The sequence below is a fragment of the Streptomyces sp. RLA012 genome (assembly GCF_056270325.1).
The window spans coordinates 2,919,980-2,977,650 of record NZ_JBWDPA010000002.1 but is presented as its reverse complement, the minus strand read 5'-3'; the positions used below and the strand labels follow the sequence as shown (position 1 = coordinate 2,977,650).

Below are 57,671 nucleotides of genomic sequence, written 5' to 3'. Positions count from 1 at the left end.
GAGTTGGCCACCGCTGAGTACGTCGATTGGTACAACCACCGTCGACTCCACGGTGAGATCGGCCACGTCCCACCCGCCGAATACGAAACCACCCACTACCAGAACACGCAAAAACAGCAGGTCACAGCCACAATCTAGAGTCTCTACCGAACCCGGAACGGTTCAACCTCCGCGCGACCATGGGCGACGCGTCCAACCCAGTGACCCGGATCCTCTCCGCCCAGGTCACTGAAGCTCCCCCTGTGACCTGGACAGCCTGATACTGGGACGGAAGGTCCCGGAGGAAGCAGTCACAGGTAGTGAGTAAGAAGAGCAATACGAGCAAGCGGTACACGGCGGAGTTCAAGCGGGATGCCGTCGCGCTGGCGTTGTCGTCGGACAAGACGGTCACCGAGGTCGCCCGGGACCTGGGGGTGAGTCCGGAGGGTCTGCGTGGCTGGGTGAAGCAGGCCAAGGTCGATCGGGGCGAGGGGCCTGCCGGGGCTCTGACCAGCGCCGAGCGGGAAGAACTCGCCCAGCTGCGGCGCAAGGTCCGCGAGCTGGAAAAGACGGTCGACATCCTGGGAAAAGCGACCGCCTTCTTCGCGCAGGACAAGATGAGGTAGACACCGCCGCGCGGTGCCGCTTCATCGACGCGGAGAAGGCATCTGACAGCCATCTTGCAGGTCACAGCGTGGCGCGGCTGTGCCGTGCACTGGGAGTGCCGCGCTCTACCTACTACGCGCACCACGCGGCCGCGTCGGCGCGGCGGGCCGCACGGCGCGAGGAGGAGCGCCTCGTGGACGAGATCCGAGTGCTCCACGCCGGGTCGCGCGGCGCCTACGGAGCCCCGCGGATTCACGCCGCCCTGCGGCGGGCCGGGCGGGCGGTGAACCCGAAGAAGGTCGAGCGGCTGATGCGCAAGCACCGGATCGTCGGGATCACCCGTCGTCGGCGTCGGGGCCTGACCCGGCAGGCGAAGCGGGCGGTGTTCGCCGCCGACCTGATCGGCCGGGACTTCACCGCACCCCGCCCCGGGATGCGGCTGGTTGGTGACATGACCGAACTCGTCACCCTGGAAGGGAAGTTGTATCTGGCGACCTGCATCGATCTCGCGACGCGGGAGGTGATCGGCTGGGCGATGGCCGGCCACCACCGCGCCGAGCTGCCGGTCGCCGCCCTGCGGATGGCGGCCGGACGCGGTGGCCTGGAGGACGACTGCATCATGCACACCGACCGCGGCAGCGAATACACAAGTGACGAATTCCGAGCCGAGATACGTCAGTTGCACATGAGGCAGTCGATGGGACGTGTCGGCTCTTGTTACGATAATGCTGCTGCGGAAAGCTGGTTCGCCGTCCTCAAAGCGGAGATCGGTACCACCGTCTGGGAAACCCGCGAGGCTGCCCGGGCCGACGTCTTCCGCTACATCGAGATCGAGTACAACCGCAGCCGACTCCGCAGGCATCCCGAGTACGGGTACGTCACCCCGCTCGAAACGAGAACCTTGCTCCGGCAGGACCTCACCCCCGCAGCGTAAACACCCGCTGTCCAGGCCCCGGGGGGAACTTCATCACCGTCCTCAAACCCGATCTGGAAATCGGCAACCTCGCCGTCAACGGCGACGTCACCATCGCGCCGGGCAAACAGCTGGCCGTCCCCCGAATCGTCGGCAACAACGGTCACGCGGACGGGGACACCGCCGAAAAGGTCACGGTCGGCGGCGATCTGGAAGTCAGCGGTAAGCTCAGAACCGATCTGCTGGGCCGTCGCGACAACAGCCTCGCAGGCATCCCCCTACAGCCAGGAACTTGGTGGTCCAAGACTTTCGACACTGAGGTGCTGTTCATCGGTTTTGCCTGCAACCGGCCTCTGAGGATCTCCGTTGGCCGAGGCGACGACAGCTTCTACGTCGACACCCAGGCCAACTCCACCTTCACCATTCCCGTTCGTCGAGGGGCTGTGGTCGAGATCATGATCGCATCCGGTACAGACACAGTTCTGCCGTGTGTCGTCATGCCACTCGGGTCCTAGCGGCGAGAGCAACCCTCAACGACGTACAAAGCCTCCCTCCCAGCGTTGTGGCGCAGGAACGCCGCGGTCTGCTGTGTGGTCCAGCAGAGGCACAGCCGCTCGGGCGCAGCGGGACGCTTCAATGAGGCGCTACGGGCGGGGTGGCGGACCAGCAGGTCGACGCCGCGCTGCGTGAGGGTGAGGAGACCACCGAGCTGCGGATGTGGCGGTCACCAGGGAGAGTGCAGCCGTGCGGTTCTCACGCCCGGGTCCAGTCCCGTGGGCGGCTGCGCCGGGTGCGGCTGCAGGTGTGGGCGGCGAGGTCCGTGCCGTCTGCGCGGCCGGGCGACGGTGTTCCGTTGCCCGGCCGCGAAGGGTGCTGATCAGGGGTTGTGGGACCTGGTCATGGGGAACGGCAGGAGCTGGGCGACGACTTGTCCGGGGTTGTCGAGCGGGGCGAAGTCAACGGGCTGCTGGACTTGGTAGATGCTGCCCTGCGGGGGGAAGACAGTGAGCCGGTCGCACAGGGTGGTCATCGTCCGGGTGTTGGACAGGAGCGCGGGGCCACCGCCGCCCGGGGGCTTTTCGATGGTGAGCGTGAAGTCGTGGAAGAGGGTGTGGCGCAGGACCGGCGGCATGGTGCTGGTGACTTCGAGCACGCTGAGCGGGGTGGTGTCGACGTCGGCCTGTGAGAGGGTGACCTTGCCCAGGACGGGGGAGTCGGCGCTGTACTCCTCGCCGATGATCCTCATCTTCACTCCGCCCTGGCCGCCGGGGATGGTCTCCTCGACGCGAAACCTGATGCCGCCCTTGATGTCCAAGGTGACGAGGCCGAGCACATTGATCTGCAGCGGGACGTTGACCGCGTAGCTGGAGCAGGGGATCTCCAGCCCGATCGGGGGGAGTACGCCACTGAGGGTGGTCACGGGGAATGCCTCCGAGTATGGGCGGTCCACGCCGGGCGGCGCTGACACGCTGCCCGAGCATTGATGCGCCGCACGCTACCGATCGGGCCGTGCACCACCCTGCCGCCGTGCCGGGGTGGCCCCGTAAGGATGAACCTGCCGAGGGCGTGGTGCGCCGTGCCCCCGGGTAACCATGGTGATCACCCCGGCGCGTCGCCCCACTGCCCGCCCGGCCGCCGCTCGGGTTGCTCCCGGCAGGGCTCCGCCCGGCGTCCGCGCACGATCGGTGGGCGTGCTGCCGTGAACCGAGAATCGGCCCCACTGCCCGTTCTCCCAGTGCACGTCTCCGAACTGCACATGGCAGAGATCCACCGCCCGGACCTCGGAGATGTACGTCAGCTTCGACATCACGTAGTTGCGGACCGCCACCGGGTACTTCCGCGCTCGCGGCAGCGCCTCCCGCCACGTGGCGAACCCCCACGGAGGGGGGAGCTCTGCGATTGCGGGCCCAATCGAGGTCGACTTCCTTGAACCGTCTGGCTGACGACCGCATGGTTCCCAGGCCGGCCGATCGAGCCGATGCACCGGACGGCGGACAACCGCATGGGCTATGCCCGATGCGCGTTTCTCGGCCAAGTGCTCGACGCGCAGCTGGACGCCTTCACCAAGTGCGTCCCTATCGGGTGAGTGCTGGCGAGTGCTGCGTCAGCTCACCGACGGAGGGAGCGACCATACCGGCAATGGGTTCTTCCGAAGGAAAGGGTCTCCGTGCGCCGTGCATTGATCGTTGTTGACGTGCAGAAGGACTTCTGCGAGGGCGGCAGCATTCCGGTGAAGGGCGGCGCGGGCAGGGCCGTGGCCATCGCCGACCTGGTGCGGCGCGCCGATGGAAGGTACGCGCACATCGTCGCCACCCGTGACCACCACATCGACCCGGGGGCCCACTTCTCCGAGCACCCGGACTTCCAGAGCTCCTTCCCCGAGCACTGCGTCGTCGGCAGCGAGGGGGGCGAGTTCCATCCGGACTTCGCGCCCGCCGTCACCTCTGGCGGCGTGCACGAGGTCTTCTACAAGGGGGCGTACTCCGCCTCGAAGAGCGGTTTCGAGGGCTCGGCCCAGGACGGCACATCACTGGCCGACTGGCTGCGTGCCCGCCACATCAGCAAGCTCGACGTCGTCGGCATCGCTACCGACCACTGTGTGAAGGCCACCGCGCTCGACGGCGTACGAGCGGGCTTCGCCGTCCGGGTCCTGCTCGACTACACCGCCGGCGTTGCCGCCGACACCACCAGCACCGCGATCAGTGAGCTACGCCAAGCCGGTGTGGCGCTGAGCGGCAAGCCAGTCGTCCTCGCCTGACAGCCACTGACCTTTTCGCCGCGGGACCTGCCCGCACCAGGCACTGTCCGTGTCACGGGTCGCTGAGCCTCCAGCGACTATCGTCCGACCGGGGCAGAGACCCGGCCCGCATACTGGACGACCGACCGAGCCAGCCCGCTCTGACCGGTGACGGGTCTCGGGCTGCCCTCATCGGGTCCTGGCGCGGCTGCTGGTGGCCCTACCAGTTGATCAGCATCACCCCTGCGCTGGCGCCGCTGGCCATGCCGAACAAAGCCACCTGCATGCCTGGGCGCAGCCGGGCCTCTTCGGTGGCAAGGGCGAGCTGGAGGGGAAGGGTGGCGGCGCCCGTGTTCCCGGTGCGGTGGAAGGTCGGTACGACGGCATCGGGTTGGACACCGAGGCGTGCGCAGAAGGTGTGCACGAAGGGGACGGACGGCTGGTGGACGCAGACGAGGCCGAGTTCGTCCGGCTCGGTGTGCTGTTCCTTCAGCCACTGTGCGGCCCGGGTGTCCAGGCCGAGGAAGGAGTCGAGCAGCTGGTCGGAGTCGATGTGCAGTCCGGTCGGCGTGCCGGGGGCCTGGTAGGGGTTGAACAGGGTGGCCGCCGGCCAGCCCGCGGAGTTTGCCATGAAGGTGCTGGCGGTGATCCCGGGTTCGCTGCAGGCTTCGAGGAGCAGGGCGGCACCCATGTCCCCGCCGGTCAGTGAGGCGAGCCCGGTGCGTAGGGCGGTGGGGCTGGGCAGTGTCCATCGGCTGAGCCGGCTGAGGGTCTCTCCGCACGTGATGAGGACCCGCCGGTAGCGGCCTCCGCGGACGAAGGCGTCGGCGACTTCCAGGGCGTTCAGGACGCTGTTGCAGGCGTTGGAGATGTCGAACACCGGGCAGTTCAGACCAGTCTTGGCGGCCACGATGTGGCCGTTGGCGGGTTCCTGGACGTCGGCGCTGACGGCTGCGAACAGCAGTAGATCGATCTCGCCCGGTGCGATCGCCGCCTCCTCCAGTACGCGGTGGACGGCGCGGGAGGCCAGGTCGGAGGGCAGGTCGCCGTCGTCGGCGACGATGCGCTCTTGAAGCCCGTACAGCCGGCGCAGCAAACCGGGCGGAATCCGCAGACCGGGATTGACCTCGCGCAGCCGGTCCTCGATGGCGTGCGAGCTCTCGCGGCCGGGCGGCAGGTGGACGGCGACCTGCGTGATGTGGCTGTAGATGCTCATGCTGCCCTCTTCTTGGCGCTGGAGTTTGCCGGGGCCTTGCGAGGCAGGCCGCTGATCGTGTGTTTGACCAGGTCCGACAGCCACAGCGGTGACACCGCATGGAGGGGTACGAGGAGGCGGGCGTCGAGACCGACGGTGTAACGGGCCTTGGGGCTGCGGGAGGTCAGCGCCTTTTCGATGGTCCGGGCGACCGGCTGAGGTCCGGGGACGCGCTCGTTGACCGCCGTGAACAGGGCCCGTGAACGGGCGTAGCCCGCGAATCCCTTGCGATCGGCACCGGCGAGATCGTCGACCGCCTGATCCAGCATCGCGGTGGCGAACGCCCCGGGCTCCACCAAAGACACGCGGACACCGGCATGCGCCATCTCCACCCGCAGGCAGTGGGTGAGCGCACTCAACGCGTGCTTGCTCGCGCTGTACCAGCCACCCAGCGGCCACGGCACCCGCCCCAGACCGGACGACACGTTCACGACCCGCCCCCCACCGCGCAGACGCATCCCCGGCAGGGCAAGACGGCAGATCCGCATGGCCCCCAGCAGGTTCACCTCCAGCAGATGACGCGCCTGCTCATCGCTCACGTCCTCCAGCGAGCCCGCCTGTGGCACCCCGGCGTTGTTCACGACCGCCCACGCGCCCCCGCCCGTCATCTCCCCGATCCGCCCCATCGCCTCTGCGCATGAAGACGGCTCGGCGACGTCCAGCACCACCGTTCTCAGCGACCGCCCGCGCGCCGCTGCAGCGGCAACCAGCGCATCCGCCTTCTCCTGGCTGCGTGCTGTGCCGATCACATCGAAACCGCAGCCGGCCAAGCGCAGCGCCGTCGCCGCACCGATGCCCCCGGTCGCCCCGGTGACCAGTACAGTGCGCCCAACGTGCCACCGGGCCGAGATATCCATCGCCACCACCTACGTCACTCCCCGGGATTCAAAGAAGGCTCGCGCCCCCTGTGCGCCACCGCAAGGGGAACAACGAGCAGAAACAAGCACAGTTGTGGCCCCGGATCTGGAATCCCCTACGACTCCTCGCCGCTTCCCGCAGGTTGGCACAGGCCCTGAATTCCTCGTTGATGGTGAACGCGTAGGGGCGGGGTGCCCGCGGCAGCGGACCATGATGACGCCGATGGGGCGCGAGACCGTGTGCCCTGGGGGTCTGGGGAGGCCGCCAGGCCCACGCCACATCGGTCCGGAGTCTGAGCCACACTTGAGTCACGCATGAAGTCGTCATTTACGACGACATGCGCACGGTCAAGGCCGGCTCTTCACAAACGGTGTCGGGTGACGCACAGGGTGGGAGCTCTCTCCAGGCCGCAGCTGACCTCGTTCCTCGACTGCCACCTGTGACGCCGCGTTCAGGACGGGCTGCGGGCAACCCGGTGACGGGCCGGAGACGCACCGATGACGCGTTGACCCTTCTCAGCGTTGGTCACTGCCGGTATGCGGCATGGTGCGGGGGCCAGGCGGCGGGTGAGGTGACCGAGGGCGAGCAGGGCGAAGACATCGGCGAGCACGGGAACGGTGAAACCGAACGGGCGGGGGCCGATCGAGTCCGGGATACTTGCGATCGATCCGTCGGAGCGTTGCTGGGTGAGTAGGTAGGCGGCGCCCCGGGTAGCGGGGCCGGGGGTGTTCTGCGTCGCGAGGGCCGTCAGCGCGTAGGCGGTGCTCAGCGCGTCGCTCGCGTCGCCGTCCTGCTGGCCCCACCCGCCGTCGGCGTTCTGACAGTCTGCCACCAACGTCACGGCCTTTCTGATGACGTGCTGCGCGGGGCTGTCGGGGCCTCTGCGGGGGTGGTGGGAGGCCGCCAGGACGGCGCGCGAGACGGTGTGCAGGCGGCTGCTGCTCCAGTCCGGCGGGAAGGAGCCGTCGGGGCGCTGTTGGGAGACGAGGTAGCCAATGGCTGATTCGAACTCATGGTGGTAGGCCGGGCCCTGGGTGCTGAGGGCATTGGCTGCGGCGGCGGTCATGCAGGCTTCCGATGGCGCGCCGGTCAGGTAGGTCGGGAAGCCACCGTCCTTGCCGCGCAGGGCGTGCAGCGCGCGTAGTGCGTGGCGCAGCGGTGCTTGGTAGGTGTCGGGGTCGGCTAGGTGGAGGACTTCGACAGCCACCGAGGTGCAGTCCACGTCGGGGAGTTGGACGCCGTCGGTGTAGGACCAGCCGCCTGCAGGGTGTTGAAGGGCCACCAGACGCCGGGCGATGAGGTCCATGACCGGTGCGGCGGCTCCGGCGGCGTGCAGGGCGACTCCGGCGGTGGCGGTGACCCAGGTGTCCTCGTCGCAGATGAACGGCATCCCGCCATCGGGACGCTGGTGCCGCAGTGCGGTCTTCACTCCGTCGACGACCAGTGGGTACTGGCCGGGGACGGGTAGCAGGGCGTGCAGTACCGAGAGGTGGATGAGCAGGTTGGCCTCCCAGACGGTTCCGGGCCGCTGCGTGGAGCGCAGCAGTTCCAGGTCGCCTTTGTCGATCAGGCGATGTCCGCGGGCGTGGGCGAGGACGGCTTTGACCGCGGTGACCTGGACGCGCGCCCAGGTGTGCAGACCGTGCAGACTGAACGCCTCGGGGGCGGTGGCGATCCCGTCGTCGGTGGGGGCGGCGTCCAGGAGCGTCAGGACGGCATGCAACAGGGCGTGTTTGCGGGGGCCGGTGAAGTCCGGGGCCCGGGCGAGGAACCGTTCCACATCCAACAGGCCGGCCGGGTCAGGACTGTGGTGCAGGGCGGCCCGGGCCATGAGCCGGTCCAGCGGTTCGGGAGAGTCGCAGTGCAAGGACAGGTAGGCGGCCAGGCGGCTGCGGGCGGCGGGTTCCAGGCGGGCGCGGTCCAAGAGGGCCAGCAGCAGTGCGGATTCCAGGACGCGGCTGCGGCACGGACTGTGCAGGGTTCCGTCGGGCCGGATCAGGTCCAGGAGATGAGAGCGCAGCCGTGCGGTGGCGGGGGCTAGCTCGGCAGGCAGCGCGGAATGTGGCCAGCGGGGCATCCATGCGGCCGGGGCAGCGATTCTCATCGGGGTCAGTTCCTCCACATCGTCGTGTCCGGCCTGTACCTGGTGCGTCCGGTCGAATGGTTCCTTCGGGTCAGAGCTGCGGCCCTGACGTCTGAGGGGGTGCGGGCGGCCCGGGTTCGGGGGTGAAGCGCCCGGTGCGGGCCAGCCAGCGCAGCGTGACGGCCATGAACGTCTGCGTCAGGTCCACGTACCGGCATACGTCTACCTGCCGCTCAGGGGGCACGCCGTGGCCCATGCGCAGAGCGGTGGCGGCGGTGCGGAAGTCGCTGCGGCGATCGGCGATCATGTCAGCCGCCCGTGCGCGGGCCGCAGGCAGGGAGCAGCCGTCCTGTCGGGCGAGGACGGTCACCAGGTTGTCCTGACCGGTAGCCGCGTCGTCGGCCGCCGAGGCCAGATCATTCGCCCATCCCGCCACATCGGCCAACGCCTGCCGTAGCTCGCCCAGTCGGGCACTGACCTGTGGACACTCCACCAGCGGGGCATTGCCGGTGCGTTCCAGCACGTCGAGAAGCGGAAGCAGGGTGATCGTTCGGCGCCGCAACCGCACATACGGCTCAAGGGACAGCCGAACACCGTCACGGCGCAGGGCCACTTCCTCCTCGGTCGCATCCAGGAAGTCGGTGTAATCCGCGGTGAAACGCTCCCTCCAACGGGCGGACATCCCCTCGGCCGTGCGCTCCCACAGCCCCCTCAGGACTGCGGCATGCGGGGCCGTTGCCGCGGGCATCAGACCACTGCCGGCGTCCAGGACCTCGCGCAAAGGAGCAGTGAACTCCTCCACCTCGCCGGCGACCAGCCCCATGCCTCGCCGGTCGATCAGGTCGTCCACCCAGCAGATGAACACTGCCCACTGGGCCGTCAGAGCCACGTCCTGGGCGCCAGCCCGCGGCAGAGCCCCTTCAGCGAGCGCCTCCAACCTCATCGCGGCAAGCCGCCGCTGCTCAACCTCATCCCTCACCAGTCCCACTGTCCGAGCCCACCGCAGCACCGTCCCGGGCCCGGAACCGACCGAACCTGTCCGCGGGGCGTCCATGCCCCCACGGTGACCGAACCGCTTCCTGGGTGGCAGGCCGGGCGCCTGAATTAACCCTTATGGATGATCAGCGCCCACCCCGATCCCTCATATCGGGAGGCGACGTCAGAAGAACGGCACCCCAGGGCTCGGTAGAAGGACCGGTGGGTGTGACGTGAATGCTGGCGGAGCCGGTGCTGAGCACTCCCGTACCCAGGCCGGCCCAGGCGGGAGAGCCGACGTGGACGAGTTGAGGCAGCCTCGCCTGTCTCCCCCGAAGAAGGTGGTGGGCTGTTGGTCATGACGCTCGTTCGACGCTCCGGGCGCCTGTTGGCGGTACAACGAGCCGCGAAAGGGGCTATGACCTGCACCTTTCCGAATTTCGCCCAGGCCGACATCTCTCCGATGACGCATCATGTGGAGTGTGTGGCGATTCTTGAACCAGTCAAAGAGGGACTCTGACGCGTAAATAGCAGCAGGTCACGGTGGGTGTGGGCGTGTTTGGGTGCCCGGTGCCCGGTGCCCGGTGCCCGGTGCCCGGTGCCCGGTGCCCGGTGGGCGGGAGGTCGCCGGGTGTCGGGTGCCGGGCTGTGGTGGGTCAGGCCGCTCCCTCGATCGGGTTGAGAGTGACGGTGTAGCCGAGCTGGTTGAGTGCGGTGATCGCGCGGCGGGTGGCTCGTTCGGGGTCGCGCTGGGTGAAGTAGGTGCCGCCGAGTTCCTGGTGGGCGACGTTGTCGGTGAGCATGTGCCAGAGCGCGGTGATGATGGAGTGCTTGACGGCGACCAGGGCTTTCATCGGTCCGTGGCGGGCGGTCAGCCGTTTGTGACGGGCTTGCAGGTAGGTTTCCTTGGTCCTCACCGCGCCAAGAGCGGCCAGTCCGAGGGCGCTTTTGAGATAGGGATTGCCGGGGCGGACCTTGGTGTTCTTGGTGCGGCCGGCGGACTCGTGGTGGCCGGGGCGGACCCCGGCCCAGGAGGCCAGGTGCTTGGCGGAGGTGAACCGGGTCATGTCGCCGCCGGTCTCCGCGATGATCACCTCGGCGACGGCCCGGTTGATCCCGGGGATGGTGTCGAGGAGGTCGAGCGCGGGACGAAAGGGGGCCATTGCCTCCTCGGTCCGTGTGGTGAGCTGGTCGATCATCACTGTGAGCTGGTCGTACTGGTCCAGATACAGGCGAGCGAGGAACGCGTGGTGCTCGCGGAAGCGTCCGGTCAGTGCCTCGGTGAGTTCGGGGATCTTCTTGCGGAGCTTGCGTCTGGCCAGGTCCGCGAGAATCTGGGAGTCGTGCTCCCCGCTGATGAGGGCTTCGAGCATGGCCCGGCCGGAGACGCCCATGATGTCGGAGGCGACCGCGGAGAGTTTGATGCCGGTGTCCTCCAGCAGCTTCTCCAGGCGCTGGACCACACGGCCGCGTTCACGGGTGGCGGTCGTGCGGGCCCGGGTGAGGTCCCGTAGTTCGCGGACCGGTGCGGGCGGCACGAAGGAGGGCCGGACCAGGCCGTGGGCGCCGAGCTGGGCCGGCCAGGCCGCGTCCGAGACGTCCGTCTTGCGGCCGGGCAGGTTCTTGACCTGCCGGGCGTTGACCAGGATCACGTTCAAATCCTCGGCCAGCAGGTAGTGGAACGGCTTCCAGTAGTCCGAGGTCGCCTCGATCACGACGAGTGTGACCTCGGCGGCGAGCAGGTGCTCCCGCAGGGCGAGCACGGCGTTCGTCGTCGACCCCCAGGTCGTGGTCCGACTGGTGAAAGATCCCCGTCGTTTCGTGCTCGGGGTGCGGACGCACGCCTTGGCGTCCTTCTTGCTGATGTCCAGGCCGGCGCAGCGTTCGTGCAGTACGTCCACGGCCTTGCTCCTTCCCTGGCGAACGGCCGGTCAGTTCGCCGTTCCGGGAGGGCCAGGGTGAAACAGGAATTCTGACGCCCGTGCTCACAGCAACACTCCACGGTCCCCGTGGACGGCCCCCGGCACCACGCTGACCTGCGAGCTCACCGGCATCATCAGAGCAATCGGTTTCGGCCGGAACGAACCGATCCAGCGTCCCGAACCGGCATCCGCCCACGGCAGGGCGGACAGGAGCACCTCCAGCGCACGCCACGGCATTTACCACGCCCCCGGCGCGCACCGAAGGTGCGCTGGACCGCTGACCTGCGTTTTCTTCGTCGCTCATCTGACGCGCGCGAGATGACGAACTCACGCCGGGAGGGGCTGACGTGCTCTTCGCGATGCTCCGCGACGGCACCTTCTACCAGCCACCAACCCCGATCACCCCTTGACCAAAGTCATAGGGGCACCCCCCGCACCGGGCGGTGCGGGTCATCGGCGGCCGGCTGGAGCTCGGCACCCGGCGGGCGATCTGCCTCGTCGACACCGACGAGGACGCCCCCGAGCGACATGTGTGCCTCGGCTTCGTCGGCTGACCGTCACCCGTTTCCGTAGTCCTCGACCAGGTTCGCGATGAGGGAGAGCAGGGCGTCGGCCCGGTGGCGGTCCTCGGGCTGGTTGCGCAGGGCCTCGTCGGCCGCGCGGAGGCGGGCCAGGGCAGTCGGTTCGCCGTCGGCCACGTCGAGGATCACCGGTTGGGTGACGAGGTCCAGGCATTCGCTGAGCAGCCGACGGGTGGCAGGGGACGGAGGATCGGGGTCGGGGTCGGCGTACGCGGTGGTCAGGTACTGCGCGGGGTCGGTGAGGCTCCAACCGACGACGCTGCCGTGCTGGACGAGGAGCGCCACATCGGGGGCGATGCCGATGCGGGCCTCCAACGGCACGTCGAGGACGTCGAGATCGCGCAGACCGGTCAGCACGGCGTCCCCGGGAACACGACACAGCACCGTGCACATCTCATGCCGGAAGTCCCGGACCTCGTCCGCGCGCAGCCCGCCCGGGCGCACCGTGGGCGTGCGGGAAAGGCGGGCGGCGTCCTCGGCGGAGGCGGACTCCTCCGGCAACTGGAACTCGGCCCCGACCAGTTGCCGGCCGGCCGGGTCGAACCGGAGGATGTCGGGCGCGTCCCACAGCCACTGCCGGCTGCCGAAGGTGTCCACGAAGAACCCCTCACGTTCCTGCACATCCGCGTAGCGCGTGACGCGCACGGAGCCGCCGTCGAAGCGGGGGGTGATGTGCAGCGGATCGTCCGTCACCGTTGCGCGCCAGTCGCCGTCGAGCGACAGTTTCATGGTCGTTCCTGCCTCATCTGATCCGTACTGCCGGAGCCAAATAGCCACCCTTGGCAGGAATCCTGCCCTCCACGATGTCCTCGTGGGTCACTGGTACACCGGGGTCCGTGGGTTTGCCGCCGAGCGCCTCCACCCCGGAATCGCCCTTGATGCCCGACGGTCCGTACGCCGTGATGGCCTGGCCCTGGGTGGTGCCGGGCCCGTCGGTCACGACGATGTCCTCGCCCTGCCGGAACGTGAGTCTTCCGCCCGTGCCCGTCGACTGGTACACCGCGTCCGGGTTCTTCAGGATCTCCAGAACCCGTTCGTCGCTCATACCGTGCATCGTGTCCCCGTGGTAATCGACGTGCTTCCTGAACGTGCCGTTCTCGGCCCTCTCGATGACCCCGTCCACGACCTTGTCGAGCCGCTTCTTGGCCCTCTCCTCCTTCGTGTAGTTGGGCATAAGACCCAGCGGGTCGCACCCGGTGTGGGGGTTGTCCACATATCCGAGGGGATTCGGCGCGGGAGCGAGGCCGAGGGGGTCCGGGGAGGTGTAGCGGCCGGTCTCCGGGTCGTAGTGGCGGAAGTAGTTGTAGTGGAGGCCGGTCTCGGGGTCGTAGTACTGGCCGGGAAACCGGAGGGGGGTGTAGGCACTGCTGTCACGGGCCCAGGCCGTGGTGCCCCAGAGCGTGGTGCGGCTGCGCCACGCGATGTCGCCCGACGCGTCGATCAGTTCGGTGGGGGTTCCGACGAGGTCGGTGGCGATGGCGAAGAACCGCCGGTCGATCTCTTCCTGGCGGTCGTCGGCCGTGAGGATGCGCTCGGTCTGGGCGAGGGGGACGACGTCACGGTGGTCCCAGGTGAGGGCGACCGTGCCGGGGACGTCCGGCCGATTGCTCGTCTGTTCGCACAGGGTGAGGCCGTCCCAGGTGAAGCGGACCTCTTCCACCACGCTCTCGCCGTCGGCCGCCAGGCGCTGCTTCGCGCTGCGGCGGCCCAGGGGGTCGTAGCGGTACCTCCACCGTGTGCCGTCGGGGGTGGTGACGGACGTGAGGCGGTTTTCCGTGTCCCACGTGTAGCGCCAGGTGTCGGGCTTGCGGGAAAGGCGGGTCTTCTGCCGCAGGGTGACCCGGCCGAGACCGTCGTGTTCGAAGCGCACGTCTCCGGCCCGGGTGATGCGGGTGCCGGTGTAGGTGCGTGATCCGGCGGCCTCGCTGCCGGGGTGGCGGGTCGGCCAGGCCGCCGAGGTCTGGTTGCCGGTGTCGTCGTAGGCGTACCGCTCCGTCCAGTCGGGGGCGTGGACGGCGGTGACCCGGCCGATCGGGTCGAGGTCGAAGGTGCGGGTGCCCGACAGCTGGTCCGCCACGGAGATCAGGTGGCCGTCGGCGCGATAGGCGTAGGCGCGGCTGTTGACGGCGTGCGCTCCGGCGGTGATGTGCTGCGCGGCGAGCCGGCCGGCCTCGTCCCAGGCGGACGTCACGGTGAGCGCGTCGCCGAAGGCGCGGGCCAGCTCGCGGCCGGCGGCGTCGTGGGTGAAGTCGATGTGCCGGCCGCCGGTGGTGAGCCGGTGGGGCTGTCCGTCGGCGCCGTAGGAGTAGGAGGTGACATGACCGGTCGGTGTGGTGCGGCGGGTGCGGCGGCCCAGGGCGTCGTAGGTGTGGACGAGGGGGCGGCCGTCGACCAGTTCGGTCTTGACCTGGCCCCGGCGGTCGTACCGGTAGCGGAGTTCGCCGTCCGGTCCGACCGCCTCCAGCAGCCGTCCGGCCTGGTCGTAGGCGTAGTCCGTCGCCCGGCCGTCGACGTCCTTGCGGACCACCTGGCCGAGTTGGTCGCGGACGAAGGAGATGGTGCCGCCGAGCGCGTCGGCCCGCTCGGCGAGCCGGCCCGCGGCATCCACCCGGTAGGTCAGGGTGCGTCCGTCGAAGTCGGTCTCGGAGACGATGTTGCCGACCGCGTCGTAGGCGTAGCTCCAGGTCAGCCCCTGCGGGCCGGCGACGCGGGTCAGGCGCAGGTCGGCGTCGTGCTCGAACTCGTAGCGTGCGCCGTCGGGGCGGGTGGTGGCGAGCGGGAGGTCGAAGTGGGTGTACTCGTAGCGGGACAGGCCGCCGGACGCGTCGGTGTGGGTGAGGCAGTTGCCCTCACCGTCGTAGGTCCACGACTGTGTGGCGCCGCCGGGGTCCGTGCGGCGGGCGAGCTGCCCGTCCATGTTCCACTCCAGACGGGTGACCGCTCCCGACGGGTCGGTGACGCGGACCGGCCGACCGAGGGCGTCCCGTTCGGTGCGGGTGGTGGCACCGGATGGATCCACGACCTCCACGGGCAGCCCCGCCGCGTCGCACCTCACGTGCGTCGTGGCCCCGAGGACGTCGGTGACCGAGGTGAGACGGCCGGTGTGGTCGTAGGCGCGGCGGGTGGTGAGGCCGGCCGGGTCGGTGACCGCCGTACGGTTGCCGAGTTCGTCGTACTCGTACGTGCTGCGGGCGCCGTCCGGCCCCACGATCTCCACCGGCGGGCCGAACGGGCCGCGTACGACGCGTAGTTCGCCGCCGTCCGGCCGGGTGGCCGTGAGCAGGCGGCCGTCCTCGTCGTACGTGAAGGCGGTGGTGGCGCCCAGCGGGTCCGTGCGGGACAGCAGGTCGCCGCTCGGGCCGTAGCGGAACCGGGTGGTGCGGTCGAGCGCGTCGGTGGTGGCCAGGATCCGGCAACCGGGTCCGATCAGGTGCCGGGTGGCCCGGCCGTCGGCGGTGGTCAGAACCGTCGTACGGTGGCCGGTCTCGGCGTCCGGTCCGGTGTAGGCCAGGGTGATCTGGACGTGGCCGGCCTCTCCGCCCTCGGCGACGACACGGTCGCGGTCGTCGTAGACGTAGTCGTAGCGGTGTCCGTTGGAGTCGATCCAGGCGATGACGCGACGGCGGTCGTCGTAGTGGAACGTGGTGACGGCGCCGGAAGGCCTGGTGACGGTGGTGAGGTTGCCGTCCTCGTAGCCGTAGCCCAGCACCGGCAGGTCCCCGCCGTTCTCGCCCGCGCCGGCCAGGGACAGGGCGGTGACCAGGCCGTCGGCGACGGACAGCTTCACCTGGTGGCCCGCCGAGTGGACGAGGGCCAGCGGCAGACCGTCCTCGGCGCGGTCGACGGTGACGGTGTGTCCACCCCGTTCGGCGATGTCGGACAGCCAGGCCGTACCGTCGCCGCCCGGCTCGCCGCCGGGTGGCGCGGTGAAGTGGCGGGTCAGGCCGGTCATGGGGTCGGTGATCGTGTAGTCGCCGTCGGCGTCCCGGGCGAGGGTTGGCCGGGAGCGGCCGGTACGCGGCCGGGTGGGCAGGCCGGGGACCGGATGCGGGTACGGGATGAGCAGCCCGTCGGCGGTGACGTGGACGACGCCGACCGCGTCGACCTCCAGACGCTCGTCGACGGTGGACGACCAGGCGAGCCCCAGGAAGCGGCCGGTCGCGCAGCCGGACTCGGTGCGGCGGGTGAAGACCAGCGGCAGGACGCCGGGGATGTCGAGGTCGGTCTGGGGCAGGAACATCCGGCCCGTGGCGAGGTCCACCGGGTCGCTGCCATCGGTGATGCGCTCGCCGTCCGGTCGGCGGTGGGTCCCGTCAGGGGCGTCGTCGAGCAGCCTGCGCAGCCGCGCGGCCTCGGCGGCCTCCTCCGCGGTGCGTATGCCCTTCACCGCGGCGCCGCCGCCACCGGTCGCCGCGGTCAGCACGAGGTCGGGAACCAGCCTGCCGAAGCCCTCGGCCGGGTCCTTCATGAAGTCCTTGACCATCTGGGTGCCGGTGCCGACCGGGTCGTTGGCGGCGACCACCAGGCCGGCGGCCAGGCTGTTGAGGGACATCGCGTACTCGGCCGGGTGCGTGATGTTGTACGGGTCCATGGGGTTGACGCCGCGGACGAAGTTGACGATCCCCGCCGTGCCTTTGATGATGCCGCCGTCGAGATGGTCGCCCATGATCTGCAGTTCCTGGAACCCGTCGCGCGCCTGCTCGGCGTAGGACGGCTTCGGCGGAGCCATGTCGCGGGCGGCACGGACCGCCGTGCGCGCCGTCTGCGCCGCCGAGTTCCGCTGTGTGCGGGCCTCGGCGAGGATGCCCTGGGCCTCCTTCATCAGCTTCTTGCCGGGGTCGTCGAACGTTCCCGCGGGTCTGGGCGGAAGCGAGGCCGGGTCGCGCTTGTCCGCGGGCTGGACGTTGTACCGATCGACGGCGCTGTTGTAGTCGTCGACCTTCTTACGGTGGGCGTCGGCGGCGTTCTCGGAGGCCTTGACGCCCTCCTTCCACTTGTCGATCGCCGTCTGTGCCTGCCCCTGCGCCCAGGTGACGGTGTCGGCGAACGCCTCAAGCGCAGCGATCGCCTTCACGGCGGCGTCGGCGGCGTTGTACCACTTGTGCGGCTGGGTGCCCATCGCGGTGCGGAGCGCGTCGGCCGCTTCACCCTTGAGCCGGGACGAGTCTAGGCCTCTGAGACCGTCGCCGGTGTCGTCGAAGGCCGACTCGAAGGCGCGGAGCTTCGCGGCAGTGGAGTTGATCTTGCTTGGGCTGCCGTAGATCAGCTCGGTCTTGTCCTCGGTCTGCCCGAGGTCCATCTCGTCGACCTCGGCGCCCAGCCGGTTGGCGACCGAACGGGACTGCTCACGCACCCAGTCCGCGCCGGACTCCCAGCCGACGTCCTCCAGCCGGTCGGCGGTCCAGTTGCCCGCGTCCTCGACCCGGTTGCCCACCCACTCGACGCCGTCCTCGACCGCGTTCTCGACCGAGTCGGGTGTGATGTCGCTGATGAAGTCGCCGATGCCCATGGTCAGTTCCCCCCGGACTCGCCCTGCCGCTGTTCCTGCTGGGCGCGTTCCTCCGGCGACGGGCCGAAGGTGTCGTCCAGCGCCTGGTTCCACTGGTCGTCGGAGACGTCGAACACGCCGTTGAGCGCCTGCGACTGCCGGCCGCCCTGGCCCTCGGTGAGGACGGTGCGGCCGGTGTCCTTCCAGGTCTGCGCCATGTCCTGACCGGCCTGGTCGAACGACTCGGGGCTCCAGTCCGGGTTCAGATAGTCCGGCGTGAAGATGTCGCCCCAGTCCTGCTTGGCGATCTCCTCCTCACTGGCGTGCGGGTTCCCGCCGAACAGGGAGTTGGCGCCCACCTTGAGCGCGCCCCCGATGTACTGGTCGTTCTCCCACTGGGTGCCCGCTGCCAGGCCGAGACGGTTCGCGATCTCGCCGGCGTCCCGCACCAGGGCGCGCACGCCCCACTCCCAGCGCTCGCAGAAGTCCTCGAAGTCGACCGAGAGGCCGTGGTGCCCGGCCTCCTTCCCGGTCATCGCCAGTGCCGAGAAGCCCTTTCCCATCACCGCGCCGGTGGCGCCGCCGAGTTCGCCGAGTTGGTCGATCGTGGCACCCACGCCCTGGGTGAACTTGGCGACCGACGCCTTGTCGAACTGCAGGTCCTTTCCGTCCTCGCTCATGATCGTGCCCCCGCCCCCGCCCCCGCCTCACCGGCGTCGACGGCGACCGCGTCCGGAACGATGCCGACGACCGGCGGGAAGAACATCGACCCGTCCTCGGTGGCGATGTCGACGGCGAGACCGGTGGGCTCGCCCAGAGCGGGCACGATCTCGTCGACGATGCGCGCGCCCAGCAGCGCCGCGTAGTCCATGGGCTGATCACCGGGCGCGTGGTGCAGGGCGAACCGGGCCAGTGCGGCCTCGTCGGTGAATCCGCAGATCCACCGCACCCCGCCCGAACGCACCGACCAGAGGCCGCCGTCGGCCACCGGCACCAGAAGGACCGAGCGCCGCATCTCGCCCACCAGAGCACGGGGATCGTCGCCTCCCCTCCTCCGCTCGGCGATGCGCTCGGCGAGTGCCGCCGTTGGCTGCTGCACGGTTCCTCCCTGGTCGTCGGTGATTGATCGCACCTTAGAGCGGGACGCGGGCGACGGAGGGGACGGTTCTCGTGAAGGTTCGCCCGGGCCGGAAGGGAAAGAGGGATCGGCCGCCGGGCGGACAGCCGAGGCAGGGTCGACGAGCACCCTCGGGAGTCGCCGAACCGGACGCATTGGTCAAGCGGGTCCGTGGCCGGCTGGACAGTGGCATTCCGTCGGCGGAGATCGGTGTGAGCACTCGTTTCAACAAGACGTGCGACCAGGCTGCCGCGGCTCGGACGCGGTTCTGTAGCTCACTGCGGACGCGCGAGAGCCCTGCCGCCCGACGAGGAACGGCAGGGCTCTCGCGTACGTACGACCGTCAGGCCTCCCCGACGAACCCCGCCCATGCCTCACGCGACACACGGATGACCGGTCCGGCCACGGCCTTGGAGTCCCGGATGTGCACAACTCCCGTACCGGCCGCGACTTCCACGCATTCGCCGCCCTCGGCTCCGCTGTAGCTGCTCGTGAACCAGGCGAGGCCGGAAGCGACGGTCGAGGACTCAGCGATGTTCATAGCTCTCCCAGCAACCTCTCGATGAACTCCAGCGACTCTCGCGGTGTGAGAGCCTGCGATCGGATGATCCCATAGCGTGCGGCTGCGAGAACCGCCTGCTCCGGGTCGGTCTGAAGGCTGCTGGTTCCTTGCGCCTCGGCATAGACGAACTTCTTGCCGTCCTTGCGGGTGACGATCGTGAACGGCCCATCCACGCCGGCGTTGTCCTCACAGTCGAGCGGTACGACCTGGATCTCGACGTTCCGCTTCTGGCCAATGAGGATCAGGTGCTCCAACTGCCCTCGCAACACGTCCTTTCCACCGTACCGGCGACGCAACACCGATTCGTCCAGCACGAAACTCATCAGTGGCGACGGTCGTCGGTCGAAGATGTCCTGCCGGGCCAGTCGTGCCGTCACACGCTGCTCAGTGGTCTCCTGGTCCAGGACGGGGCGGCGCATGGCGAGCACGGCTCGCATGTACTCCTCGGTCTGAACCAGGCCGTTGAACACCAGCGTGCTGTACGAGAGCAGCTCAATGGCCTCCTTCTCCAGCTTCGCCATCCCCTGAAAGAAGACCGGATACTGAGCCCGTTCCACCTGCTCCTTCCACACCGTCAGCAGACCCCCCGCCCCCAGCACCTCATCCGCCTGCTCGATGGTCCTCGGTGAGGGAATCCTCCGCCCCTGCTCGAACGACGCGACAGTGGACGCCGAACACCCCAGCCGCCGCCCGAACTCCTCGCGTTCCAGCCCCGCCCGCACCCGAAGCGTCTTCATGCTCTGCCCGAACGCGGTGACTACGCCCTGCCCGGACTTGTCCGCCGCCTGTCCTCCGGTGCCGTCGTCGTTCTCCCAGCCGTCCCCGAAACTCACCGTCACCTCGTCGCCCGTACCCTCGGTCACCACTACCGCCTCCCTGGCCCAACGCCCACCCCGGAGCGTCGTCACGCCGCGTGTCTCGTACTCGTACCGACACAGCGCGTACAACCGGTCCGCGTCGGTGCGTCACCACTGGTGACGCTACGCCACCGAGGGGACCGTGGTCGGCATGATGAACAAGCCCGGCAGCCCCGGCGGGACCACCCAACCCGCGCGCCCCAGCGGCTACTTGATCACCCCTCACTCCCTGCTCGACCACACCTTCGAGATGCGCTTCACCTCCACCCCCCGAGGCGCCCGCCTCGCCCGGAGACTCGCCGCGCACCGGCTCGACGCGTGGGGGATCCCGTACGACACGTGTCCGCACGACGCGATCGTGTTGGTCCTCGCAGAGCTGACCGCCAACGCCGTACGACACGGCCATGTACCTGGCCGGGACTTCCATCTGCGTCTACAAGTGACCGCGCACTCGCAGACTGTCCGGATCGAGGTCACCGACACCCGCGCCGAACGGGTGCCGCCCCGCCCGGACGCCCTCCGCCTCTTGGACGTCGAGGACTCCGGTGGCCGGGGACTCCTTCTCGTCGCCGGGCTCGCCGACCGCTGGGACTGGCACCTCCGGTCCGACGGTCCGGGCAAGACGGTGTGGGCCGAGTGCGCGCTCACGCTTCCCATGTGATGGTCGCCACGGCGCTGCGGAGAAGCGTCCCGTGGTGGCCGTGGCACTACACGGCCGCCCAGCGCCCTATTCGGCCTCATACAGGCAGGTCAGCACACATTTGCCGGGACTGGACGGCAAGGTCGGCCAAGAGAACTGCCGGATCCTGGTTCAGGTCGAGGGCGTGCTGGTGCAGGGTGATACCCGCGTGCCGCACCTGATGAGCGGCGTGCGGCGTATTGCCCTTCGCATAGACGAGGTGCCCCTCGGGCAGGCCGAGTGCGGTGCAGTAGGCGAGTATCTGGTAGAGGTCGGAGTCCGGGTAGCCGGCTCGCTTCTCCGCTCTGTACTCGGCGTCGGCGACCGCCAGCGGAGCGCCCCCCGGCCGGTACACGACGAAGTCCGGCCTCATACGGATCGCGTCGGCCTCGTCGAGGTGGTGCGGGTCCTGGAGTGCGCCGGTGAGGTCCGTGCCGCGCAGTGGTGCGCGCAGGGCGACGGTAACGAAGTCCTCGAAGAGCCGGTTCATGTCGAACAGGAACCCGTTGATGCGCAGCCCGCCGGGCATGTGCTCGGGCGACGTTCGGTCCAGCACGGCACGGGCGAGGTGCAGCGCCGGCCGGTAGCGGGCATTGAGCCGGGACGGCTGCCAGGCGGGCAGTGGCTGCCCCGCGACCGGCGGAGTGACGTCCGCGAGCCGGGCGCGCTGGTGCAGCAGCCGATGCCGCACCTCCCGGGGTGCCCCGGGCAGCCGCAGCAACCGCTCCACGGCCCCCCTCAGGAGCCGGTTTTCGGCGATGTCGGTCGTGAAGTCGTGAACTCGTCGTATGCGACCTCCACGCGCAGCGCCGCCCCGAGCCGGCGCCGGATCTGGTCCGGCTCCCGGATCCGCCCGCGGACCACCAGCGCGCTGCCGTTCTACGGCGTGCGCGAGCGCCGGCAGCAGATTGCGCTGCTCGCCCACATCGACCTGTCCGTCTCGCCAGTTGCCCTGCGGGTCCAGGCTGTAGCCGTAACGGGCGCGGCGCTCCCCGGTATGCCGATGGCCACCGACCCGACCTTGCTGCCGGCCCGCAGCAGCCGGCGGCCCGGCGCGTACGGATCGGGGGAAGCGTCCACGACCTTGGACGCGGCCAGGGCCCGGCCGACGGCATCCGGCAGCATGTGTCCGGTGGCCCGGGCGTGCTCGGCCGGCGCCGCAGCAGCCCACGCGTGGACTCCGTGCGAGGGGACAGCGACTTGTCCCTGTACTCCAGCAAGAAGTACAGCTCGCCGAAGACCTTGGCCAGGTTGGCCAGGTTGGCCCGGTTGACCTCGTTGATGATCAGAAAGTGCGGGATGTGTCGGTTGCCCTCTCGCGTGGCGAGGTCCGCCAGCTCACGCAGCGGTCCGGCGGTGAGCCTGAAGGCGACTTCCCGGCTCACCGGGTCCTCCTGGGGGCGGAATCCCTCGAAGAAGTCTTCGTAGGCGTAGGAGGGATGGAACTGGACCAGCTTCACCTGCTCGGGTCCGCCGCCGAGGAACTCGGCCAGTTTCAGCGCCAGGTACGTCTTGCCCGTGCCGGGCGGCCCGAACAAGATGAGCTGATGCTCGTCCGCGAGCAAGTCGCGCACTTCGCGCAGCCAGTCGGTGCGGTGGACGTGCAGCTCGCCGGCAAACTCGTCCGTCGGTTCGGGAAGCTCCAGTTCACGCCGAACGGAGATCGCCGGGACCTCCATGCTCGGATCGCGCTCCATCACCTGCGCTTCATCGGCCAGTTCCTCGTCGGTGAGCCCCAGGCCGTCGATGACGGCCTGAACGGAGGTCAGCTCCACCACGTCGTGCTGGATGGAAAGTTTCTGATGGAGCTCTTCCGGCAGCTTGTTGTACGGGTGCCCGTCCTCCGACTCGAGTTGCTCCACCTCACCCGTGATTTCTCCGACGTACAGCAGGCCTTCGGAGATCGTGCACACGGTGTCGCCCGGTTTCATCCGGGACAGGAACGCGTGCAGCCCGCCGGACGAGGTCCATCCCCGTGACATTGGCCCCGCGCACCAGCCAAGCCCGGTTCGGGCGCCAGGACGCGTCCGTCATGAAGTCACCGAGCGGTCGGCCGTCCTTGGTCTTCCAGCCCGTCCATCCATGGGCGCTGCTGCCGGTGAGAACGGCAGCGGCCTCGGAGGAGGAGTTGAAGGTGATGGATGTGAGCTCGCTTTCGACAGGTCGGGCCGACCCTGAAACGCCGAATTCGGTAAAGCTGGGGGGAGGGACTTGAGGGAAGGCTGGGGGGTCCTTGGGGAAGAATTCTGGGCCCGAAAGGGCAGAGGCAGGGAATCCTTGGGTATAAGTGTGGGTGCCGGGCCTGGTGCGCGTGGCGCGCAGGCGTTCCGGCTGGCCGGTGCCCCGGAATCCGGTGCCCGGAACGGGGCGGCGACTGTCGGGAATTCTCCCGTTGCGATGCGGATATCTGCCGATTTTGTAATGTCTGCGTCGGCGCCGATCAGTTGGAAAGAAAGGCGAAGGCCGAACCCGTCCGGCATACTTGCGAGCGCGGACCACCCTGCTCACCAGCACGCAAGCCAAGGCCCAGCGCGTGGTTCGAGCGCTGATGCACACTTCCGGGGAACAGTCGTCGTCATGAATAACCTTCAGCCTTCGGACCCGACGTCCATAGGCGGCTATCCGTTGCTCGGTCGGCTCGGTGCGGGCGGCATGGGGCAGGTGTTCTTGTCCCGTACGGGTTCGGGTCGGCTGCTCGCACTGAAGACGATTCGCGACGATCTCAGCTCCGAACCGGGGTTCGAGGAGCGGTTCGCCCGCGAGATACGCAACAGCGACCGCGTCCGTTCGCCGTGGACCGTGACCGTCGTGGACTACAGTGCCCCGGGCCAGCGGCCGCAGTGGCTGGCCACCGAGTATGTGCCCGCGCCGTCGCTCGCCGATTGGGTCATGGCCCATGGTCCGCTGTCGCAGACCGCGCTGCTCTCACTCGCCGCCGAACTGTGCGGCGCCGTGCAGGCCGTGCACCAGGCCGGCCTCGCGCACCGGGACGTCAAGCCCGGGAACGTCCTGCTGGCACGCGACCGTCCACGGCTGATCGATTTCGGTGTTGCACGGGCCGCCGACGACAGCAGGCACACCCACGTCGGTGTCTCTGTGGGCTCCCCCGGTTTTCTCGCACCGGACCAGGCCGTCGGCAGTGTCGCCGCCGAACCCGCCGACGTGTTCTCGCTGGCCGCCGTGCTGGTGTACGCCGCAACCGGACGCGGTCCCTTCTCGCGTGCGGCGGAACAGATCCCCGCGGCCACCCTGCTGTACCGAGTGGTCCACGAGGAACCCGACCTGGCAGGTGTCCCCCCGGAGCTGGTGCCGCTGCTCACCGCGTGTCTGGCCAAGGAACCGGCCGTGCGTCCGACGGCGGCTCAGCTGAGCGGATGGCTGGAGGAGAGGGGTGGCCGGATCGGGCGTTGGCCTGAGGAATGCCCCACGGTTCTCGCCGGAAAACTGACCGAGGCCGAGCATTCGGCGCGCACCCTGGTCGACCTCGCACACCAACCCGGCGGGGCCCCCGCCGGTCAGGAATCGGCCCCGAGAACGATGAGGTCCGACACTGTCCTCGCCGCCCCGGCCGAGCCCGGCCGACGCCGTCGGCACGCCTGGCTGCTGACCACGGCCGTCGCGGCGGTCGTGGCGGTCGCGGTCGTGGTGGCCGTGGTGGCCACCGTCCACTTCGGTACGCAGCGTTCCTCGGCCGAGTCCTCCCCGTCCGCGCAGGGACGGCCGTCCGGCTCGGCAGCCTCGCCGACCGCGGGCAAGACGCCGTCCGCCTCGGCCCAGGAGCCTCAGGAGACCCAGCAGTCCCAAGAGTCCCAGCAAGGCCAGGAGTCCCAGGAGAACGACGCGGGCGCGGCACCCAAGGTCGTACAGGCCACGTTCGATCTGGCCGCCGGAGAGTCCGTGGTGGCCGGGGACAGGAGCCTGATCATGCAGCAGGACGGCAACCTGGTGGTCTACGACCAGGACCACAAGGCGCGCTGGGCTTCGGTCACTGGCGGCGAGGGCAACTCCGCCCGCTTCCAGGCGGACGGCAACCTGGTCGTCTACAACAGCGGCGGACAGCCCCTGTGGGCCTCACAGACCGGTGGCCACCAAGGAGCGGTCCTCGTGTTCCAGGCCGACGGAAATGTTGTGATCACGTCCGGCGACACCGTGCTCTGGGCCGCGGGAACGGAGAGCTGACCGTTCCGGTGCCGGGACGGCCTGGCCGGTCGGCCACCCGGCTTCACCGTCGGCACCAGAGGTCGCAGGATCTCCCACTCGGCGTCGGACAGATCCGTCGAGTAACGGGCGCGCGGCTCGCCCACCCCAGCCCTCCAAAGGTGCCCCACCGCCCCGCCACCTGCCCGTATGTCTCGCTGACGGGCTTTTCAGATGCCCTCTAAGCCTCTAAAAGACAAGCTCGGAAGAACAGATCCGCCCAGGGAACACTTTGCCGGCGCGTCACACGGCCAGCCGTACGTCCCAGCGCCGGCCTCGCGCTGCTCGGCGCTCTCGCGTCACTGCCACTGGCGCGCCGGCTGAACGGCGCCGAAGGACTTGCACAGGAGCGGACGACTCTCCTCGGCCTGGCGGTGGCCTTCCCCCTTGTCATGCCGGCTCCTCCTGACCTTCCCCCTGTGGCCGGCCTGCTGGTGGAACTGACACACGGCCCCTTCGCCTGGTGGGCAGTGTCGTCCTCCGTCGCCGGTCCGATCGCCCTGCCTCTGTACGGTGCGCGGGCCTTTCGGGAACGACGCCGGGCCACCTACGGCACGCGTCCATGAAGCGGCCCGGGACCCGCAGGAGGATGGAAGAGTCCGCGCAGACCGCCGTGACGACACTGCGCGGCCTGCACCCGTCGTCGGCGCTGCGAGTGCCCAGGCTCCTCCTGAGCATGTCCGCGCCGTCGGAGGCCGACCACTCCATGCCCGAAGCGGTCGTAGGCGTCGGCGGAGTCGGTGAAGTCGCGGATCTCCGACACCCGGCGGCGCACGACCTTCGCATCGCTGAGGATCTGCGGGTCGGGCCTCTCGGGTGTCGGTGCGCGAATGCCAAAGACAGGGCGGAGCCGTTTCACGGAAGCCGGCCAGGATCACGGGTACTGGTCAGCTGGAGTGCCATCGAGAAGCGTCCAGCGGTTCTCCGATTCCCGCCGGATGAATCCGCTGTTCCGTGACTCGCCCCTGAATGTCGGTGTCGCCCTCTACCGTGGAGATCCGGATGCGGCCGAGGCGGTGCGGGAGGGGGCGACAGGCGTGCGCAGGGTTCCACCGGAGATGTTCCGGTTCACCACGGTGGAGAGGTCCGATCTGTACGGGGCTGTGCTGGACGCCTTCGGCGTGGCCGGTGAGCACCTGGAGACAGCGCTGGGGCTCGACGCGGTGCGCGAGCGGCTGCGCGGGGTGGGCTGGGCGGCGGCGGTCGAGGACGAGGAACTGCATGAGGCGCTCAGGAAACTCGTGCAGTGGGAGCTGCTGGACGTGGTGCACAACCATGCGGAGAACTACCGCACGGCCGAGGAGTACGAGCGGCGCAACCTGCAGTACTCGCTGACCCGCCGGGGCGAGGCCGCTCTCGCCGGAGTGCGGCACGCGCTTGAGGTTCTCGCCTCCACGGGAGCGCTGCAGACGGCCGTGCTGGAGGCGATCGCCGACCGGCTCGACGAGCTGTGCCTGCTGTCCGGCGAAACCGCCTCGTCCGATCGCCGGATCTTCAGCACGCTCCGGGAACTGGAGGGGCATCTGGAGGCCCTGGTGGAGAACACCAAGGCGTTCAACGGCGAACTGCAGCGGCTCCTGCGCGCCGAGGGCGCGGATCTGGAGGTGTTCCGCGAGGTCAAGGCCGCCACCGTCGCGTATCTGCAGGAGTTTCTGGTCAACCTCGACCTGCGTGGCCAGGCGGTCGCCGCCGCCGTGGCCCGGGTGGAGGAACAAGGGATCGCCGTGCTGCGCGAGCGGGCGCTGCGCGGAGCCGAGCTGCCGCCGGTGACCGGAGAGGATCCCGCGGCCGGCTGGCTGGCGAGCCGACGGGCGCGTTGGGCGGGTCTGCGGGCATGGTTCCTTCCGGACGACGGGACGCGCCCCCGGATCGAGCAGTTGCACGACATCGCCCGGCGGGCCATCGTCTCGCTCCTGCAGGTCCTGGAGCGGATCAACGAGTCCCGGCGCCGCTCCTCAAGCGCCGTACAGGACTTCCGGGAGCTGGCGCGCTGGTTCGCGGCGGCCCCCGCGGAGGAGGACCTGCACCGGTTGTGGTCGGCGGCCTTCGGTCTCGGCCCGGCACGCCACGCTCATCTCGCCCACCCCGACCCGGAGTTGATCCCGTCGTCCCATTCCTGGTCCGAGGCCCCGCCCGTGAAGGTGTCGGCGTTGCTGCGGACCAGCGGACGGACGGAGCGCTTCACCCGCACGGCCAAGGTGCGGGACGTCGCGGCCGTCAGGGCGCAGCGCACCGAGCGGGCCCGCGCGGAGCGAGCGGAACTCGCGCGCGCCTGGCGGGCGCTGGAGACGGACGGACCCGTGCGTCTGTCCTCGTTCGGCGCGCTGGATCCTGCCGTCTTCGACCGGCTGCTGGACCTGCTGGGCAGGGCCCTGTCCGCCCGGCCGGGCACAGACGGGCTGCGGCGCGCCACGACGGGGGACGGCCGGGTGGAGATCGCACTGGCTCCGCCTCCCGACGGCCGCACCGTCCTGCTGCGCACCACGAAGGGTTCACTGGCCGGACCGGACTACGTCGTCCACATCGCGGCGGCGGGCGGAGCCGGCGCGTTCCCGGACTTCCTCGCCGCACAGCAGGAGGCGGCGGGATGAGCACACTCGCCAACCAACTGGCCGCCGCGGAACGGGAGGAGGTTGCCCGTGCCGTCCGGCTCCTCCTGGCTCGCCCCCTGCTCACCGAGGCCGCCGACCCGGCCGGCTTCGAGCTGGTACGCCGTCGTCGTGAGCCGCTGGCCCAGTGGTTCGACTACACCTGCGGCTGGAGCCTGGTCGTCGAGCCCCGCCGCGGTTACGCCCGCCTCACCAAGGTCCGCGCGAACCCGGACAGCTCCCGCCCGGCGCGCAGGGCGCGTTCCGGCCGGGCCCCGTTCGACCGTCGGCGTTACGTGCTGCTGTGTGTGACCGCGGCCGAGTTGCTGTCGATGCCGATGACGACCATCGGCATGCTCGCCGACCGTGTCGTGCAGGCCACGGCGACCGACCGGGCGCCGGCCGCGTTCGACCCGGTCCAGCGGCCTGAGCGGATGGCGTTCGTCGACGTCCTGAAACTGCTGGAGTCGTACGACGTGCTGCGCGCGGTGGACGGGACGACCGAGGCGTACGTCGAGTCCGCGGAGGCGAAGGTCCTCTACCGCGTGGACACCACGTTGCTGATCCGGCTGCCCGCCGCACCCGTCGGCGCCTCCAGGCTCGCCGTACCCCCGGACGAGGTGCCCGCGCGGTTCGAGGAACTCCTTGCGGGTCTGGTGCGGGAGCGCCGCTACGGCGGCGTGGTCGTCGACGGTACGGCGGACGAGGCGCACAGCGAGATCGCCGCCACGGACGCACAACGCAACCTGAGGCTGCGCCACTCGGTGCTGCGTCGCCTCTTCGACGACCCCGTGCTGTACCGGTCGGACCTCGCCGACGACGAGCTGGCGTACGTCACCTCCCTGACCGGACGCCAGATCCTGCGCCGCTCGGTCGAGCAGGCCGGCTTCGTCCTGGAGGAACGAGCCGAGGGCTTCCTGCTCGTGGACCCGGACGGGCTGGCCACCGATGTCCGTTTCCCCGACGACACGTCCACTGCCCGGGTCGCCGCGCTGCTCCTTCTGGAGCCGCTCTGCGCCGCGTCCGCCGGATTGCTGCCCGAGCAGCTCGCCGAGGCCGGAGCGGATCTGCTGCGCCGCTTCCCGCGCTGGGCCAAGGCGTATCAGTCCGAGGACGGCGCGGCCCGGCTGTCCGACGACGCCGTACGCGTACTGCGTGATGTCGGCCTGGCCCGCCGAGCCAGGGGCCGTGTTGTCGCGTGCCCGGCCGCGTACCGCTACCGCCTGACGGAGACGACGAGTTCGGATCCGGAAGACAAGCCCGGAGCGGAGTGGGACGTCGGCCCGCGCCAGACGGCGGGCACCACGGCTTTCGGTGGCGTTGTCGCAGAAGGAGATCAGCAGTGAGCGTGACAGAGCTTCCGGTTCCGCGGCGGCCGGAGCCCACTGAGTCGGCCGGGGCACCGGCACAAGCGGCGGATGCCGCCCGCAGTCGCTGGCAGCCGCACCGCGCGGGCATCCTCAACGTCTGGCGCTACTACGACGAGACCTTCGCCTTCCACCAGGGCCGCCTGCTGCTGCGCGGCCAGAACGGTTCGGGCAAGTCCAAGGCCCTGGAACTGCTGCTCCCCTTCCTCTTCGACGCCAGCCTCCGCCCCAACCGCCTCTCCACGTTCGGCGGTTCGGAGCGCACCATGCACTGGAACCTGCTGGGCGAAGGCGCCTCCGGCAAGACCCGCGTCGGGTACGTGTGGATGGAGTTCCGCCGCGTCGGCGACGACGGCACCGAGCGGTGGTTCGGCTGCGGAGCGCGCCTGCAGGCGAGCGTGCACACCAGCGGGGTGCACGCCGACTACTTCACCACCGGCTCCAGGATCGCCCACCCCGACGGCGTACTCCTCGTCAACGAGGCGGGACAGCCACTGACCCGGGCCGTCCTCGCCGAAGCGCTGCGCGACCGTGGCGACGTGCACGCCTCGGCCACCGACTACCGCACGGCCGTACGACGTGAACTCTTCGCCGGCATGGGGGAGCAGCGTTACGAGTCACTGCTGTCCGCCCTGCTCCAGCTGCGCCAGCCCAAACTGTCCGAACGGCTCGACCCGTCCCTGCTCTCCACCCTGCTGTCCCGCGCCCTGCCCCCACTGGGCGAAGGCGAGATCGCCGAACTCGCCGAGGGCTTCGAACGGCTGGACCGCCAGCGCGAACACCTCAAGCGGCTCGACGACGAGGTGACGGCAGCCGAGACCGTCGCATCCCGGCAGCGCGCCTACGCGCGGCGGGTCCTGCGTGCCGGTTCCGCGACGCTGATCTCGGCGACCACCGAGATGGACAACCTCACCCGCGTCGCCCGCCAGAGCGCCGAGGAGCTCGAACAGGCGCTGGCCCAACGCGAGTCGGCCCAGGCCCGGCGTGGGGAACAGGAGCTGCGCGCGCATGCCCTGGAGGAGACCGTCGAGGGCCTGCGCGAGAGCGACGCGTACCAGCAGGGTGAGGAACTCGACCGGCTCCGCCGCCGCACGGAAGACGTGGCAGCCGCCGCCGGGCGGCAGCGCGCTGCCGCCCGGGCCACTCGGATCAGGGCGGAGGAGGACCAGAGGCACGCCGACGAGGCGGTGGGCCAGGCCCGCACACTCGACGAGCACGCGCGCGAAGCCGCCGAGGAAGCACGCCGGTCGGCCCGGGCGGCGGGTCTGGAGTCCATCCACCACGAGGTGAGGACAATCCTGGGCGCGGACCATGCAGTGCCCCTCCCCGACGGCACGGGGCGTGCGGCGGGCGGCAGCCGGCCCGAGGGTTCCGGCACCACACCCACGGGGGGTGAGAACGGGGCCCGACAGGCCCGTCGGCTGCTGCGGGGCGCGGTCACCGCCCGACGACAGCAGGTCAGCCTCACCACCGAGGCGATGGACGAGCACGACCGCGCGCTGCGCGACCGGGGCGCCGCCGAGGGCCTGCTGGACGAGGCCCGTACCCGGCTCTCGGAGGCCATCGCCCGGCGGGACGAGGCCTCCGGCGCCTGGGACGACGCCCTTGCCGCACAGGCGGAACGGCTGCTCGTCTGGGCCGACGACTGCACGGAACTGCGCCTCGCCGACCCCGGGGAGCTGGTGGTCAGAGCGGCGAGCGAGGAAGCGGTAAGGGCCCTGGCCGAAGCCGCCGCACGCCCGCTGGAACAGGAGATCGCCACGGCGGAGGCCACCGTCCGAGCCGCACGTCAGGGTCTGCGGGACGAGCGGAGCCGACTTGCGGAGGAGGTACGACGGCTGAGCGGTGAAACCGACCTGCCACCTGCGCCCCCGCCCACCCGCACCACCGTCCGCACGGCGACGGCGGGAGCACCTCTGTGGCGACTGGTTGCCTTCCGCGAAGGTGTTCCGCTCCCCGTTCAGGCCGCGGTGGAGGCGGCACTGGAGGCGTCGGGCCTCCTGGATGCCTGGGTCAGCCCCTACGACGGGATTACGCTGCCGGGCCACGACACCCGCGCCGAGGCGGTCCTGGCCATGGCTGCCCCGGGGCCCAGTCTGCTGGAGGTGCTGAGGCCCGAGGAGGCCATCCCCGTCCCGTCCGACACCGTGACCCGTATCCTCGCCGGTGTCGCGTACGGCACAACTCTGCCCGGTGGTCACCCCGCGGCCGTCTCCGCCGACGGCGCCTGGCGTCTCGCGCTCGCCACCGGTAGTTGGAACAAGCCGGAACCCGCCCACATCGGTGCCCTCGCGCGGCAGCGGGCCCGGCAGCGCAAGATCGGTGAACTGACCGAGCGCATCGGCGAGACGAACGCCTCCCTCGCCACACTCGACGACCGACTGCGCGGCCTCGACGCTCGCCGCGCCCGGCTGGAAGCCGACCGCGACGCCCGACCCGACCACCGGGAACTCGATGCCCGGCGGCGTGACCGGGACCGAGCCGAGGAAAGAGTGGCCGCCCGGGACGACGCCGTGCGCGACGCCGCCGCCCATCTGGCCCGGCGGGAGAACGAGGTGGCGGGCGCGCTGCGCACGCTCAGCCGCCGGGCCGCGGAACACGGGCTGCCCACCGACCGCGACCGGTTGCGTGAACTCTCCGCCGACATCGACAGGTTCCGGGACACCGCCGACAGTTGGGTGGACGCCCGCCTCACCGCGACCGTCGCAGCCGACAGGGCCCACCAGCTGGCCGCGCAGGCAGACCGTTCGCGCCGGGCCGCCGAGGAACAGGCCGAGGACGCGGCCGCCGCCGAAGCGGAGGCGGCGGGTCTGAAGGCGCGCCTGGCGGCGGTGGAGGCCACCGTCGGCGAGGACTACCGACAGATCGTCGCACGCGTCGCCGAGGCGCGCGCCGAGCTGGACCGCTGCCGCAAGGAGGCCCGCCGGGCGGCCGATCTCCTGCTGCGCCTGGAAGGCCGTATCGGGGGACTGCGGGCCACCAGCGGTCAGGACGCCGAACGACGGGAGCAGGCCGTCGCGACCCGGGACGGTGCGGCGCACCGGTTCCGGCACCTGTGCCTGGTCGGGCTGGCCGAGGACGCCGGCATCACACCGGAACTCGACGCCGGGGACGGCACCAAGGCCACCCTGGAGGCCGCCCGCGCCACAGCGGCGAAGTGGCCCGGCATCCCGCACGCCCCACGTAACCTGGGCGACGCCGCCACCCGCCTTTCCGAAGCGGTCCACGAGGCTCGCCAGCGCCTCGGCGCCCGTGCCGACCTGGACCTGGAACCCGACGACGACATCCAGCTCTTCACCGCCACCCTGGACGGCGTACGGGTGGGGGCGACGGGCCTGCTCGCCACGCTCACCCAGGAGCGCGACCGCAGCCGTGACGACATCACCACCGTCGAGCGGCGCCTCTTCGACCAGATCCTCACCGGTGACATCCGGCGCCACCTCGCGGGGCGCATCCGTCAGGCCGGCGAACTCGTCGACCGTATGAACGGGCATCTGGAGCGGGTCCGTACCGCTTCCAAGGTCGCCGTCCAGCTCGTCTGGGACGTCCGGCCGGACCTTCCGGACAGCACCCGCACCGCCCGCCAGCTGCTGCTCAAGGATCCCGGCCGGGTCACCGAGACCGACCGGGACGCGCTGCACGCCTTCTTCCGCGCCCGTATCGAGGAGGCCAAGGGCAGCGACACCGCCGCGAGCTGGGAGGAACAGCTCGGCGAGGTGCTCGACTACACCGCCTGGCACCGCTTCACCGTCCGCCTCGACCGGGCGAACGGAACCGGGTGGCAGCCGCTGACCAAGAAGCTGCACGGCGCGCTCTCCGGCGGAGAGAAGGCCATCGCACTGCACCTGCCCCTGTTCGCCGCCGTCGCCGCCCACTACGAGGCCGTGCCCCGGGCACCCCGGCCGATCCTGCTGGACGAGGTCTTCGTCGGCGTCGACACCGTCAACCGCGGACAGGTCTTCGCCCTGCTCACCGCACTCGACCTGGACCTCATGGTCACCTCCGACCACGAGTGGTGCACCTACGGCGAACTGCCCGGCATCGCCGTCCACCAACTCCTCACCGACGGCGACGACGACGCGGTCACCAGCGCCCGCTTCGTCTGGAACGGCACCGACCTGGAGGCGGGATGACACACCCGGAAACGGCACCGGGCGAACACACCCTGCGTCGCCCTGAACTCCGCCCGCTCTGGCACACGGTCCACAACCGCCTCTCCTCCGGCCGGCCCGTCACACGGGTGCGTCTCGGACCGCTCGACGACGCCCAGCGCGAGGCCCTCGCCGACCTCCTCGGCCTGGACCGTCTGCCGGACGCCCGCCCCTCCGTCACCCTGGTCCGTCTGGAAGAGGCCGTCACCGAGCTGTGCGGCCGTACGGTGCGCGAAACCGTCACCGAACTCGTCGGCCCCCTTGACGACCGCGCGGGTGAACGGCGCCGCCGAGAAGGCGAACGCGCCGAGCTGTGGACATGGCTGGACGGCCACGCCACCGTACGGGCCCAGCCCGCGCTCGCCGACTGGACCGCCTCGTGCCGAGCCGCCGGTCTGGTCGGTGGCTCGACGGAACGAACCCGATCCCTGCTGACCGACGCACTGACGGTGCTCGCGGCGCTCCCCGCCCAAGCAGAGCCCCTGCCCGTGTTCGCTGCCCGGGTCCTGAAGGGCGACTCCCACGCACTCGACGACGGCACCCGCCTGTCCACCCTCGTCCTGCGTGCCCTGGCAACCCTCCACGACACCGCCACTCCGCAGTCCGCGGCGGACCGGCGTGCCCTGTGGACGCGCGCGGGTGTCGCCGACGACGACCTGTCCGCCACCGTTCTCGTCGGCGGACTGCGCCCGGCCGGCGACGGCCCGCTCGCCCGTGTGGCCCGCGTCTGTGCCGAGGCAGGTCAGGCCGCATGCCTGACCCTCGCCCAACTGCGGGCCCCGGGCGAGTTCATCCTCGCCTCCGACCCCGCGCCCGTCGTCCACGCCGTGGAGAACCCCAGCATCCTGGCTCTCGCCGTACGCCGCTTCGGCCCGGACTGTCCGCCGCTCGTGTGCACATCCGGCTGGCCCAACAGCGCGGCCGTCCACCTCCTCCGCCTCCTCGCGGATCAGGGCGCCACCCTCCGCTACCACGGCGACTTCGATGGCGAAGGCATCCGCATCGCCGCGTATCTTCTGGACAAGACGCCGGCCCGCCCCTGGCGCATGACGGCGGCGGACTACCGCGCCGCGGTCGCCCGCACTCCGCACGGTCCTCGGCTCGGCCGCCTCACCGAGGCGCCCTGGGACCCCGAACTGACCCGCGCCATGACCGACCACGGCACCGCCGTGGTCGAGGAACTGGTGGCCGATGTCCTGTTGGCAGACCTGGCCGAAGCGATTCGGTAAGAATGCTGCGCTCGCTGGTCGTGACGCTCGTTTGACGCTCCGGGCGACTGAACGGCCATCCAGTAGAGCCGCAAATCCGCCGCTGACCTGCGGCTACGCCAGGTCCGTCGCCTGGTGACATGATTCCGATGACTCATCAAGTGGAGTGCGTGGCGATTCTGGAACCGGCGACGAAGGTCGGCTGAGGTCGAAGTCACCTGACCTGTGTTTTCAGGGGTGTGCGGGCAAAGCGTGCGGCTCGGACCTTCCGCGCCCTTACCCGCGTAATCAGGCTTGAACCGACGCAGGTTCGGAAGCACGTCGAGGCTCCTCTGTACGATCCGCACGCGCCGGACGGCAGCCACCTCGGCAGGCCGCCCGACGCATGCCTCAGCGGCAGTTGCCGGCAGGAGCCGGGCCGAGCGCCCGCCCGGGATCGATCGATTCCGCGAAGGCTCTTCGGCCGGGAATCGTCGGGCGTCGCTTCTGCCAGGGCGGGGCAGGGCGGGGGCGTGAGCCGGCTTAGGTGGCCGGCTCGGTGGAGAAGCGCTTCGGTTCCGACAGAACAGCGCGTGCACCGTCGAAGTCGGCGAGCCTCGCCGACACCGTGGCTACGGCCAGTCGCTGGGGGAGTGCCGCCGAGAACTTCAGCCCGCGCACTGCCCGAGGGTCGACATCGGGGAGGACCAGAGACGGTCCTGCCTGAGCGACCTCGATCGCGCCGCGCCACATGTCCTGGGTCAGATCCTCCCGCAGCCGCAGGTAGCAGTCCGTCGGGCGCTGCACCGGGTCGGCGATCGACGACAGCGTTGCGCCTAGCGTCGCGTTGGCACGGTAGCCCGCCCACGTCCACCAGCGGACGTCATTGCCCCGCCTGGCCACCAGCGTCCCGCCGGGGTGCACCACGAGCGGCGCCTCCTCGTCGCGCCATTCTCGGAGGCAGACCTCGGCTCGCCGGGTGAGTGACACCGGCGGATCGGCGCCCAGCAGGACCTCCCGCATCGCACGGGTCAGCGCGTACGACAGTCCGATGAGTGTCCCCCCGGACCATTTGGCGACCCCGCCGCTGTCGACCGGCTCGACGAAGACCCTCTTGCGCCCCCAGTCGATGAATGTCACCTGCCAGCTGCGGCCGGCCAGCAGCAGGCGTCGTGGCCCCGGACGTTCCTCGGTGAGTACGGACGGGTCCATCCGGCCGATCTCGGTGCGCCCGGACAGGACGGTGAACTGCGGTGGTGCGGTGAACGACGCGGTCAACTCGATGAAGTGCCGCCGCCCGAAACGGTGTTCGGCCTCAGGGCCGATGAACAGCATTCCCCCGTCGGTGTCCAGGAAGCCCTGGTCGGTCAGATGACGCAGGATCGGAGCGGCTGAACGGTCGAAAGGCGCCAGGCCGTTCCACTGCTCGGGCCACATCTGGTCGCCCAGTTTGTGTTCCTGGAGCGTGGCGGCCAGCAGTTGTTGCGCGACGAGGTGGCGCGGCTCGGGCGGTGGGACGACCGGTTCGACCCAGCCGCGACCCCACAGGAGCAGCAATCCCGCGGCCTGCAACAGAGCGTCCTTGTGCGTGGTCAGGAACAGGCAGTTGCGGGTGCTTCCCGCCCGCCGCCCCGTGCGGCCGACGCGCTGGAGGAAGGAAGCGACGGTGCCGGGCGAATCGATCTGGACGACCCGGTCCAGGTCGCCGACGTCGATGCCCAGTTCCAGGGTGGAGGTGGCGACGATGACGCAGTCGCGTGCCTCGGCGAACGCCTGCTCGGATCGGGCCCGCTCGTCGGCGGACAGCGAGGCGTGCGACAGGAACACCGTGACGTCGCGCGCCCGCAAGGCCGCGCCCAGCTCCTCGACCTGGCGCCGCGAGTCGCAGAACACCAGGCGCTTCTCGCCCCTGTGCAGGGCTGCGATGACCTTGGCGGCGTTGGACAGGGAGCCCACGTAGTCGAGTTCGATCTCCCCGGGCGGTGGCCCGGTCACGTCGCCCGCCGACACCCGGCCGGACGAGGGACCCGAGGGGTCCGTGAGTCCAGGGGCGACGACCTGGCCCGGACGGCGGCCGGCGCCCGACCCCTGGAGCCAGGTGAGCAGTTGCTGCGGATTACCGACCGTGGCGGACAGCCCGATGCGCTGAATGGGGCGCCCCGTGACCCGCTGCAGACGTTCGAGCACCGCCAGGAGATGCCAGCCCCGGTCGTCGCCGGCGAAAGCGTGCACCTCGTCGACGACGACGGCCCGGATCCCTCCCAACAGGTGTGCGTGGTCCGTCTTCACGCCGATCAGCATGGCTTCAAGCGACTCGGGCGTCGTCAGGAGGATGTCGGGTCTGTCGGTACGGATGCGTCGGCGCTGCGACTCCTTCGTGTCTCCGTGCCACAGAGCCGCGCTGCGTCCGAGCCACTGCGCGTATCCGTCGATACGGGTCACCAGGTTGTTGAGGAGAGCCTTGAGCGGGCAGAGGTAGAGGACCGAGGTGCCGGTCCAGCCCTGGGCGGACATGGCCGAGAGGACCGGCAGACAGGCCGCCTCGGTCTTGCCGCCGGCGGTGGGGGCGAGCAGCACGGTGTCCTCGCCGTCCATCACCGGGTCGATCGCGGCACGTTGCAGCGGTCGTAGATCCGGCCAGCCGAGCGTGTTCACCACGTGGTGGACGATGACGGGGTCGAGTCGGTCGACGGGGTCCGTGGCCGACGCCATCACAGCTCCAGATCGATGTCATCGGCCGACGACGATGCGGACAAGTTGCGTTCGACGTCAGTGAGTTCACTGCTGTCCACGGTCAGCCGGTAATGCTGCCGCGGGTCGAAGTCCGGGAACTGGTCGATACGGTCCAGGACATCGCCGACGAGTTTCTTGAGGAAGAGCCGGGGCGCGACGCCGACCTTGCCGCCGAGAGCTCCCCCCACCGCACGGGCGAGATCGGCGATGTAGACGTCGTCGGCCAGCGATTTGATCCGGTCGGGTGAGTCCGCGCCGGAGGCGTAGAGGTCGCGGATGGTCACCCCGAGGCTCGTCAGAGACTCCAGGGTGAATCCCGACAGGCGCAGTTGGACCGCCCGGGGGTTGTCGAACCGTGGGTCGGTGGTGAAGTCCGTGGCGAGCCGCTGGGCGAGCGGCGGGAGCCGCTGCACGCCCTGCTGGCCGTCGTAGAACGCGGGCGTGCCGGTGATGACCAGATAGAGACCGGGAAACCGTCCGGAGTGAACCTCGTCGATCAGCTGCCGCAGGGCGTTGAGCGCCTTGTCGCGGGCGTCCGACCGCACTCTCTGCAGGGTTTCCACCTCGTCCAGTACGACGAACAGCCCTCGGTGACCGGAGTCCCGCAGGACGGTGAGCAGTCCCTGCAGGAAGCCCAGGGCGCCGAAGTGGTCCAGGTCGCCGCGTACCCCCGCGGACCGGCGGGCGGCTGCCGCCACATGCGGCTGGCCGCCCAGCCAGGAAAGGACGGCTGCCGCTGTGGGCTCGTCGCCGTCGTTGAGTGCGGACCGGTATCCGCGCAGCGCGGCCGCGAAGGACGGGGCGTGCCGCGACACCTCGGTCAGCCGGGCGGCCAGCAGTTCCTCCACCGCGCCGCTCAGATCGTCCTCGTCCGCCCCCGCGGCGAGGGCGTCCTCCTCCAGGGCGTAGAACCAGGCGTCCACCACGGGCCGCAGTGCGCTCGGCGGGAAGCTGGGGGTGGACAGCCGCTCGGTGAGGCGCCGGTAGACGGTCTCCAGCTTGTGCAGCGGTGTCTCTGTCTCGGAGATCTGGATCTCGGAGACGGCGAAGTTGCGCTGCTTGGCGCGTTCACCGAGCCAGCGCGTGAAGAACGTCTTGCCGGACCCGTACTCACCTCGTACGGCCTTGAAGACCGAGGCGCCGGAGGCGACCGCGTCGAGTTCCGCGTCGAGCGCGGACTCGAAACGGTCCAGCCCGGTGGCGAGGAGATCCAAGCCGCTCTCGGGCACGGCACCGCGCCGGAGCGCGTCGATGGCGGTGCGCCGCCGGGCGGCGGAGACGGGAGCGGGGCGAGGATCGATCACCCGCCCATTCTCCCATCCGCGGTGGCGCGCGTACCGTGCCCCGAGGTCACCGGCGGCGGAGGCTCCCGTAGCCGAGGTTGTTCGTCAGATAGCTGACGAACTCGCTGCTCTTGGCGGTCTTGTCCTGCCCCGACCGGTTCTCCTTCTGGAATGCGTCGAACTGCTCCTGGAGCGATGTCCACAGCGATTCAAGGCGCACCGTGCTCGGGAAGACCTTCTCGCGGGCGGCGTTGTTCAGGGTTTCCGGCTTGTTGAACACCCGGTCCATGAGGTCCACGGCTCCGAGCATGGCGAGGTGGAAGTGAAGGTTCGTGTGCTGTGACCGGGAGGTGGGATCCGACGTCGACTGCAGGAACTCGTCCACCTGGCGTTGTGCCTTGGCCAGCCACAGATAGACGGGGAGTTCCGTCTTGGCCGAGAAGACGCGCCGGTAGTCCGCGTCGGATTTCAGCAGGCTCGACGGGCGGGCGCGGGCGTAGTCGGGCTGGCCGAGGGCCATGGCCATCACGGACTGCGCCAGCAAGGGGATGCTGACGATGCGGTCGGCCGGCTTTCCCTGGTTGCGGTAGAAGTTCTTGCGCCGGTCGTAGAACCAGTCGTGTTCGAGGAAGTACGACTCGATCTGCCGCTGGATGTCGTCGGTGGCCCGGAGGGAGGCGACGGGCACGCTCGTCTGCCGGTTGGTGGCGCGGATGACGGAGTCACGGGCTGCCTGGTCCACGGTGACGAGGATGCGCACCTGTACCAGCCTGTCGAAGACCGGGTCGGTGGGGTCGGTCACGTAGAGCTCGCGCAGCGTCTCGTGGAGCGTGTACGAGGTCTGCAGCCCGTTGACGATCTGTACGTCGGAGAGGCTCAGCCGTTTCCCGATCGCGGTGGCCTGCGAGCACACGATGGTGATTCCGTTGTTGAGCCACCAGAACTCGGGTGCTTCGGGGTTCTGGAGCGAGGCCGTTATCTCCCGGTTGACCTCGACATTGCCCTGGTAGTCGCGGACGTTCCAGTCGAAGATGTGGGACTTGATCGCCCCGGTCTCGTCGCTGAGGAAGTCGATGTATTCGCCCAGACCGACGAGCGCGACATGGCTCGTGCCGTGGGTGATGCTCTCCCGGTAGGGAAGCTGCAGGGTGTACGACGGGAGGGTGCTGGCACGCTTCCAGAGTTCCGCGGGCCCCAGGAACTCGACCTCGCCGGTGGAGATGGCGAAGGCGTTGGAGAACTGTGCTTCGAGGATCTTGGCCTTGACCTGGACCTTGGGGTGAACCTCGCTCGCCTCGCCGCGCGTCACGTACGAGAACTTGATCAGCACGGTCGGGTGACGGCTGAGGAGCCGCGTCAACGCCGTCCTGAACAGTCTGAACCGGGCGAGGAGATCCTCGGTGTACAGCACACCCACGGTGGCCTCGTCGACCTCCATGTCCAGGAGGTTCGCGCACGTGGACATCACCTTGTCCAGGGCCGTCTCGGAGAAGCCGGAGCTGGTCTTGGCCTGGACGAGCCAGAGCGTCAGTTGGCTCCCGTTCTCCACGTTCGAGACGGCGGAGGACTGCTGGAGGATCTCGCTGTCCTCGTGGAGGAGCCGGCCACCGAGGAAGACGTACGCGCCGTCGATACCGCCGTCGTTCGCGCCCCCGATCACACCGGCTTCGATTTCCTCCTCCGAGAGGCCGAAGCCATGCAGGGCGTGTTCGCTCGCGAACCTTTCGAAGGCCGCGTCGAAGGAAAGAGGGACGGCGCGGGCGTTCCGCCGGTCTTCGATCATCTGGTTGATCAGCACACGGTCGTTGGCGCTCATGGCTCCCGGCTCATCGGTGGAGGAAGACGGCGGATGGAAGGTCAGCGTAGGTCGAACTGCATGCGGAGCAAGGAGAGATCGAGACGAACGGTCCGTCCGTCCGGCAGGGTTTCCAGGACCTGCACCCCGTCGTGGTTGAGCAACTGGCGCAGGATCGCGGCGAATCCGTCCGCTCGGGCCACCGGGTAGGACACGCGCTGCGCCAGCGCGGACACCGGCAGCGTGCCCCCGGCGTCGAGCAGGGCCCGGATCGCCCCTTCCACCTTGTCCATGGGCGGCTTGCGCGCGAGCAGGCCGATCTGACCCTGGAACGCCTCTGAGGCGAAGAGGGCCGAGACGAGGGCGTCGTCGGGACCGACGACGGTGGCGGTCACCAGTGTCTCCTCGCCGTCGGACGCCGGAACCACCGTGACGGGGAACAATGAGTCGTGGGTGAGGGCCAGTTGGGCCTGGGCCTTCGACGGCGTCTGCCGCGCCTGCCGCTTCGTGCTGGCTGCCGGGGCGGGTGAGGTGGTGGCGGGGAGAGGCGCGGGCTCCTCCAGCAGCCACCAGGTCGGTCGCGGATCCCCCAACTCCCGCCAAGCCGGGGGAGGGGACGCCTCGAACCGCAGGAAGGCCAGCACGGGAATGGTGAACTCGGCGAGGGACGCCCCGCCGTGGTATCCCGCCTTGCGGGCCGTGTACCGAGAGTCGGCGTCCCACAGGGCGACGATCGATCCTCCGGGCTCCGGTGCGACGACCCGGGTGCCCTGAAGGGCGATCTCCGCCGGGCCCACCTGTCCGCCAGAGGGCCGATGACGTGCGGACAGTGGGGAGCCGGTGTCCACCTTCCCGCCGTGCCGGTCGACGACATGCCCGTGGTCGCTGGTGATCACCACCGCCATGCCCTCGGTGGCGGCGATCCGCAGCAGGTCCGGCAGGCCGGGGATGTGCTCGGTCTGCCAGGCTCCGTCTCCCAGTTTCTGTTCCTTGGCGAGCCGGTCGTCGATCGCGTTGAGGACGACCGCCACGTGCGTACGGCCGTCCATGAGTGCTTCGGTGAGCTCGGGCCCGAACGTGTCCCCCGCGCTGTCGGCCCGCAGGTCGTCCTTGTGGAACACGGCCGCCGGCGCGCCACCCCAGAAGGGGAGAGCGGGGAACAGCCGGGCCTCGTCGTTCTGCGACCCCTGCGTCAGCTTTCCCGCGAACAGGGAAGTGCGGGAGACGGACGTGAGGGTGGGGAGTGCCGCGGCCATGGCGCGGCGTCGCGGCGCTCCCTCGTCCACCGGGTCGAACTCGGCCCAGGAAGCGCGCAGTTCCTCGCCCAGCTCGGTTGCGATGGCCGCACTCATCCCGTCCAGGACGATCAGCAGCACGCGCCGTTCGGCGGCGCCGCGGACGACCGGTCTCACCACGCGTTCGAGGAACGTCTCCACCGTCAGCATCCGGCCGGGGTCGGTGCCGGCCGCGGTCCAGGTCGCCAGTACGCGGGCGAAGTCACGGTCGATCCCGTGTCGCCGTCCCCGTACGCGCGCGGCCAGCGCGTCGTAGGCGGCCCTCAGCCGGTCGTCCGGGTCCCCACCGGCCTCGATGTGTTCCAGGGCACGGTCGACCCACCCGGTCTCGTCCAGGTGGCGCTGCAGGGCCGCGTCTACGTGGGGTGCCTCGACCGCCGGTTCGCCGGCCAGCCACTGGACGAGCCGCTGGCCCATGCGGGTCCGTTCGATCCGGGCCCGTACTTCCGGTCCGTGTGCGCGCCGGTGCTCGCTCAGAGAGCGGACGGCCGCGTCGAGCCGTCCCGGCTCGCCGTCCGCGAGGGCCGTCCCGACGGCGGTGAACCGGGCGTCCAGGCCGGTCGGCAGGAGCGGGCTGGTGCCGGCGGCGGCTTCCGCGCCGAACTGGCGGACCAGTGCCGAAGCACGCTCCAGCACCGTGTCGCTGGTCCGGCGGGCCTCGCGGGCTTCCTCCGAGCCCGCGCCGCCCTCTCTGGCGGCTCCGGCGAGCAGCGTGCCGACGTAGTCCTCCGAGGCCCGGCCGAAGGCGGCCGCCATGGCGTCGAGCTGTTCGCCCTGTGCCGGGGGACGCTCTCCGAACCACCGCTCCGCGCGACCGCGAGCCGTGTAGGTGGCCGCGTCCGGTTCGGCATGGCACCACAGGGCGGCGCACACCAGCCCGAAAGCCACCGCGTCCGGCCCGTGTTCGGCCTCGACCAGGGCCAGGAGGGCGCGCCCGGCGAGTCCGGCCTGGTCCTCCTCGCCGAGGAACTGCGCAAGGCCGGCGCGCTCGGGGCCGCGCAGCGCCAGCAGCCGCTCCGGGCGGCCGGGCATCAGGGACCAGCTCAACAGGGCGTGGGTGTCGAGCCGGTCGGCGGAGGTGGTGTGGTCCGCACGGGTCTCCTCGTCCTCGTAGCGGCCCAGTCGCAGACGGCGCAGCGCGAGTGCGGACAGGGCGGTGCCCCGCGACAGCATGCCGCCTCCCAGCCGGGGCCAGCCGCCCCTCGGCGGCGCCGCGTCCAGGAGGGCCTCCGCGGCCCATTTGTCGTCCCTGAGCCGCTGGTCGACCTGATGCGCTCCGAATGCGTCCCGCACCACGTCCCAGCTGTCCACCGTGTCGACGCGGGCCTTGTGGGCGCGGGCCAGGATGGCGGGGTCGAGTTCGTTCTGCTCGCGGTCGGTCAGGACGACGAGCAGGGCGGGCCCGGTCGCCGTCTCCGACAGATGGCCGAGCAGCAGCTCGTGCACGGCCAGCGGGGAGGGGGCCGCCGCGATGCGGGCGGACTGCCCGTCGCCCCAGACGTGTTCGGCGGGGCCGTCCCACTGCGGTGTGGAGCGCAGCAGCACGGCCCGCCGCCGGTCACGGCCCGCGAGGGTGTCGGCGAGGGAGGTCTGGGCGGACAGGTACTGGGTGATGGTGGCGAGGTTCAGCCGCACCGCCACCGCGCCGGTCGTCGTCGTGCTCATCCTTCGAGGACCCGCCAGGTGATCTCGACCGTGACACCGGGTTCGCGCGCCGCCAGCTCCGCGATCTCCGCCTGGAGCTCGGCCACCGCTCGGGCCGCCGTGGTACGGCCACCGCCGGAGCGCTTGACCCGCCCAGGGGTGGACGGGCCGGCCGAGCCCGTGCCGGGTTCCTGCTCGGGGACCGGCGGGTGACTCGTCGGGGTGTCGAGGGGTACGTCCCCGGAGCGCGGGGCCGGGGGAGCAGGCGGCGGAGTCGTCGTCGCGCGGTTGCGCTTCACCAGCGCCAGCACCTCGTGCTGCGTCCGGGTCAGAGCCGCCTTCAGGTCATTGGTCCGCTGGTCGCTCCGGGCGGCGTTGCGCAGGGACTCCAGCAGCGCTTCTCCCTCGGGACCCTCCGAGGACGCCAGGTCGAGGGTGGTCCAGGATGCCGAGTCCAGCGCCTGCGCCACCGCGCGGGCCTGCTTGACGGAGGTCCCGAACCGGTCCGCGCCGACGTCGCCGAAGTCGAAGGCGGCCAGGGCCTCGACGGTCTTCCGGGCTCCGGCAGCCCCCTGACCGGCCGACCGCGTGAGCTCCTGGAGAAGTTCTACGGCCCGTCGCGCGAGGGCGAGGCGCCCGCCCTCGACGGTTTCGTCGAGCCGGAGGAAGCCGGTGTGCCGCTCCAGCTGGGTCACCAGCTCACGGGCCGCCTCCTGGTGGGCGCCCGCCTGCTGGGCGATCTGCCGGGCGAGCTGGTTGACCATGCGGCCACGCCGCAGCGTGGGGGCCGGCTCGCCGAAGACGGCCGTGAACCGCTGCCGGGCCGCCGCCCAGTCCTCCTCGGAGGGCAGCGGCTGACTGCGCAGCGCGTCATGGTCCTTGATCTCGTGCAGCGCGGGCGCCGGGTCGAGGGGCGCGCCCGCACGCACCCACACCCGGTCGTCCATCTCGGCGAACGAGGCCACGACGAGCCGGGCGAGGAAGCCCGGCAGGCCGCGTGGCGTCGGCCGGTCCGTCCAGTCGGTGAGGGTGATCAGGCTGAGGTCGCCGGTCACCCCCTGCCCGCTGGCGAGCTGCCGGAAATGCTCCGCCCAGTACTCCGACACTTCGAAGTACGCCTCCTTCTGCTGACCCAGTCGCAGAGGGGTGGCCACCCGGCGCATCAGGTTCCGGTCGGGAGAGGGGACTTCGGCGCGTCCGTCGCGGGCCTCGGCGGCGGCCTGTACGTGCGTGAACACCTTCTTGGCGTCTGCAGGTCTGACGACGGTGCCGTTGCCGTCGGGATCCAGGTTCGGGTGGTCCGGGTACTGGCTCGTGAGCAGCTTTCCGGCGATGTGCCGAATCCCGTCCCGCAGCGACTGGCCGAACGACAGGACCAGCCCCTCGACCTCGCGCAGCGACTCCAGATGGTCGCCGAAGCCGAGCTCCACGTCGGTGGCCTTCTTGTCCGCGAGGCCGTACGCCTGCTTGAAGGCCGCCTTCACGTTCTTGAGCAGCGACTCCCGCTGGGTCTCCAGGAGCCCCTTGGCGCGGGCCCGGTTGTCGGGGCTCAGATGGCCCGCGTACTGGCCGTCGAACCGCTGGCTGTCGGACAGGGCCTTGTCGATGACGACGAGGCGGCGGAAGTCGGCGTACCGCTGGCTGGAGAGGTGGGTGGGCAGCCAGGCGACGCTCCGGGACGGCTCGCCCTGCCGCTCACGCAGCCGCTGCATGCGGTTGGCGTCCTCGCGCGGACCCCACTCGCTCTCGTCGAACGGGAGGTCGATCACGATCCGCCAGTGCCCGTCCTGCTGAGGCATCAGGTCGTGGTCCGGCAGCGCGTCCTCGTCGGCGACATTGCCGAACACCACCTCGACACTGCGCTCCGTACCCCGCCACGCGAAGTGCAGCTCGTTGATCAGATGGTCCTGGTCGATGCCGAGCTCTTCGACGAGGAGCCGCTTGGCGAGGGCCTCGCGGTTGCCGGGGTTGTCGTTGACGTTGGCGTTGGCGATCACCGAGTCGACGTCGACGCCGGACAGTTCGAGCCGGACACCGGGGTTGGTCTCGGTGCCGGTCTCCTTGATCTCGGGGAAGCGGCCCGCCCACTCGGCGATCTTGTTCTTCAGGATGCCGTACTCGCGGCCCGGGATCGGGGCGACCACCGAGCCGTAGTTGAGCGCAGACAGCCTGCGGATGGTCAGGTCGGACAGGGCGGGCACGCTCGGGGCGAGCGCCGACAGCAGCAGCGTGCCGACGATCCGGTTGTCACCGGTGAACTGCTTGATCCGGATGCGCAGGGCGGGGTCGGTGACGCTGTCGGGCCGATGGGTGTACTGCTCGATGTCCTCCTCCGTCACGTTGTGCGTGAGCAGGAGGTACGGCCGCAGCTTCGTCCGGTACATCTTGTCGGCGGCCTCGAAGATCACCTTCAGGCTGTCGGTGAAGGGCTTGTCGCCGCCCGCCGTGATCAGCGGGTACAGGTCGCCGACCGGGATCAGATCGCCGAGCCGCAGCTCGGCCCGGTGGTCGGCGAGCAGCTGGCCCATCAGCTTCATGCCGGTCCGGTTGCGCTGGAGCGCGGACGACACGTGCACGAGGGTGTCCATGAACGCGGGCGAGAAGGGGTACGTCAGCCGGAAGCTCTCCTCGTCCGCGCCGACGCCGTCCGCCCCGCGGTCGGATCCCAGGAGGGTGTCCCACACCTCCTGGCGGATCCTGCGGGTCTTCTCGAACTCCGCGGTGACGAGCGCGGCGGCCTCGTCGTCCTTGGGCCTGAGCAGGCGGGCGTGCGCGACCTGGGGGAGGTTGCGGTCCTCCAGCGTGATCTTGTCGAAGCGGCCCGAGGCCAGGCTGAGCGTGTCCTGGATGGACGCCTCGGCCGCCCCCGACACCTCCTCGCCGACCAGCTCGCGCAGGTCGCGCTGACGGGCGATGAACGAGATCACCGGCACGGCACGGCGGGCGTCGCCGCCCTCCACGAAGTTGGTGATCTTGCCGGCCTCCCGGGCCACGAACTTCTGGTCGTGGATGAGGGTGGCGAGCCACAGGATCAGCTCGTCCATGAAGAGGATCAGCCCGTCGTAACCGAGCGCCTTGGCGTGCTCGGCGATCACGGACAGGCCGGCGTCGAGCGAGATGAACCCGTGCTCGTCCTCTGCGGCGTTCCTCGCGAAGCCGGGCAGCAGGTGCGTGCTCGCGTCCTGGACCAGCCGCGCCCGCAGCTCGGCGGGCGTCGACGGGCTGACCAGGTTGAGCGCCTGGCCGCTCTCGTGGATCTCCTCGGCGGCGAGGGCGGTGTCGAGCAGCTGAGGCGTCCAGCCGAACGCCTCGCCCCACTCGTCCTCCTCGTCCGCCGTGCCGTCGCCGCCGTCCGCCGAGGTGAGGCCGCCGATGACAGCCTGGTCGCCCATGCGGGACCGCATCGCCCGGATGTCCTCGAACAGGGCGTCCGTCCGGTACACCTGCGGCGTCGGCGCCTCGGGGCGCAGCTTCTTGACATGGCTGACGTACCCGCCGAGGACCCGCTGCTCCAGGGCCTTCGCCCCGAGCATGTGGTACGGCACGAGCAGGAACCGCTTGCCCTCCGCGCCGAGCCACTCGTGCTTGGTCAGAACCGGGTCCAGGTCCGTCCGCGCGCGGGCCGCCGGGGCCCCGCTGAGCAGGGCGTGCAGCACCGCCATGAAGTGCGACTTACCGGAACCGAACGAGCCGTGCAGATAGGCCGCCTTCGACGTGTGCCCGTCGAGCGCCTTCCGGATCAGCCCGAGTGCCTCGTCGAAGTTCTCCAGCAGCCGTTCCGTGACCACGTAGTCCCGCAGCGCGCGCTCGGCACCTTCAGGGGTCGTCGCCTCCGAGAGCTGGAGGACGAAGTCCGACGTGGAGATGGACTCCTTGATGTCGATGACATCGCGGAGCAGAGGCGGCTGCTGAGCCATGAACGATCACTCTCCGACGGGTGGCTGCGCGGGCTCATCCGATCGTATGGCGTACCACTGACAATGGATGACCACTTTTCGCACACGCCCGACTACACGAGGGCCGGCGCCTCCACCCCGGACGCCGGATGCACGAGCGAGCACAGCTTGTCGCGCGTCTCCGGGTCCGTCGAGTAGATGATCGTGCCGACCATGCCCCGGGTCAGCAGCACCTTGTAGGTGTTGCGGATCAGCCGGTCGATCTCACTGTCCGGCGTCGCCTTCGTGAAGATCGGGTCCTTCGACGCCGACCGGTCCACGACCCAGCGGTCCGTACGCCACACCAGGTCGGGGCCGATGATCACGCCCGACCAGTCGTACTCGAAGCCCTGCGCCGTGCAGACGCAGCCGACCTGCCCGAAACCGGGGTCCGAGTAGGAACGGACCAGGAAACCGGTGTTGCTGTCAGAAATTTTGACAGGCCGTGATCGGCCGAAGCCCTTCGATCCGAAGGCGCCGGTGACCAGCGGAACGGCGGAGGCCTTCGACATCTCCCAGGTCGGAAGCCCCTTGGTTTTGAAGCCCTGACGGCTTGCTACGGGGTCTCGGTTCCGAGGGCGTTGACGCGGTTCGCGTACTCGCGGCGGGCCTTGCGCTGGGCCGGGATTGCCGCGAGGGCGTCGAGCGGCTGGCAGCGGCTGAGGAGTTGGCGGTGGACCGAGGGCGCCGCGGGGACGCGGAGTGTGTAGCCCTGGCCGCGTCGTACGGTCACGCCCTGGTCGAGCGCGGCCCGCTCGGCGGGCTCCAGTTCGGCCGCGCGCAGGAAGTCGGCGACCTTGCCCGGCATGTCGAGGGTGACCGCGGTCTCCGGTGCTGGGGTGTCCTGGCGATCGTCGGCGTGCTCGGGCATGAGGTCGGCGACGGCGGTGCGGATGGCGCCCCGGCTGACGTGGTGGTCGCGGGCCAGGCCGGCGATCGACTGGCCACCCAGGTACGCGGCGCGCACGGCGGCGGCCTTCGCGGCTGTGACAACCGGGCGGCGTCCGCCCTTGCTGCCCTTGGCCTCGGCGGCCCGCAGTCCGTCGTAGGTCAGCTCGCGCTGGAGGTCGCGCTGGAGTTCGCCGGCGGCGGCGAGGGTCTGCACCATGAATTTCACGGTGGACAGCAGCTCTCCGGTGCGCGGGTGGCGGGCGGTGAGGTCCATCGCGGAGAACGCGCCGTCGTGGATGCGCAGGGCGAGACGGTCACGGTGGAAGACGTCGAGCACGTCGAGGATGTGGCCGGTGCCGCGTACGAGGCGGAACATCTCGGAGATGTGCACGGTGTCGCCCGGTCGCGCGTAGATGAGCAGCTCGCCGAACTTCGGGCGCTGGAGGGGGTGGAGGCGGCTGGAGGTGCCCGGGTCCTCCTCGAAGACGACCGGGTCCTCGATCCCGGCCTCGTCCAGGACGAGGTTCTGCCGGGCCGTCGACTGTCGGTCGGTCGAGACCCGCTTGTAGACCAGGTTCGCCACCGAGGGCCCCTTCCGTACGGAGGATCGGACCCTATCTGTCGTCAAACCCTGTCAGCAATCACCATCGGATCTGATTGGATTCGAGCAGCCGCGAACCCCCGGATTGCACGGGTTCGTTGGAGGCTCGGGCTACCTGTCATCAAACGATCGTATGCCGACAGGACCGAGCGGTCGGGGAAGTGAGAGGGGCGCCCGCTGAAGGTCAGCCGGAGCTGGCATCGCGCCGCGGCGTACGGATGCGCACCAGCAGGGCGGCGCCGCGGGGACAGCGAGTGTCGGGGTCTTCTAGCGCAGGGCTGAGATGCCGCCGAGAAAGATGTCTACCCCGACGAGGAACTGCTCGCGATCGTCGTGCTCGCCCAGCTGAGTCGCCGCCGCGTGCACAAACGGGTACCGGCCCGGGTCGATCTGCGCCCATTGCGTGGCGGCGTTCTCCAGGAAGGTCTCTCGGTCCGTGTCGCTGCCCGCGCGGAGCCGTGCGTTCGCGGCGTTCTGCGCGGCGACCCCGAGGACGTAGTTCACGAGCGTGCCGGCCGCATCGAAGCGCGCTTTTTCCGGAACACCGAGGGCGTCCAGCAGGCGGCCGACGCCCTCGTAGAAGTCCAGCAGCGCGGGCCGCCACGGTTGGCGGGAGAATTCCGCACCGACCCAGGGGTGAGCGTCGATCGCGTCGAACAGACCGAGGGCGAGGACGCGCAGAGCAGTTCGCGGATCCGCGTCGGCGGCCGCGCCGGACATTACGCCCGTGATGACCTCGTCAGCGGCTGTCGCGAGCAGATCACTCTTGTCCGCGACGTGGTGGTAGATCGCCCCGTAGCCGGTGCTCAGGCGCACGGTGAGTGCGCGCAGCGTCAGCGCCTTCTCGCCGCCGCTGTCCAGCATCTCGATCGCGGTCCGGACGATCAGCTCCCTCGACAGGCTCTCCGTCCGCCGCGGAGCCCGCGCAGATCCCTTCGCTGTTCTCTTCACCATGACCCCAGCATTGCACGAATGGAGCGTCGATCCAACTTCATGTTAGCGTAATTGGAGTGGCGATCCAGCGAGGGCGTCACGGCACCCCACAAGGGGCCAGAGAGGACACCATGACGACACCTGTCACGATCATCGGAGCAGGCCTGGGCGGCCTGACGCTGGCCCGTGTACTGCACGTGCACGGCATCCCGGCCACGGTCTACGAGGCGGAGCCCGCGCCGGACGCCCGCCGCCAGGGCGGCCTGCTTGACCTACATCCCCGCAGCGGGCAGGCAGCTCTGGAAGCGGCCGGACTGATCGAGGAGTTCCACAAGCTGATCCTCCCGGGCCGAGAGGCATACCGGGTCATGGATCAGGCGGGGAACGTGCTGCTCGACCTGCCTGACGATGGAACCGGCGAACGCCCGGAGGCACCGCGCGGCGAACTGCGGCAGATGCTCCTCGACTCCCTGCCCGTCGGCACCGTCCGCTGGGGCCGAAAAGTCACCGCAGTGCGGGCCCTCGGCGACGGCCGCCACCAGGTCAACTTCGCCGACAGCACCAGCGTCGTCGCGGACCTGCTCATCGGCGCCGACGGGGCCTGGTCGCGCGTACGACCGCTGCTCTCGAAGGCCGCTCCCGAGTACTTCGGCGTCTGCAGCGTGGAGACGTTCCTTTTCGACGCAGAAACCCGCCACCGCGCTCCCGCAGAGGCGGTCGGCGCCGGCTCGCTGTTCGCGGTCGCACCGGGCAGGGGACTGCTGGCCCACCGTGAAGGCGGCGGAACCCTGCACACCTACGCGCAGCTGAAGAAGCCCCAGGACTGGTTCGCTGACTTCGACACCACCGATGCCGCAGCCCTCACCGCACGGGTTGCGAGGGAGTTCGACGGGTGGGCCCCCGCACTCACCGCCCTGATCACCGACAGCAACACCCCGCCGGCCCTGCGCCCCATCTTCACACTGCCGGCCGGGCACCGCTGGGACCACGTGCCTGGGGTGACCCTGCTCGGCGATGCCGCCCACCTCCGGGCGCCGAACGGCGAAGGCGCCAACCTGGCCATGCAGGACGGCGCCGAGCTCGGCCGAGCCCTCGCCGCGCACCCCGGCGATGCGGAGACCGCGCTCACCACGCACGAACACGCCATGTTCGCCCGCGCCGCCGCTGTGGAAGCGCACGACGACGGCTTCTACACGATCATGATCGACGACCACGCGCCCCACAGCTTGCTCGCCCTGATGACCGGAGCCGAACTAAACGCGTGATCCACAGCTGCGCGTACAGCGACAGGCGGCCCGACGCCCCGGAGCCGTTCCACCTCCCCGAGCCTCATACCTCGCAGCATGCTCCCGACCAGGCAAGATCGGCACACCTAACGAAGCACTACTAGGACCAGGGCCGGCTGCTCGCCCAGATCTCCGAGGGCCACGCCGACGCCTCCCGCAGATCCACGGTCCTGAGCCGCAGGCGTCGGTCTGGCCGCCCCCACGGCCAGCACCCGCACGGCAAGCCGCTGCTGACGTTCAAGCAGATCGCCGTGGTGGTCACGTGGACGTATGGGTGAAGCGGCCGGACGGCGCCGACTACGACGCTCCGCACATGGCCAGCGCGGTTCGCGCCAGCCCGCGCAGCCAGGCGTGGGCGTGGTCGGTGTCGTAGCGCTGATGCCACGACAGGTATATCGGTGCCGACGGCAGTTCGAGCGGGAGGGGGAGCTTCATGTCCGGGTGGGGACAGGTCATCGGACACTGACCCGGGGCTACTCTGTCGCCGACGCCATCGTCGACCCCCTCTCCAAAAGAGCCCACTCATCACACGCGACCTCGTGTCGCACCTTCACCTGGGAAGTGCTTCTTTCCTTGCAGCCAACAGGACCCTCGACAAGTCCCATCGTTGCAGGTCAGGAGCACTCCCCATTTTTTGATCACGCTTCGGACAGCAGTACTGGCGAAAGCCCCAGGCTAACGCTGCGCCATTGCGGGGCTGGTGGTGCGGGGGAGCCGGACGGCGGAGATGAGGAAGAAGATGCCTCCGAGCGTGGCGTAGCGGGCGAGGTGTCCCAGTGAGGGGTCGGTCTTGGAGGCGTCGGCGAGGAACGAGGCGCCGGCCAGTACCGAGATGCCGCCGCTGAGGATCATGGCCCACTGGCCGCCCATCGACCGGCGCAGGAGGGCTACGACGAGTTGGACCAGGCCCGAGACGATGGCCCACGCTCCCCAGACGCGGAGCACGTCGGCGGTGCCGGAGGCGTCGGCGACGGCCAGGCCGATCGCGGCGGCAGTACTGATGGCCATGTTGGCGTAGAGGCCCTTGGCTGAGCGGGTGGCCCGTGAGGACCTGGCGTCGACGACGGCCGCGGCCACGTCGAACGCGGGGTAGAGGACCAGCAGGACTTTCGTCCCGATGGTGAGGTCGGAGCCGAGTACGAGGAGGAGCACCGCCCAGATGACGGCGAAAAGGAAGCGGACGATGTACAGCCGGCGCAGGGCGGCGACCGAAGTGTCCTGGTCGGAAGTAGCAGTGCTGGCCATGGTGGCTTCTCCGTACGGTTTCTGTAGGGGGCCAGGGGGCTCGTGGGTCAGTCAGCGGGTGCCGCGGTCGGCCTGCTCGATCAGGTTCTTGACCGCCCCGGGGTGGCTCACCATGGCCGCGTGGGACGAGTTGATCTCCACGGTGTGGGCCCCGGCGCGCTTGGCCATCCACCGCTCTAGGTCGGGGCTGAGTATGTGGTCCTGCTTGGCGACGAGGTACCAGGACGGGATGGTCCGCCACGCCGCTGCGGCGCTGGGCTGGTTGAACGCCGCGGCGTTGATCGGACTCTGGGCGTCGGCCATGTTGGCTGCCTTGCCGGGGCTGACGTCCGGGGCGAAGAAGGCGCGGAACTGGCTCGGGTCCAGGGTGAGTTCGGTGTCCTGGGTGCCGTCCGCCTGGGTGATCGACACCGCCTGGAGCGGCAGTGCGGGAATGGGATGGGCGACCGGGTGCGCGGTGACGTCGCCCAGCGTCTCCCCGGCGTCCGGCACCAGGGCCGCCACGTACACCAGCGCCTTGACGTCGGGGTCGCCGGCCGCGGCATTGGTGATGACCCCGCCGCCGTAGGAGTGGCCGACCAGGATGATCGGCCCCTTGATGCTGTCGAGGATGCCCCGGATGTAGGCGGCGTCGCTGTTGAGGCCGCGTAGCGGGGTGTCCAGCGCACGGACGGGGTAGCCGTCCTTGCGCAGCTTGTCCATCACTCCGTACCAGCCGGACGAGTCGGCGAACGCGCCGTGCACCAGCACGACCGTCGGCTTCGGGCCATCGTGGGTCGTGGCGCCCGCTGAGCGCGTGCTGGCGGTGGTCGCTGTTGGGCCGGTCACGGCATGTGCGGCGATCGGGATTGCGGTGAGGGCCAGCGCCGACAGCGCAAAGACAACGGTGCGCCGGAGGGATCGGCTCCTGCGAGGGTTTGTCGGGGTCGAAGGTGTGGTGGCCTGCGTCATGGGGTGTCCCTACGTGATGGTGTGGGGCGGTTGCCTCGCTGAGGAGTCTCGGCGTCCTCGGGCAGGGCCGTGTACTTCGAACGAAGTAGCTCTTCCGCCTCCACCGGTCGAAGCAGGTTCGCCGTCTGCATCGTTCGAAGTACACGGCCAGAGCACGGGTGAATGAGAATCAGGTCATGGTCAAGGCACAGAGCAATCAGCATGGGCCCGCGACGCCCCTGTGGATCCGCCGCCCCGAGGTGCTGCACCTCGTCGCCTATTCAGTGGCCGCGCTGGTGTTCACCGGTCAGATCGTGGCGGTGATACTGAGGGGATCGGACTGGCCGACTGCCCTGGCCGTACTGCTCGCCGGTGGCGGCGTCGCCCTCTCATGGTGGAAGCCGTGGGCAGGACTGGTCATGACGAGCGCGGCGTCCTTCGCCGTCACAGCGGTGGGCCAGGACCCCCTGTCGGTGTGGATGATGGCGGTGCTCGTGCTGTTCTCGGTCACTTTCAGGGGAAAGCAGCCGCTGGCCACAACCGCCATCGTGGCGGCGTTCTTTCTGGGCGCATTCGGCACGCTGGGAGGATTTCGTGGCGGTGCGGTCGTGGGTGCCGCCGCCCTTTTCTCGGCCATCGCAGGAGGTGCGACAGGGGTCGCGCTCCGCATCCATCGAGACCGCTGGTGGATGCTGGAGGAACGGGCCGAGAGGGCCATCGCCACCCGCGAGATCGAAGCCACCCGACGAGTGGCCGAAGAACGACTGCGCATCGCCCGAGACCTCCACGACGTCATTGGCCACCAGGTCGCGATGCTGAGCATGCATCTCGGTGCCGCGGAAATCGGGCTTCCCGGAGGCTCCGAATCGTCCCGGCAGGCCCTTGTCTCAGCCAGGTCCAGCGCCCGCACCGTCGTCGTCGAGACGCAACGGATCCTCGTGCTCCTGCGCCGCGCGGACGACATCGCCGACGGCGAGGCGCTCCGGCCGATCCCGGCGTTGAGCGGCCTGGAAGGACTTGTCGCCTCTTTCGAGAGCATCGGCCTCGACGTCCTGCCCTCCATCGTCATCCCCGCCGTTTTCGTGGAGCCCAGCGTCGGCGTGGCCGTCTACCGGGTCGTTCAGGAAGCACTGATGAATGCCTACCGGCATGGAGAGGGGACGGCAACGGTGGACGTGCGCGAGCGCGACGGCAGGATCTGCGTCACCGTGGAGAACCGCGTTGGTCATCCTCCTTCGCCGCGCGGCTCCGACCTGGGCAGCGGACTCGGGCTTGTGGGGATGCGCGAACGGGTCGAGTCCTCCAGCGGGCGGCTGACGATCGACAGCGACGGCGGGCGATTCAGGGTCCGCGCGGAGTTCAGCCCCCTGGGAGTCGTCGTCCGATGACACGCATTCTGATCGTTGACGACCAGGACGACATCAGGGCCGGCATCCGGGCGATGCTTCTGCTCGACCCGAGTCTCGTTGTTGTGGGTGATCTCTCCGACGGTCTCCAGTCCGTCCCCTTCCTGCGGGCCCACCCCGTCGACCTGGTTCTGATGGACATCCGGATGCCCGGCATCGACGGTGTCGAAGCCACCCGCCGGATCCGCAAGGAGCACCCACCCGAAAAGCTGCGGGTGATTGTACTGACGACTTTCGACCAGGACGACATTGTTCTCGCCGCCCTTCGCGCAGGCGCCAACGGTTTCCTGAGCAAGACCGCGAGCCCCGCTGAACTCGTCGCCGGAATCACCGAGGTCGTTGGCGGCGGCGGTGCGCTGTCCGCCGTCGCGACGGCCGCGCTCATCGGTCACATGACCGACAGCCCGCCACCGGTGATCGACCGGGAACTCCTGCGACGCTTCGGCGCGTTGACGCCCAGGGAGCGGGACGTGATCGTTCTCATTGCAAGCGGTCTCGGCAACGACGAGATCGCGGCCCAGTTCCACGTCTCGCCGTTCACCGTGAAGACGCACGCCGTGCGGGCCATGACGAAGGTCGGCGCGCGTGATCGAGCGCAACTCGTCTCGTTCACCTTCCGGGCTGGCCTCTACCCCTGAGGCTGCCCGTCGGACCCTCAGGAGGGCATCCGGTCGCTGCCCGGCGGGCTGCGATAGGTTGCCCGCCATGATTGAGTGGTGTGCATCGTGAAGTCGCAGGTCACGGGTCTGGTGTGAATGGCGAGTTGGGTACTCGTGCCGGTCGGCGGCCGATGACCATGGCGTAGATCGTCGGGCAGGTCCGGCTCCGGCGGGATGCCGGGTTCGGCTGCGCCCACGACCGGCCCCCGCCTACGATCCGTCAGCAGGTCGGCACGCCGTGAGAACGCGGGAGGGCGCGGGTGAAGCTCCCCCTGTGACCTGGACAGCCTGATACTGGGACGGAAGGTCCCGGAGGAAGCAGTCACAGGTAGTGAGTAAGAAGAGCAATACGAGCAAGCGGTACACGGCGGAGTTCAAGCGGGATGCCGTCGCGCTGGCGTTGTCGTCGGACAAGACGGTCACCGAGGTCGCCCGGGACCTGGGGGTGAGTCCGGAGGGTCTGCGTGGCTGGGTGAAGCAGGCCAAGGTCGATCGGGGCGAGGGGCCTGCCGGGGCTCTGACCAGCGCCGAGCGGGAAGAACTCGCCCAGCTGCGGCGCAAGGTCCGCGAGCTGGAAAAGACGGTCGACATCCTGGGAAAAGCGACCGCCTTCTTCGCGCAGGACAAGATGAGGTAGACACCGCCGCGCGGTGCCGCTTCATCGACGCGGAGAAGGCATCTGACAGCCATCTTGCAGGTCACAGCGTGGCGCGGCTGTGCCGTGCACTGGGAGTGCCGCGCTCTACCTACTACGCGCACCACGCGGCCGCGTCGGCGCGGCGGGCCGCACGGCGCGAGGAGGAGCGCCTCGTGGACGAGATCCGAGTGCTCCACGCCGGGTCGCGCGGCGCCTACGGAGCCCCGCGGATTCACGCCGCCCTGCGGCGGGCCGGGCGGGCGGTGAACCCGAAGAAGGTCGAGCGGCTGATGCGCAAGCACCGGATCGTCGGGATCACCCGTCGTCGGCGTCGGGGCCTGACCCGGCAGGCGAAGCGGGCGGTGTTCGCCGCCGACCTGATCGGCCGGGACTTCACCGCACCCCGCCCCGGGATGCGGCTGGTTGGTGACATGACCGAACTCGTCACCCTGGAAGGGAAGTTGTATCTGGCGACCTGCATCGATCTCGCGACGCGGGAGGTGATCGGCTGGGCGATGGCCGGCCACCACCGCGCCGAGCTGCCGGTCGCCGCCCTGCGGATGGCGGCCGGACGCGGTGGCCTGGAGGACGACTGCATCATGCACACCGACCGCGGCAGCGAATACACAAGTGACGAATTCCGAGCCGAGATACGTCAGTTGCACATGAGGCAGTCGATGGGACGTGTCGGCTCTTGTTACGATAATGCTGCTGCGGAAAGCTGGTTCGCCGTCCTCAAAGCGGAGATCGGTACCACCGTCTGGGAAACCCGCGAGGCTGCCCGGGCCGACGTCTTCCGCTACATCGAGATCGAGTACAACCGCAGCCGACTCCGCAGGCATCCCGAGTACGGGTACGTCACCCCGCTCGAAACGAGAACCTTGCTCCGGCAGGACCTCACCCCCGCAGCGTAAACACCCGCTGTCCAGGCCCCGGGGGGAACTTCAGTTGGCGGAGGTCTTCCGGAGGCGGTGTGACTCATCGCAGATGAGTACGTCGATCGCGTTCGGCTCGGCGTCCATGAAGCTGTTGAAGTACTTGAACAGCTCCTGTACTTCACGCTTCTTGCGTCCGGCGACCTTACGCATCGTTTTGGTGAACGACGCCGATCCGGTGGCGTGATAGGCGCTGTCCCCGCGCCGGTACAGCTCGCCGAGGAGCGACATCGCGTCGGCCAGGGCGGGGGCAGGGGTGGGGGCGGTGGAGATCGGGGGCCGGCCTCGGGGATTCGGGCTGGCGGTGGCGGTGGCGGTGTCGAAGGACGGCACTGTCATCTCGGCTGTCTGCTGCGGGCGTTCGCCACGGCGACCAGGACGCGCAGCAACTCGTCCTGGCTCAGGATCCGGAGATGGTCCGGTTCGGCGTCCCATTCGCGGCCACCGCCGAACGGGCGGACCTGGAGGTACGGGCCCTCGTGGCCCATGACCAGCCCGCACCGGTCCCGCCGCGTGTCGTGGACGGCGACTCCCACCTCCGGGACAGGGACCGGGACCGGCTCCGGCGTCACGAACCGACTCCCCTGAGGATCACGTCCGCCAGCAGCAGGGCGACGGGTGCCGAGCAGACCCCGAGGTGGACGAGCGCGTAGCGTGCCTCGTCCTCACGGTCGTCCGCCCACGGGGTACGGACGTCCATCGCGGGGAGCTGGACTCCGGCCCGGCTGAGGGCGGCGGCGAGAGCGTCACGGGCGTCGACGGCCTCCTGGACCCTCGGTGTACGGATTTTTGGGGGGCCGGTGACGATGGCGGTGTGGCCGGTGCCGGCACCGGTGCCGGGGGCGGTCGGTCGGTGGGGGTGTGGCTGTGTGGGGGGCATCTGGGTCCTCGTCCTTCGCCGGTCGGCTCTGTCGGTTCGTCGATTCCCGTTGGTTCCATGACCCGTCAGGCGGCGTGAATCACGCTGCGTAGGACGGGCGTTACGAGAATGCGCCCGGATGTGACCGACCATGCCGCGGACGTGCTGTGCTTCCCCGTTGTACGGAGGTGGTTCCACACCTTCCACACAGGCGACCTCGGCGATCTCGGGGGCTTGCCTTATAGCATTTAGAATGCCATTCTCCTGTCATGGCTGACGACAGTGATCTCGCCCCTGGTGGCGGCCCCAGCAGTGGCATCTCCGTCACGCTGAGTGCTGGAACGCTTCGGGCGATCCGCGAGCGGGTCGGTAAACGGGGCGTCTCCGCGTACCTGGAGAGGGCCGCCCAGCGCCAGATCGAGCGTGACAACCTGGATGAGCTCATCGCCGACTTCGACAAGGTTCACGGTCCGGCCGACCCGCAAGCCGTGGCGGCGAAGCG

General features: G+C 69.9%; 40 protein-coding genes and 4 pseudogenes (2 of these 44 running past the window's edge). 16 read left to right on the top strand and 28 right to left on the bottom strand.

The window, feature by feature from the left end:
* The 3 genes from RV986_RS13655 to RV986_RS13645 all read left to right on the top strand — a co-directional run.
* Positions 1–138 (top strand): IS3 family transposase gene (locus RV986_RS13655; RefSeq protein ID WP_475917654.1); it begins 1,103 nt to the left of the window's first position. Within the gene, positions 1–138 belong to an annotated coding region that runs on past the window's edge; the region does not span the whole gene.
* Between the two features lie 161 nt (positions 139–299).
* A complete protein-coding gene (locus tag RV986_RS13650) occupies positions 300–605 on the top strand; it encodes a transposase (protein WP_111007219.1) in 306 nt (101 codons plus the stop codon).
* 23 nt (positions 606–628) lie between these two features.
* The gene (locus RV986_RS13645; RefSeq protein WP_475924272.1) at positions 629–1,519 is read left to right on the top strand and encodes an IS3 family transposase; all 891 of its coding nucleotides are present in this window, start codon (positions 629–631) and stop codon (positions 1,517–1,519) included.
* Between the two features lie 856 nt (positions 1,520–2,375).
* Here the strand turns inward: RV986_RS13645 and RV986_RS13640 are convergent.
* Positions 2,376–2,918 carry a hypothetical protein gene (locus RV986_RS13640; RefSeq protein WP_475917653.1) on the bottom strand — a complete coding sequence of 181 codons (543 nt, stop codon included), beginning with the start codon at positions 2,916–2,918 and terminating at the stop codon, positions 2,376–2,378.
* A gap of 747 nt (positions 2,919–3,665) precedes the next feature.
* On the opposite strand from RV986_RS13640, the gene RV986_RS13635 reads away from it, so the two are divergent.
* Positions 3,666–4,256 carry an isochorismatase family protein gene (locus tag RV986_RS13635; RefSeq protein ID WP_475917652.1) on the top strand — a complete coding sequence of 197 codons (591 nt, stop codon included), beginning with the start codon at positions 3,666–3,668 and terminating at the stop codon, positions 4,254–4,256.
* 199 nt (positions 4,257–4,455) lie between these two features.
* Here the strand turns inward: RV986_RS13635 and RV986_RS13630 are convergent, their stop codons facing one another.
* From RV986_RS13630 to RV986_RS13580, 11 genes are all read right to left on the bottom strand, one after another.
* Complete coding sequence (locus RV986_RS13630; protein WP_475917651.1) at positions 4,456–5,451, bottom strand: 3-oxoacyl-ACP synthase III family protein; 996 nt, start codon at positions 5,449–5,451, stop codon at positions 4,456–4,458.
* A complete protein-coding gene (locus tag RV986_RS13625; protein ID WP_475924274.1) occupies positions 5,448–6,347 on the bottom strand; it encodes an SDR family oxidoreductase in 900 nt (299 codons plus the stop codon). The genes RV986_RS13630 and RV986_RS13625 overlap by 4 nt, the downstream gene beginning before the upstream one ends.
* A gap of 452 nt (positions 6,348–6,799) precedes the next feature.
* A complete protein-coding gene (locus tag RV986_RS13620; RefSeq protein WP_475917650.1) occupies positions 6,800–8,452 on the bottom strand; it encodes a prenyltransferase/squalene oxidase repeat-containing protein in 1,653 nt (550 codons plus the stop codon).
* A 70-nt stretch (positions 8,453–8,522) separates the two neighbouring features.
* Entirely contained in the window at positions 8,523–9,410 is an 888-nt protein-coding gene (locus RV986_RS13615; protein ID WP_475917649.1) for a terpene synthase family protein, read from the bottom strand.
* Between the two features lie 652 nt (positions 9,411–10,062).
* Complete coding sequence (locus RV986_RS13610) at positions 10,063–11,307, bottom strand: IS110 family RNA-guided transposase (protein WP_475917648.1); 1,245 nt, start codon at positions 11,305–11,307, stop codon at positions 10,063–10,065.
* 578 nt (positions 11,308–11,885) lie between these two features.
* Positions 11,886–12,638: a hypothetical protein gene (locus tag RV986_RS13605; protein ID WP_475917647.1), complete on the bottom strand. Its 753-nt coding sequence runs from the start codon at positions 12,636–12,638 to the stop codon at positions 11,886–11,888.
* Positions 12,639–12,651: 13 nt separating this feature from the next.
* Positions 12,652–17,418 (bottom strand): putative T7SS-secreted protein, encoded by a 4,767-nt coding sequence (locus tag RV986_RS13600; RefSeq protein WP_475917646.1) that lies wholly within the window; start codon positions 17,416–17,418, stop codon positions 12,652–12,654.
* Positions 17,419–17,420: 2 nt separating this feature from the next.
* Positions 17,421–18,077: a hypothetical protein gene (locus tag RV986_RS13595; protein WP_475917645.1), complete on the bottom strand. Its 657-nt coding sequence runs from the start codon at positions 18,075–18,077 to the stop codon at positions 17,421–17,423.
* Positions 18,074–18,496: a hypothetical protein gene (locus tag RV986_RS13590; RefSeq protein WP_475917644.1), complete on the bottom strand. Its 423-nt coding sequence runs from the start codon at positions 18,494–18,496 to the stop codon at positions 18,074–18,076. The genes RV986_RS13595 and RV986_RS13590 overlap by 4 nt, the downstream gene beginning before the upstream one ends.
* A gap of 361 nt (positions 18,497–18,857) precedes the next feature.
* Positions 18,858–19,055 (bottom strand): DUF397 domain-containing protein, encoded by a 198-nt coding sequence (locus RV986_RS13585; protein WP_475917643.1) that lies wholly within the window; start codon positions 19,053–19,055, stop codon positions 18,858–18,860.
* Positions 19,052–19,909, bottom strand: a complete 858-nt coding sequence (locus RV986_RS13580) for a helix-turn-helix domain-containing protein (RefSeq protein WP_475924273.1) — start codon at positions 19,907–19,909, stop codon at positions 19,052–19,054. Before RV986_RS13580 ends, RV986_RS13585 begins: the two co-directional genes overlap by 4 nt.
* 175 nt (positions 19,910–20,084) lie before the next feature.
* On the opposite strand from RV986_RS13580, the gene RV986_RS13575 reads away from it, so the two are divergent.
* A complete protein-coding gene (locus RV986_RS13575) occupies positions 20,085–20,594 on the top strand; it encodes an ATP-binding protein (protein ID WP_475917642.1) in 510 nt (169 codons plus the stop codon).
* Between the two features lie 76 nt (positions 20,595–20,670).
* On the opposite strand, the gene RV986_RS13570 is transcribed toward RV986_RS13575, so the two are convergent.
* Together RV986_RS13570 and RV986_RS13565 are read right to left on the bottom strand one after the other, a co-directional pair.
* Positions 20,671–21,342, bottom strand: a complete 672-nt coding sequence (locus RV986_RS13570; RefSeq protein WP_475917641.1) for an McrC family protein — start codon at positions 21,340–21,342, stop codon at positions 20,671–20,673.
* A 424-nt stretch (positions 21,343–21,766) separates the two neighbouring features.
* Positions 21,767–22,751 (bottom strand): annotated as a pseudogene (locus RV986_RS13565) (AAA family ATPase); the annotation flags it as partial.
* A gap of 438 nt (positions 22,752–23,189) precedes the next feature.
* Here RV986_RS13565 and RV986_RS13560 point away from each other — a divergent pair.
* The 5 genes from RV986_RS13560 (at position 23,190) to RV986_RS13540 (ending at position 34,144) form a co-directional block, all read left to right on the top strand.
* Complete coding sequence (locus tag RV986_RS13560; RefSeq protein WP_475917640.1) at positions 23,190–24,791, top strand: serine/threonine-protein kinase; 1,602 nt, start codon at positions 23,190–23,192, stop codon at positions 24,789–24,791.
* Positions 24,792–25,846: 1,055 nt separating this feature from the next.
* Positions 25,847–27,400 (top strand): TIGR02677 family protein, encoded by a 1,554-nt coding sequence (locus RV986_RS13555; RefSeq protein WP_475917639.1) that lies wholly within the window; start codon positions 25,847–25,849, stop codon positions 27,398–27,400.
* Positions 27,397–28,743 (top strand): TIGR02678 family protein, encoded by a 1,347-nt coding sequence (locus tag RV986_RS13550; protein ID WP_475917638.1) that lies wholly within the window; start codon positions 27,397–27,399, stop codon positions 28,741–28,743. Before RV986_RS13555 ends, RV986_RS13550 begins: the two co-directional genes overlap by 4 nt.
* Positions 28,740–32,897, top strand: a complete 4,158-nt coding sequence (locus RV986_RS13545) for a TIGR02680 family protein (RefSeq protein WP_475917637.1) — start codon at positions 28,740–28,742, stop codon at positions 32,895–32,897. The genes RV986_RS13550 and RV986_RS13545 overlap by 4 nt, the downstream gene beginning before the upstream one ends.
* Entirely contained in the window at positions 32,894–34,144 is a 1,251-nt protein-coding gene (locus RV986_RS13540; protein WP_475917636.1) for a TIGR02679 family protein, read from the top strand. Before RV986_RS13545 ends, RV986_RS13540 begins: the two co-directional genes overlap by 4 nt.
* Before the next feature lie 501 nt (positions 34,145–34,645).
* Here the strand turns inward: RV986_RS13540 and RV986_RS13535 are convergent.
* From RV986_RS13535 to RV986_RS13500, 8 genes and pseudogenes are all read right to left on the bottom strand, one after another.
* Positions 34,646–36,814, bottom strand: a complete 2,169-nt coding sequence (locus RV986_RS13535) for a DEAD/DEAH box helicase (RefSeq protein WP_475917635.1) — start codon at positions 36,812–36,814, stop codon at positions 34,646–34,648.
* The gene (gene brxD / locus RV986_RS13530; protein WP_475917634.1) at positions 36,814–38,139 is read right to left on the bottom strand and encodes a BREX system ATP-binding protein BrxD; all 1,326 of its coding nucleotides are present in this window, start codon (positions 38,137–38,139) and stop codon (positions 36,814–36,816) included. Before brxD ends, RV986_RS13535 begins: the two co-directional genes overlap by 1 nt.
* A gap of 46 nt (positions 38,140–38,185) precedes the next feature.
* On the bottom strand, positions 38,186–39,934 hold the full coding sequence (locus RV986_RS13525) for an AIPR family protein (protein ID WP_475917633.1): 1,749 nt from the start codon (positions 39,932–39,934) through the stop codon (positions 38,186–38,188).
* A gap of 41 nt (positions 39,935–39,975) precedes the next feature.
* Positions 39,976–42,873 (bottom strand): BREX-2 system phosphatase PglZ, encoded by a 2,898-nt coding sequence (pglZ, locus tag RV986_RS13520; RefSeq protein ID WP_475917632.1) that lies wholly within the window; start codon positions 42,871–42,873, stop codon positions 39,976–39,978.
* Positions 42,870–46,769 (bottom strand): BREX-2 system ATPase PglY, encoded by a 3,900-nt coding sequence (gene pglY / locus RV986_RS13515; protein WP_475917631.1) that lies wholly within the window; start codon positions 46,767–46,769, stop codon positions 42,870–42,872. Before pglY ends, pglZ begins: the two co-directional genes overlap by 4 nt.
* Before the next feature lie 92 nt (positions 46,770–46,861).
* A pseudogene (locus RV986_RS13510) lies at positions 46,862–47,182 on the bottom strand (DNA/RNA helicase domain-containing protein); the annotation flags it as partial.
* A 161-nt stretch (positions 47,183–47,343) separates the two neighbouring features.
* Positions 47,344–48,261, bottom strand: a complete 918-nt coding sequence (locus RV986_RS13505) for a recombinase family protein (protein ID WP_475917630.1) — start codon at positions 48,259–48,261, stop codon at positions 47,344–47,346.
* A gap of 285 nt (positions 48,262–48,546) precedes the next feature.
* On the bottom strand, positions 48,547–49,233 hold the full coding sequence (locus RV986_RS13500) for a TetR/AcrR family transcriptional regulator (RefSeq protein WP_475917629.1): 687 nt from the start codon (positions 49,231–49,233) through the stop codon (positions 48,547–48,549).
* Between the two features lie 110 nt (positions 49,234–49,343).
* On the opposite strand from RV986_RS13500, the gene RV986_RS13495 reads away from it, so the two are divergent.
* A complete protein-coding gene (locus RV986_RS13495; RefSeq protein WP_475917628.1) occupies positions 49,344–50,477 on the top strand; it encodes an FAD-dependent oxidoreductase in 1,134 nt (377 codons plus the stop codon).
* A gap of 318 nt (positions 50,478–50,795) precedes the next feature.
* On the opposite strand, the pseudogene RV986_RS13490 reads toward RV986_RS13495, so the two are convergent.
* The 3 genes and pseudogenes from RV986_RS13490 to RV986_RS13480 all read right to left on the bottom strand — a co-directional run.
* Positions 50,796–50,927 (bottom strand): annotated as a pseudogene (locus tag RV986_RS13490) (LysR family transcriptional regulator); the annotation flags it as partial.
* 246 nt (positions 50,928–51,173) lie between these two features.
* Positions 51,174–51,743, bottom strand: coding sequence for a hypothetical protein (locus RV986_RS13485; RefSeq protein WP_475917627.1), 570 nt, complete (start codon positions 51,741–51,743; stop codon positions 51,174–51,176).
* A gap of 51 nt (positions 51,744–51,794) precedes the next feature.
* On the bottom strand, positions 51,795–52,571 hold the full coding sequence (locus RV986_RS13480; protein ID WP_475917626.1) for an alpha/beta fold hydrolase: 777 nt from the start codon (positions 52,569–52,571) through the stop codon (positions 51,795–51,797).
* 299 nt (positions 52,572–52,870) lie between these two features.
* On the opposite strand from RV986_RS13480, the gene RV986_RS13475 reads away from it, so the two are divergent.
* The 4 genes from RV986_RS13475 (at position 52,871) to RV986_RS13460 (ending at position 56,289) form a co-directional block, all read left to right on the top strand.
* The gene (locus RV986_RS13475; protein ID WP_475917625.1) at positions 52,871–54,061 is read left to right on the top strand and encodes a sensor histidine kinase; all 1,191 of its coding nucleotides are present in this window, start codon (positions 52,871–52,873) and stop codon (positions 54,059–54,061) included.
* Positions 54,058–54,717 carry a response regulator gene (locus RV986_RS13470; protein ID WP_475917624.1) on the top strand — a complete coding sequence of 220 codons (660 nt, stop codon included), beginning with the start codon at positions 54,058–54,060 and terminating at the stop codon, positions 54,715–54,717. Before RV986_RS13475 ends, RV986_RS13470 begins: the two co-directional genes overlap by 4 nt.
* A gap of 352 nt (positions 54,718–55,069) precedes the next feature.
* On the top strand, positions 55,070–55,375 hold the full coding sequence (locus RV986_RS13465; protein ID WP_111007219.1) for a transposase: 306 nt from the start codon (positions 55,070–55,072) through the stop codon (positions 55,373–55,375).
* 23 nt (positions 55,376–55,398) lie between these two features.
* Entirely contained in the window at positions 55,399–56,289 is an 891-nt protein-coding gene (locus RV986_RS13460) for an IS3 family transposase (RefSeq protein WP_475924272.1), read from the top strand.
* Between the two features lie 33 nt (positions 56,290–56,322).
* Here RV986_RS13460 and RV986_RS13455 read toward each other — a convergent pair.
* From RV986_RS13455 to RV986_RS13445, 3 genes and pseudogenes are all read right to left on the bottom strand, one after another.
* Positions 56,323–56,544: pseudogene (locus RV986_RS13455) on the bottom strand (DNA/RNA helicase domain-containing protein); the annotation flags it as partial.
* A gap of 101 nt (positions 56,545–56,645) precedes the next feature.
* Positions 56,646–56,882, bottom strand: a complete 237-nt coding sequence (locus RV986_RS13450) for a hypothetical protein (RefSeq protein WP_475917623.1) — start codon at positions 56,880–56,882, stop codon at positions 56,646–56,648.
* Entirely contained in the window at positions 56,879–57,190 is a 312-nt protein-coding gene (locus RV986_RS13445; RefSeq protein ID WP_475917622.1) for a hypothetical protein, read from the bottom strand. The genes RV986_RS13450 and RV986_RS13445 overlap by 4 nt, the downstream gene beginning before the upstream one ends.
* Before the next feature lie 248 nt (positions 57,191–57,438).
* Here RV986_RS13445 and RV986_RS13440 point away from each other — a divergent pair, with 248 nt between their 5' ends.
* On the top strand, positions 57,439–57,671 hold the 5' portion of the coding sequence (locus RV986_RS13440) for a hypothetical protein (RefSeq protein ID WP_475917621.1). It continues 46 nt past the right edge of the window; only the first 233 of its 279 coding nucleotides appear in the window; its start codon is at positions 57,439–57,441; its stop codon lies beyond the right edge, outside the window.

Coding starts and splice junctions, on each gene's coding strand:
- RV986_RS13475 (WP_475917625.1), top strand. CDS start 52,871: ATGGTCAAGGCACAGAGCAATCAGCATGGGCCCGCGACGCCCCTGTGG.
- RV986_RS13445 (WP_475917622.1), bottom strand. CDS start 57,190: ATGCCCCCCACACAGCCACACCCCCACCGACCGACCGCCCCCGGCACC.
- pglY (WP_475917631.1), bottom strand. CDS start 46,769: ATGGCTCAGCAGCCGCCTCTGCTCCGCGATGTCATCGACATCAAGGAG.
- RV986_RS13485 (WP_475917627.1), bottom strand. CDS start 51,743: ATGGCCAGCACTGCTACTTCCGACCAGGACACTTCGGTCGCCGCCCTG.
- RV986_RS13600 (WP_475917646.1), bottom strand. CDS start 17,418: ATGGGCATCGGCGACTTCATCAGCGACATCACACCCGACTCGGTCGAG.
- RV986_RS13620 (WP_475917650.1), bottom strand. CDS start 8,452: ATGAGAATCGCTGCCCCGGCCGCATGGATGCCCCGCTGGCCACATTCC.
- RV986_RS13495 (WP_475917628.1), top strand. CDS start 49,344: ATGACGACACCTGTCACGATCATCGGAGCAGGCCTGGGCGGCCTGACG.
- RV986_RS13595 (WP_475917645.1), bottom strand. CDS start 18,077: ATGAGCGAGGACGGAAAGGACCTGCAGTTCGACAAGGCGTCGGTCGCC.
- RV986_RS13540 (WP_475917636.1), top strand. CDS start 32,894: ATGACACACCCGGAAACGGCACCGGGCGAACACACCCTGCGTCGCCCT.
- RV986_RS13630 (WP_475917651.1), bottom strand. CDS start 5,451: ATGAGCATCTACAGCCACATCACGCAGGTCGCCGTCCACCTGCCGCCC.
- RV986_RS13575 (WP_475917642.1), top strand. CDS start 20,085: ATGATGAACAAGCCCGGCAGCCCCGGCGGGACCACCCAACCCGCGCGC.
- pglZ (WP_475917632.1), bottom strand. CDS start 42,873: ATGAGCACGACGACGACCGGCGCGGTGGCGGTGCGGCTGAACCTCGCC.
- RV986_RS13500 (WP_475917629.1), bottom strand. CDS start 49,233: ATGGTGAAGAGAACAGCGAAGGGATCTGCGCGGGCTCCGCGGCGGACG.
- RV986_RS13550 (WP_475917638.1), top strand. CDS start 27,397: ATGAGCACACTCGCCAACCAACTGGCCGCCGCGGAACGGGAGGAGGTT.
- RV986_RS13585 (WP_475917643.1), bottom strand. CDS start 19,055: ATGAACATCGCTGAGTCCTCGACCGTCGCTTCCGGCCTCGCCTGGTTC.
- RV986_RS13470 (WP_475917624.1), top strand. CDS start 54,058: ATGACACGCATTCTGATCGTTGACGACCAGGACGACATCAGGGCCGGC.
- RV986_RS13605 (WP_475917647.1), bottom strand. CDS start 12,638: ATGAAACTGTCGCTCGACGGCGACTGGCGCGCAACGGTGACGGACGAT.
- RV986_RS13560 (WP_475917640.1), top strand. CDS start 23,190: ATGAATAACCTTCAGCCTTCGGACCCGACGTCCATAGGCGGCTATCCG.
- RV986_RS13525 (WP_475917633.1), bottom strand. CDS start 39,934: ATGAGCGCCAACGACCGTGTGCTGATCAACCAGATGATCGAAGACCGG.
- RV986_RS13625 (WP_475924274.1), bottom strand. CDS start 6,347: ATGGATATCTCGGCCCGGTGGCACGTTGGGCGCACTGTACTGGTCACC.
- RV986_RS13535 (WP_475917635.1), bottom strand. CDS start 36,814: ATGGCGTCGGCCACGGACCCCGTCGACCGACTCGACCCCGTCATCGTC.